Here is a 50,035-nt window from a genome sequence, read left to right as displayed (position 1 = left end):
TTCTACCAAAGATTTGGAGCCCTTTTTATGTTTTTAATGCGCAGTACTTTCGAAATTCAGGGTCATATGTGTTCCTGACGGAGAGATTGTGCAGATCGTATTGCTGGATGAGGATTGCGACAGCGAATTCCAGTTCACGCCGCCGGAAGAAGCGCTGGTGCGCGATTACGTTCGCGAGCATTGTGCGCCGCTGGTTCGCAGCGTATAAGGGAGCGGGGTGTTTATACGATTCCATGTTAGGGAAACCTGAACATGGATAAGCCAAGCGGAGGCATGACGGCGCCCGTTATGAATTTATACGTGAGGAATGCCCAAATTCCCCCGAAGTGAATACGATATCATACTCAGTTTTATTGGGGGAGGTTGGAACGAATGAAGGAAGCGATTCGGTACCTGGCTTTCGGTGATTCGCTCACGGTCGGCTACGGTGCGTCCCCGGGCTTCGGCTTCGTCCCGCAATATGCGAAAGCGCTGGCCGACGAGCTGGGCTGCGAGGTGCTCCCGAAGAACGCCGGAGTGAACGGATTGACGACGCAGTATTTGCTCGATTCCTTACGGACGGACCCCGAGCTGCGGGCCGGCATCCGTGAGGCGGACCTCATTACGATTACGGCCGGCGGCAACGACCTCATCCAAGCGGCATTGCCGTACGTGTATGAAGGCGACGCCAATATTTTGCTCGCCGCACTGCAAGGCTACCAGACGAATTATCGCGAAATGCTTCAGTTGATCCGGGACATGAAGGGCGATGCTTGGGACCGCTCTGCGGTCGTGCTGGTCGGCTTGTTTAATCCGCTGCCGCTCATGGCGGAAGCCGCGGTATGGGTGCGGAAATTCAATGAATTTTTGCGTGAGCTGGCATGCGGCAACGTATTTGTGGTCGATATCTACGATGCTTTCGTCGGTAAAGAGCGCGAGCTGCTGTATTCGGACCACATACATCCGAACGCGAAAGGGTATGCCGTCATGGCCGATCATATCGTTCGTTCCGTACCGGCTCAATTATATGCACCCCTAAGAAAATAGCGCTGTACCAAATGCTGATCTTCTTTGCCGTGGAGATCGGCGTTTTTGCTCGTGGCTTGATCGGACAAGCCGGAGGTTACCTATGCATGGAAGGAGTGCTGATTTACAATGAGAATGCTGCCGTCGTTTGGTTTGGAGGGAAAGAAGGTTATCGTTACTGGAGCCGGCCGGGGGATCGGACGGGCGCTCGCCGCCGGGTTCGCCGAAGCCGGAGCGGATATCGCTCTCGTAGTCCGCACGAAGGAGCAGCTGGACGAAACGGCCGGTTTCGTTCGAGCCGCAGGCCGGGAGGCGCTCGTATTGCCTGCGGATATTCGGAAGCCGGAGGAGGTGCGGGATGCCGTAGCTGCGGCGCTGGCGTGGGCGGGACGCATCGATGTGCTGGTCAACAATGCGGGAATGAATATCCGTTCCAAGGCGGTGGATGTGACCGAGGAGGAATGGGAAACGATCATGCAGACGAACTTGAAGTCCGCCTTCCTGTTCTCGCAATCCGTCGGGAAAGCGATGATCGAGCACGGTGCGGGCGGGCGGATCGTGAACGTTTCGTCCGTGGCCGGGCATGTCGCGCTGCGCACCGGCGTCGTGTATGCGGCAACGAAAGCGGCGATGATTCAAATGACAAAGACGCTTGCCTTGGAGTGGGGTCCGTTCGGAATTAACGTGAACGCGATCGGTCCCTGGTATTTCAAGACGCCGCTGACGGAGAAGCTGCTCGCGGATCCGGAATATGTCGGGGCGATCCTGGCGAGGACGCCGCTCGGACGGGTCGGGGAGCTGCCCGAGCTGGTCGGTCTTGCGGTGTTCCTCGCTTCGGACGCGGGCTCCTACGTGAACGGACAAACGCTGTTTGTGGACGGCGGAATGACGATTTACGGGTTTTGACCGGCGGGAGCCCTGCGTATCCCCTGTAAAGACGGTTGACGATGCGTTCGAGCGACGCCATTCAGCGACTCGGGAAGGTGGAACCCGGAATACTGCATACCGAATCATGGGTGAGGGATGCAGGTTTTTGCCATAGATATGTCAAATGTGTATGGAAATGCCGATAAGCAAGGGAGAGCAATGCACCATGGGGAACGGGGCTTTTGGAGCGCAAAGGAAGGGGCATGCGGACGATCCGCTGGCTCAGCGGCTTTACGATATCGAGCCGGATACGATGCTGTCCGAAGGCGATCCGCTGTGCGGCTGGCGGGTTCGTTTGCCGTATGAGCGAACATTTGCGATATGGATGCCGATGACTCAGGATCGGTCGGTCGCAGCGATGCAGGGGCTGCTCCGGCAGGAAACGGCTGCATCCCTGCAAGCCGGGTACGAGCTGTCGCTCGTGCCGCTGCGCAGCTGCATGATGGGCGCCTGGACGGGGCTGCTCTATGCGGACGCCGAGGAGCGGCCGCTGCCGACCGTGGCGCCGGAAGCAGCGCGCGGACTGCGCGCCTTTCTGCTGACGGCGCTGCTGCTGGCCGACGCGCTGCGGCGGCTGCACGCGCGCGGCGCTGCGCACGGCGCTCTCGCGCCCGAGCGCGTGTGGCTGCACGCACCGAGCGGCTCGGTGCGTTTCTGCGGCTTCGCCGCGGCAGGCGCCGCCGGCGAAGCGCCTGCGCCCGCCGCCGCCGACGTGGCGGCGCTAGGGCGCCTGCTCGCCTGGCTGACGCACGGCGGCCAGGCGCCCTTCGGCGCGGCGCAGCCGCTCGCGCCGGCGCACGCGTTCGCGGACGGCACGCCGGTGCCGTCCGCGCTGGCGGCGCAGCTGCAGCGCTTTGCCGCTGCTGCAGCTGCGCCGGAGGCGTCGCCGCTCACGGCCGGCGACGCGCAGCGCGAGCTCGAGCGGCTCGTGCGCCGCTGGTCGCTCACGGGGCGGCTCGGCGAGCCGGGGGCGGAGCCCGCCGAGCCGCCCGCAGCTGCTGCGGGCGCACTGTCACCGGCGGCGCCGACCGCCGCCGCCAAAACAGCCGGGCATAAGGCGTCTCACGCACATTCCGGCTCCGCCGCTCAGGAGCCGGGGAGCGAGGTCAGCCGCCTGCAGGCGGAGCTGAAGCGTGCGAATGCCCGCATCGAGAAGCTCGAGGAATCGCGCCGCCATCTGATCAGCAACTTATCGCACGAGCTCCGTACGCCGCTGACCTTGATCCGCGGATATGTGGAAGGCCTGCTGGAAGGCGTTATCGGTGACCCGCAGCGGCAGCGGCGGTCTCTGGAAACGGTTCATTTGAAGGTAGCGGACATGGAACGGCTCATCACCGATATGTTTGAGCTAACCGCACTGGAAACGCGTCAGGCGTCGTTTCACCTGGAGCCGGTGCTGGTCAGTTCCTTGAAAGAGTATTTGAAGGTGAAATTCGAGCTGGACATCGAACAGGCCGGTCACCGGCTGCGCATCGTAGTCGGCCGTCCGTTTTATTCGAAGGCTTATTATGTCCACGTCGATTTGTCGCGGCTAACGCAAGTATTAGGCGAGCCGGTTTTTGAGGGGTCTAAAGTGCCCTGAAGCCTTATGGGAGTAAGGTTTTCGCGGATTGCCAACCTCGCTTTTCTCGGGTTTTCCGCACCTATCTTGCTGTTTTTCAGCCTCTTATCGTTCACCTCGCTTTTGTCAGGATAGTGCGAGGTTGCGATAGGCGAGGCTGCTTGTGAACGAGTATAAATCGCGTCATATCAACAGTCAAGCGTAGGTTTTAGGATGGACATTGTACTTCGGCCACGCCTATCGCAAAAATAATATCTGGGTATCAATGGACTGGTTCGGGTTCTAGTGGTGTAACATCCGTGGAGGTTCGAGTCCTCTGGGTCGCACCATATATCAAACATATAAGAAAAATTGTCAATGATGAAGGAGTTTCCTCATCACTTGTCGAATTCTTCTCCAAAAAAAGACAATACGGAACTCATAATAATGGTATTGCAATTGATGTGGATTGCTGGATCCACCTTTTTCAAAAAAAAGAATTTTCGTAGTGAATGCGCAGATCTATGTTGAATTTACTTATCGAAAAAGGATTGATGTTAGATGTTTATGTGTTCGTGTGGGGGAGTAATGCTCGTCAAAGAAATTGAAAGTTATCCAAAGGGTTTAACTTCGACAGAGAAGTTGGAATATAAACGTAAGTGTACTGTTGAATGTCCGAATTGCAAAACGATTATGCATGATCAAAATTATGACTAGAGGGAGCATTCTATTCTTCTTATAAGAGGACCGAGCTTATATATTATATTTGTGCAAAACAAGCGGTTGTTGGCATTTATTTGTCACCCGCTTGTTGTTATTTTCGGTGGAAATACGAATTATTGAAGTACATCAATCTTCTGATAAGGAATATTGCTTAAGTTTATGAAATTGTTTATAGTAAAAGGAACGAGAACGTGCGTTCTATTGTTGTTGGGTTAATAAGTTTTATCTTATTCGACAAAATCATTGACATTTCAGTCACAATGATTTATTAAATGTCGCAGATGTGGTATATTATTCTGGAAGGTAGTCTCCAGAAATCGAGAGGTAGCGAAATGGGATACGGACAACATCAAAGTTTTTATCTTCGAATCAATTGGTTGAGAAAAGCAATTAGAGAGCTGAATCAGGATAATAGATTCTTGTATAGAGATGATGCTGCGGAACAAATCGGATTAGGTAAGAACATGGTACAGTCGTTGCGATATTGGGTTGTCGCAACCGGAATAGTTGATACCAATAACAGAGCGGAGCAGAACATTTCCCCTTTTGGAAGAATAATGAGTGAATATGATCCTTATATTGAAATGATCGATACAGCTAGTATTGTTCATTACCATTTAGTTGATGAAAGAGAACCAAGTACCGCGTGGTATTGGTATTTTAATACATATGAGAAGAAGTCAGCGACAAAAGAAGAAATAGTAGAGGACTTCTTGTTTTGGTTGGAAAAAAATGAGCCTAAGAAACCTTCGGCAAACTCTATTAAAAGAGATATTGATTGCTTGATTCGCCTCTATTGCGACAGGGGAAAAGCTGAGGATCCGGAAGAAGTTATTCAAAGCCCGCTAAGCGTGATTGGATTGTTACTTGAAGAGAAGTCGGTTATTACGAAAAAAAACTTAAAGTACACAGACGTTGGAATAGCCGCGCTCATGTATGCTTTGTTAGCTTATCAGAATCGATTTGGGGTAAATCAGTTATCTGTTGAAGAAATTCAAACAAAGGAATATTTATGGGGAAAGGTGTTTCATCTTCCTAGAAATGAAATTATCAAAGCCCTTGATACATTAACACACCATCCGTATAGCCCGATCATATTTGATCGAACAAATCGATTGGATACTATAAGAATGCCAAATATCGAGCCGCTTGTTTTTTTAGAAGAAGAATACCGGCGCTTTAGAAGGGAACGAACATGATTAAGGGGAAGACTTATTTTCAGCCAAGTATAAATATTCGGTTCGACTTTGGGAAGACGTCTTTATATGATCGATATTTACCGACACCTTCACATGCCGATGCTACAATGGGGATACTAAAAGGGGTTCTTGGTGAAGGAAACCGGTCTCATATCATTGTAGGATCTTATGGTTCAGGGAAATCGCTGCTAGGGACGATATTAGCAGGTGTACTTACGAATGTCTTAGATGATAGACTTTTCTATCTTTTATTGAGTAAATTTCAATCGGTCGATAATCATATATATAAACTCCTCCTTGATGTAAAAGAAAAAGAAAAAACGTATATTCCTGTAGTATTAAACGGTGAAGGGGCAAGCTTTAAGCGAAATCTCTTATCAGCTTTATACACGGCTCTGCGAGAGAATGATCTTGACTTCACACAACCGATTATTGTCACAGATATTTTAAATATTGTGGATGCATGGAAGAAAAAATACAAATCTACATACGATGAATTTCTGCTTTTGCTAGAAAAGAAAACATGGACACTAGAAACATGGCGGAAAGATATAGAAAACGTAAATGTAAAAGCTATCGATTGGTTTAAAAAAACATATCCAACACTTACTTCGGGTTCGAAGTTAAACCTTAATTTTGATAAAGATTTAATCACGCAGTTGGAGTATATTACGGAAGAGCTGCGGGTGCGGAATCTAGGATTGTTTATTATTTACGATGAATTTGGCCGTTTTTTGCAGACACTTCCCACTACTTCAATTCATGAAACAATGCAGGATTTGCAGGACTTGGCAGAGTTCTCGAATTCAGACAAAGGTAGTAACTTGAATGTTCTTCTGATCACGCATCGAAATTTGGGGCAATATGCTTTGCGTTATACCGATGAACTGCAAAAAGAATTTCAACGAATCGAAAAACGTTACAATATCTACTTTACGAAATCCGATCCGGCGACTTTTATTCGGCTAGCAAGTTTCGTTACAAAAGAGTACCGGGAAAATAAGAAGCTGCCTACGGAAGAGTTTGTAAAAGAACTTCGATATTTCAATTTATTCCCGGATTTAAATATGCTAGAAATTAACTCGCTAATAATTAAGGAATCTTATCCGTTGCATCCGGTTTCCTTATTTGTATTACCATCGTTAGCCAATATCATCGCTCAAAATGAAAGAACGTTATTTACTTTCTTGGAAAGCGATGAGCGCGGCGGACTTAAGGCTTACTATGATCAGTGTAGGGATTGGTATCGGGTCGATAGTGTTTTCGACTATTTTGAACCCTCTTTCAGCGAATTTGAGCCGGAATCGTTGATTGGACAAGCATATACATTATTTCAACGTTTGCAGAAGAGATTATCTGATTCGTCGACACGCGGGGACGAGTTAAAGGTCATAAAACTTTTAACCATTTGGAATATGGCGGGTTTGTACGCTCAACAAGATCCGAACGAAGATTTTATTTCGTTTGCATTGTCGTGGAAAATTGCTCACACAAAGCGTATATTAGAACACCTTCAAGCCAAGAAAGCCATTCGATATAACAACGCGCTCGATCATTGGGAGTTGTTTGAAGGCAGCAGTGTTAACATTGAAGCCGAAATTGAAAGAAGGCTACAAGCAAATCCACAAAATAAACGACAAAAGATGGAGTTGCTTCAATCGGTACTTTATCAAAAATATGTCTTGCCTAAGCAATATAATGATGTCAAGAGTATCACTCGATTTGCCCCGGTCATCCCGGTTTACCACTCAGAGTTGCTGAACCAGGACACGTGGCACTCCTTTGCACGGCATCAGAATGAAGCAGATGCTGTTATTTATTATGTGTTTAATGACACCAGCACCGACAACCTTTCTTTATTAAAGCATTTAACGGAGCGAAGCACCAATGAGGAAAAAGCGATCTACGCTTCAGCTAATGAAGATATTTTTCCTGATCGATATTTGGAACAATTGGCAATGTTGTATCTCATGCGAGACGATAAATATTTCACGAGTCAGGACAAATTTTTGAATGATGAACTAAGCGGTGCAATCACTCAAACAACATATACAATAAACGAGATGCTTAAACCGATCACCCAATTTCAAAATTGCACATGGGTTTATATGAGTGAGTGCTACAAGATTGGCAGCAGCATAGAGTTGAGCCGATATTTATCTGAGCAGGTAATGGAGAGGCTTTATCGTCAAACGCCGGAAATAAGGAACGAGGCGTTTAATCGTAGAACGATAACGAAAGTACAAAAAAATGCCGCTTTATATGTACTCAATCAAATCATTGATTATCATAAAACCAACGATATTTCTATCAAGGGTTACGGCCCGGAATACCTTATTTACGCTACAGTGATCAATAACAATAATATCGATTTTAATCATCCTAATATAACCGATAAGCAGAACCTGCTTGCATTAAGAGCAAGGCTTTTAGAAATCATTCATCAAGGGCATGGAACATTTTCTGAACTTGTCAATGTATTTGAAAGTCCTCCGTACGGAATTAGAAGACCCGTAGTTCCCTTATTGTTTGCTGCGTTATTGTACCATGAATGGAATTACATCATGTTTTACCATAATGACATGTTCAGTAAAAAAATAGACGCTGACTTGCTCTATTACATGGTGGAGAATCCAGAGCAATATACATTTAAGTATATACCTTTTGATCCAAGATGCACTGGAATCCTTAATGCCATTAAAACCATTTTTACAGATTTTATTCAAGATGAGGATAGGTATCTTCATCCGGCTGTTCTTATAAACCATGTGCTATTAAGATGGTTGCGTTCTCTGCCGCGTATAACCCAAAATACAAGACAAACTTCAGAGATTTCCAATCAACTAAAAGATTGCATTCGTGCGGGAGAGGTTCAACCTGAGATTGCATTAGAACGTTTATACGAATTGTGTGGGAACGGTGATAATCTCGAAGTTTTTAGAGTCATTAGAACAGAATGCGAAGCGTATGATGAACGCCATAAAGCCGGGACTATGGCCAAGATCTTTCAGCTATCTAGCACTGAGACTTTCAGGGAATTGCAGAAATGGTCAAATGGGAAAAGTGCTGTTGAAAAAGCGAGCAATCTTTTTATAAAATCGTTAATAACGTCAACAGAGTCAAATTGGGTAGATAACCTCTGCGAGAAGATCGTAGGTGTGAAAAGAGAGAACTGGTCCGATACAACGGATCAATTGTTCGTTTCTCAGATTAATGGTTATTTCGAAACTTTAAGGGACAAATCATTAAATGAATCCTATCATGAAGTAAAGATTGGCGAGAGTTCGTTTGCGATTCCGAAAGTGGACCTTTCAGAACAATCGAAAGCGATGTTGAATGCCACTAAAGCCAATATGATGCAATTAACGCGGAGAGTTCCGAAAGAGGAACTCCAAGTTGTTTTGTTAGAACTTCTGAAGGAATTCACAAAAGACTAACCGAAACGTGGTGAGAATATGGACAGAAAAACGAAACATGTTGCCATGTTCAGTGGTGGTGCTGCAAGTGCATATGTGGCCTACTTAATGGTACAGAGACATGGAGTAGAGAACTGTTTGCTATTTTTTACAGATACTTTATGGGAGCATCCTGATAATTATAGATTTATGTATGATGTTGCTGATTATATTGGCATTGAGTTTAAACACGTTATGGATACCCGAACACCTGAGACTGTCTTTATGGAGAGTCGATTTTTGGGAAACTCCCGTCTTGCAAAGTGCTCATCTGAATTGAAAGTCAGACAGACAGTTATTTTCATTGAAGAACTTCGAGACCAAGGGTACGAACCGATACTTTATTTTGGTATTGGCCCGCATGAGAGGCATCGCCAGGAAAACTTAACGGAGTTTTATGCACATCAAGCACTTGAGCCAGTGGAAACGAGATTTCCTTTGATCGATTCCAATCTTAAAGATACAGATCTAAAGGCAATAATCGAAAATGATTGGAAGATCAAATTACCGGAAATGTACTACTTGGGATTTTCCCATGCAAATTGTGGCGGTCGTTGTGTCCGCGGCGGATTAAACCATTACGAGCATCTTTATAAAACTTGGCCTGATGTGTATAAACAACAGGAAGAAATGGAGAATAGACTTCAGGAGCTGCTCGGTAATGTTACGATATTAAAGAGGGATAGCAAGCCTTTGACATTAAAGCAATATAGGGAAGAACTTGAAGTAGGCATCCGTGTAAATACTATGAATCCTGAAGAAAACGAAACGATACCATGCGTTTGTGTGTTCAATTAGACTCATTTCTGCTCTCTTCAGACTTAGACCCATTTGGGTCTTTTTTTGTAGAAATAATCGGAAGTAAAAAAGAGGAAGTAAATCAAGAAGCGTAGAAGTATAATACTTGGGAACTAGTTTGTCGACGTGTCGCCGATTCAAGTTAAATCTTATATATACAGTGGAGGTTGAAATGACAACTTCTCATACGGAATGGATCAATTTTCTGCGTCAATATGGACCTGTACCGCGTAATGATAATATGTACGATGAAACAATTCAGCGAGTCGTAAACAAGAAGAAAATCAAACCCATCCTCATTGAAGCCAAGTATCTTCCGGAATTGATAGAGAATTTCCGATCGGAACAACCGAAATCGGTTATCTTAACTGGAACGGCAGGCGACGGTAAAACGTATCACTGCCGCGAGGTCTGGCTAGAGCTTGGTGGTACATATGAGCAATGGGAAGTCCCCGGAAATATTAAAATGCTTCCGATTGGGAATAAGACACTCTATGTCATAAAAGACTTAAGTGAGTTGGAGGACCATGAACGAGATCACTTGGTTCTTTTTGCGCAAGCAATAAAACAACAAAGACCAGATGTCTTGTTTTTAATTGCAGCGAATGATGGACAGCTTATAGAAGCTTTAAAGCAAGTCAACGAACATTCTGACGCGCTTGGTATTCGGGAAGTTATTGAAGAGATGCTGGTTGACGAGCAAAAAGAACATGCTCAGTATGGAGTTCGTTTATATAATCTTAGTCGGATTAGCGCTGCTTGGGCCTTGCCGCAAGTTATTGATGCGGTGTTGAATCATGCAGGATGGCAAGATTGCAGTCAATGTCAGTATCGCGACCACGAAGACATCCGGCAGCGCTGTCCGATTTGGGAAAATAAAAAAAGGCTTGAAGATGTAGACGGAACGAAAACCATACGAAATCGTCTGGTTGATCTGCTTGAGTTATGTGAGATAAATAGTGTGCACTTGCCCATTCGACAGTTGTTGCTGCTGGTGAGCAATATGATCTTAGGTCATCCCGACGTTAAAGATAAGCTGATGAGGTGTCAGGATATTCCCGATATTATCGAAAAGCGGACTACGGTAAAAGCGAGCATTTACCGCAACGTCTTCGGTGAAAATCTGACGGAACGTAGACGAGAAGCCACCGACGTGTTCAATACATTAGGGCGCTTTGGCATTGGCAATGAAACGAGTAACAAAGTTGATAATATATTGATCTTTGGCAATGATGATCCGGAGTTAAAAGAGATATATCAGGAAATAATGCTTTCAGACGAATACTATGGGGCAGATGCCACCTTCAGAACCCAACAAAAGGCATATCTAGAAGGCGTTGCTGAGGATGGGGAAACAGAATTTCTGGCTTTGGTTCGTTCACAACGTCAGCGATTGTTTTTTAGTATTCCCCCCGAAAAAGCAGATGATTTAAAGCTTTGGGAGTTGACTACCTTTCAATATGCAGGCGAGTTCTTAACCAAAGTGTATCGGGCAATTCATCAAGGTGCAAAAGTTCCTACGCCAATCTTATCTCGTCTTGTTCGGGGATTAAACCGCATATCTACAGGATTGTTGACGCGAACTCAGGATAAGTTGATTTTGGCTACTTCGGGAAGTCATTCGCAAGCCAAAGTGAGCAAAATATTTGAAAGCTTTATATCGGTGATGCGTGATCGCGGGGAATTTGTGCAAATAAAAGCAGAACCATCCGGGAAACTCTATTTGGAAGTCAGCTTGTCTTACCCTGCCGTCCCTGCTGTTAAACTGCACCTTCAATTAATCCGGTATGAGTTTCTGTCACGTGTGGCAGAAGGTGCGCTTCCGGGAAGCTTTTCTCGTGAATGCTATGAAGATATTCTTGCATTCAAAAGTCGTTTGCTAAAGCAACTTGATACTAGAAAAAAGCTGGAGGAAGAGGACTTTGAAACAAACTCTGATAGCATGTCTTTCCACATGATTAAGATAAATGCGGAAGGGGTTCTTGATAAAAAGACGGTGGAGGTTTTATTTTGATGCGCGATAGATTGCCACGTCCCAAAAAAATTGAACCCGATATGTGGGTAGACGAAGCTATTTGGGGGCACCGTCTCTATGATGAACAAACCCCCTGGCTTTGCTTCATGGAGTTTTTAAACGTACTTAATTCTGAAATGGAAGCCGGTCGTGCTTTCGTCGAGATGGTTCCTAATTCATTATCCTATTCTCCGCAATCCAGACTGTATCTGCGGAATATTCTATTTAATAATCCACAAATGGCGGTTATTGAGCGGCAACATCGGAACGATAACCGTGCACAGTGGGAACGATGGAAGGACTCCATGGCAAATATTGCGGGGATATCAAGCCCTGATTATACATATTTGGAAGAGCGGTTCTCATCGTTCGACGATTTTAAAGAAGTGGTTGAATTTTTGCGTTCGTCCACCATTGAAGGTGAAAACAATAAACGTTGGAGTTCACAGTTCGTGTTTCCTTTTGGACCGGATTGCCTATATGAAGATTTAAATATTCGGGATAACGGTATTTCTGCAGATCGCAGATTTTTTGCACGAACTGGTGAATTGCTTTATCTTATGTTATCGCGAAGCGGCAAAGGCGAAGAATTACTTTCCCACTTTAAACTCCGTATCTTAAACAGAGATGCCAAGTTTAATCGACTTGTTGCCGCGCTGCAGCCCAATCACGAACTTGTGCATTCTACATCTACTGAGAGGAAGGGAACCTATCTTCCGTATTTAGAATTACCTGAATATAAGGCGCTTGCTGAGGACTGGATCCGACTATTTCGTTGTAATATTCCTACATATGATGTCGTTCCCTATTTAATCAATATACTGGGTCTACATATGATATTGTACAGTTTAAACAGATCCAAAGAACTATTAGGCCATGATGATAGAACGACATTTGTTGTAGAGGTCGTCTCTCCTAAGAAAACGGTAATTCGAGAACTTTCAGCCGACTCTTTTAGCGATAATCAGAATTTATCTCGTTTTGCGGTTGAACACTTCATCAGACTAGTAAAGGAAACTGATGAATGGAAGACTGCAGTTGAAACAAATGAAATCCAGGAATGTCGCGACATTTTGGAAAAAATCTTTTCTTGGCCCAAAGAAAGCAATAAAGACGAATTTGAACAAATCGAGTCAATTGAAGAACTCTTTGATACTTTTTTTGAACGTGCAATAAATCGGCATAAACAACATTTTAATAAATTCCATAATGTATGGGGCAGGGAAATTGGTCTTACATCTCGCCGTGGCAGCCGTAGATCTCGCTATGCTCCCCAGGATTTGCTGTTAAAGTCATTGGTCCTTTGTGTCGTTCCTTCTCGAATGGAATTTCAGGAGTTTTTGGCAGAATTATATTCCAAGTATGGTCTGATAATAGGGGATAAGCAGGCTCCGGAGTATATTAAAAAGGGTCAGGCGGATCAAGAGGCATTTGCTGAGAACGCAGCAAGATTGGAACAAAGGTTGTCCAGCATGGGATTGCTGAAAAGACTATCCGATGCCTGTGCCTATGTGGAAAATCCTTTTGCTGCTCGGGAGGAAGGAATAGAATGAACGAAATAGAATTGATAGGACGGGTAGCTACTGAGTTTTTCAGGAAACATCTTCAGGGTGACGCATCGGATAATCCTGATGGAGTGGCGCGATTTCTGCTCGATCGTTTGACAGGTGAAATTGTTGCTACAATATGCAAAAGCATTTTGCAGGATTCACATTTGAACGCCAAAGTACAAATCAAGGTTCCTAATCAATTGGTAGAAGGCTTTGATTTACCTGATGACGTTAAGACGGAGTACAGAACAACCTATTGGAGAAATGCTTCATGCGATAAAGCTGCGCTGATACTTGCGAATACGAACGATGACCAAGGCCCGTCTCTAAAAGATATAACAACGATTGGAGCTGGAGATCTAAAGGGGGTTCCTGGACTTTGGGTTGAAACTGCATGTCGAGATTTGCTGTTAACCGATGAACAAATGGTGTATTGGGAGAAAGCCCTTAGGGGACTACAAGAAGCCAATGAATGTAGTCTCGAGCAGTTTAGTACGTATATTGTTTGGACGCGCAGCATTATGCTCACTGAAGGTTTGCCGCTTATTAATGCGCTTGGATGGGCATTGCCTGCATTGCGAATACCGAGAGATTCGGGATATTTTGAAGCGATATCGCCCAAGACGCTCAATCATCAGGCGAAATGGAAGAAAATGTTTCAGGATGCGTTTAGTAAACGCGCTTGTTATTTAATCAAACAAAATCCGAATCGGCAAACATTGGAAATTGAACAGTTAGAATCCATGTACCTTAGCAAGCAGGACCAGATTCCTGAAGAATATCACCCAATTGTTGAAGAGTATATTGAATCGAAACCAGGCTGGTCAGAAGCTTCGAGACAACTTGCGGAATTGGAATGGGAAAGGGATAATATCTATCTCTTATTTGCTGATATCAAGATATTGAAAGCGTCTTTGGCAACACGTACTCTTCGCCACTATGAAGATGAATTTCCTGATGTACTAACGGAAGCTGAAATTAGCTATCTGCATACATTAGACAAACGTAAAATCAAGGAAGCTAATGAAGAAGATCGGGAATTTTATGAACAGCACCGGCAAGAATTAGAATTGGAACGTTCTTTAAAATCGGACTGGGATAAATTTGTTTATGGAAAACCGATTGAATGTGATGATTTTTTTGTGGGTTTACTAGAGGCTATCGAACGATTATTTGAGCAGTCCGGGAATGCAAGTGGGAGCAAGTCCTTAGTGATTAGAACTACAAGAGGAAGCAGCAAAAAAAAGTGGCTCGAATTAAATGAAGATGTCGCCATGTACTTTTGCACCGCTTACCGAGGAATTGAAAAATTAACAAATCGATATGTCCAATGGGAAACTCATCGATTGTTTAAATATGATGAGTTAGTTGCCGACAAAACTGACCCTAGGAAAAATACTTCGACCTCCAGGAGTGCATTGCAAATTGGCTTTGATGTTGAACTCCAGTACGTTGATTTGTCCGGTAACCGACAAAAAAACGCGGTTCGCGTCGTTTGGCAGGGGAAATCTGCTGCGATCGGAATGGAGCTATATGACGATTTGAAACGTTTAGCTGCACATAGTTTTTCTTACACGAATGTCGGCAAAAACCCCATTAGCAAAAAAGGCAAGATTCAAAACATTTCACTCCATGACGTGGGGACTTTGCAAGCAGTTTATGGCCAAGATCGTGGATCATTGGTTGGTTCGTATGGCAAGTCTGAAGATATAAGTAAACTTTTTAAGAAAAATCTTAAGAAAGCTTTGTCTGAGGGAAGGGTTACTCCCAAAGGGTTTGAAGATATTGAAACAAAATGGGACGCTTTCTCCGCTCTTTATTCCAAAGCGATTATTGATTGGAAAAATGAAGGCATTTCAGCAGATTTGTTGTTAGATCAGTGCCATGCCTATGATCAGTTGCTCCGTAGTTTGCAACTTCATGCTCAAGGAGATGTTAACCGGATTGAATTGTGGCATCCTTTGATGAAAGTTGGGAATATTCAAGTAGCTGGCAAGAAGCCAACTTCTATTATTGCCCCCTGGCATCCGATGCGATTGGCAGCAAAGGCTATTAAGGCACGGCAAGTAAGCGGACTCATAAATCATATCCTTACCTCCCATGAAGTGGATTTCGGCGATTCGAAATTGTTTTTCTCTGATTTGCGAACCGAACTTAACCATCCATACTATCCAGAGGTTGCGGTTGGGTTTGAGGGGCAACAAGCGCATTTATTAACCGTTTCTGATACTGTCAACGAATACAGCTTGATGGAGTATCCGGTAAGGGAAGATGAAGGTCAGGAGACAAATGAAGATCCGCGTGACGCAAGCGCCAAAGTGTTATCCATTGTAAAAAGGTACTTGGATCTGCAGCCTCATGAACGAACCAACTTAAGTATCGTATTGTTCAATAGTGATTCGACCCGGCTGCCTGAAACGATTGTAGGGGCATTAACTTCTTTACATGATCGTGAAGATGAAGTTCGTTGTCAAGTTATTTTACGGCATCGTGATGCAGAGAAGCTGAACAATTTATACATGAAAATGATTGAAGGTGACGAGATTGGCCCAGATACGTTTGTAGCCAGCGAAGTTTCACGTGATTTCATGGCAAGGCTTCGGATTGAAGTCATGGCTGATGCGGCACCTCTTTCGGATACGACGGACGGAAAGCCGGCGGATATAGTGTTTTTACAAGATGTCATCTCTCGACAGGCAAAGTTGGTGTGGGAGCAGGAGCAAAATGTGAACTCCCCTAATTTACTGGAGCATTACCCGCCTCGATGGGCAAGAAGGCGTCCTTCAGCAAAAGACGATTTGAAGTCTACCGTTTATTTGACTTGTCCAAGTCAACCTGCAGTAGGCGTGACTTATTTGGCTACCGTGTACTCGATGATCAATAGTGCGGAGCCCAAAGAAGATGTGCTATATTTACCTGCGAGACAAATGACGTTTCAAAATGAGTATGTTCGCGGCATTTTTGACGAAGCTCATTCATTAGCCGAATGGGTTGTCAATTATGACGATTTACTTGAACGGAGGCAACTGAAAAACCAAGGAGTAAAGGTTATAAAGTATCAGCATAGCCGGACCCAAGGGCCGAATCTTATTGTCTCCTCTCGATCTAAACTGAACTTGCTTCAGGTTCTCGTGAAGAGAAGATTAGAGTCATTGAACTTGGGATTAGATGACGAATCATTATTTCAGCTGACAGAAAAGTTTATTGACGAAGCCAATGGCATTTCCGGGGATATTGTATTACGTGCTGCTAAACGAGGTGTATTTGCTGGAGAATTGATCGGTGTTGTTTTAAGTAAGCTATTGCTTCTTTCCGAGATGAATTCATCTTCAATCGGATGGTTTTTCTTAGATGACTATGCTTCTTGGTTAGGGCAAAAAGAAGAACAAATCGCTGACATTATGGCGTTATGTCCGAAAGTAAGAGATGGCCAACCCTACCTGCAAGTGCTACTTACCGAGGCAAAATATGTGGAAACAATTGGCGCTGCGGAAGCCAAGAAGAACTCGCAAAAACAACTTCGTGATACAATGGTCCGGATGGAGAAAGCAATATTTGGGAACCCCGGAAGGTTGGACAGAGATCTGTGGCTATCCCGCTTAGGCGATATGTTGAACGATGGTCTGGAATTTACACAGAACGCCGAATTAGTAATTGAGGAATGGCGTGACGGTATTCGTAATGGTTCAATTCCGATCGAGTTAAGAGGATACTCCCATATTTTCTTATATACTTCCTCGGATTCTGCTGCGGAAGGTGAACAATGGCCGATTCAAAATACAAACCATGCCTATCAGGAAGTATATTCTCGTGAGTTGGTGAGGGAACTTGTATTAGCCTATCATCGCGGGGAATCAGTCATCAACATTCGGGAACAAATTGGCGATCAGCGACCGTGGGAAGCTCATCATCCACAACTTCCTGCAAATAGAGTGAGTCTGACTGCATCTGAGGAGAACGTCGTTCCAACCGATCAGGTGCAAGTAGTGGTACAGGATGCATCACAGGAACACATTACAGCAGAAGTGGAGCGATCAGTTGACAATCGGGAGTCAATAGAAAGCTTCATTGACGATTTCGATGTTTCCTGGACTAGTCCAAGTTTATCTGAGTGGATTATGAACCACTTGTCAACACAGACCGAAAATGAAGAAACAGCGAAATGGGTAAATCAAACTGTAACGGTATTAAAAGCAGCATTAATCAGCTACAATCTTCAAGCAAAGGTATTGGATTATCGACTGACGCCGAATGCCGTTGTCATTAAACTTAAGGGCTCCGATCAGTTGCGTGTTGAAGATATTGAAAAGAAAAAATCCCAATTACTGACGACGCATGCACTGGACATCATTAATATCATGGCGCAGCCTGGTGAAATTGTTGTTTCGGTTGCGCGGCCAAATCGGGAAACGATTACGCTTGGTGACGTTTGGAAATACCGAAACATTCAGTCCAATTCAGGAATGAATATGAGTTTCATTGTTGGAATCAAAGAAGTTGATGGTAACATATTATACCTGAATCTTGGAGGTCCTTTTGAGGATTTAGAGCAACACGCTCCACATACATTAATAGCTGGTGCTACAGGGAGCGGTAAGTCAGTTTTGCTGCAAAATTTGATATTAGACATCTGTATAACGAATTCCCCGGATCTTGCGAAAATTTACTTGATCGATCCCAAATTCGGTGTTGACTATCAGCAACTGGAAGAGTTACCGCACTTGGTAGAAGGTATCATTATTGATCAACAGCGTGCGGTTAGTGTACTTGAGTTCCTTGTTGAGGAAATGGATCGAAGATATTTGGCTTTCCGCGAACAAAAAGTGAATAGCCTAAAAGATTATAATTCTAAAGTATCTTCTGAAGAGAAGCTCCCGCTGCTATTCCTAATTCATGATGAATTTGCGGAATGGATGCTTGTTGAGACTTATAAAGGTGCAGTTTCATCTATCGTTCAACGGTTGGGAGTTAAAGCAAGAGCAGCCGGTATCCATTTGATCTTCGCCGCACAACGACCTGATGCAAATGTTCTGCCTGTGCAATTACGTGACAACCTTGGTAATCGTCTTATACTTCGAGTTGAAAGTGTGGGAACATCTGAGATTGCACTTGGAGAAAAAGGGGCGGAAAAGTTACTCGGTAAAGGCCATCTTGTGGCAAGATTACAGGGCGAATCCAACCTGATTTATGGACAGGTTCCGTTTATATCGTGCGAAGAAATTGCAGAGGTAACTGAACTGCTCAAAAGAATCTGACTTTGGTTTTACCCAAATTGCTTATCAGCCCTTATATAGTAATTGGAAGGAATTTGTATGCGTCCGTCGAATTTTCTTGATGGACGTTTTTTTATTTGTGATTAAAAATAATATTATGGAAGTCGGGAGCATATGCGGGTCGAAGACGGCATTTACTTTTCTCCAAACTTAAAATACTACGATATCGATTTTAACCATCCGGATTCTCTGGTTGAAGCGTTTAGAGATAGAATCAAGCAGTATTACATTGAGCCGATAAAAAAGCTAAATGATGATCATGATGCTTTTGCCGCTGGTTTGATCTGTGTGACAACAATAGACGTTCTATCTAGACTGAAATATGATATCGACGAAGTGCGAAAAAGATATGTTGGATGGTTGATTTCGGAGATTCCGGATTTTGGCCTCCCCGGCCTGAAAAACAAAGAACAAAAGGTAGCTGACTTGTTTTATAGGCAATTCAGAAATGGACTGGTTCATGAGGGCCGCATAAAAGACGGTGGGCAGTTTTCTTATTTATTTGGTGATCTGATAACGTTAGAAGATAGTTTTATGGTTATTAATCCTCGGCAACTTGTAGAGAAAATAGAAATTGCTTTTGACAAATATATATTTGATGTTCTAAGCAAACCGGAGGAACTTCAAAAATTATTAAAGATAATTGAGCAGGATTTCGGCGCCGACATAGCGCAAGCGAAGAGATTTTGAGTTTAAATTGGTGGATCAACAATAACGAAACACGCAGTAAACATTAAAGGACTGATTTAGCGTGACCCATTCCAAATCATCGGATTTAAGCATGAACAGGGCGATTGACCGGCTAACAAACAAGGAAATATCAGCAAGAGAGGTTCATAATAATCCACATTTAAAGCAGGCCAATCGTTACATCTGTTTGGGGTGTGAGAAACTTCCTAATCATTTGTTATTGGAAACTGAAAGAAACAAAAAGCAAACCATACTTGAACATGTCGCTCATGATGAACACCCATTTTTCAGAAAAGGCAAGCTGCAGATGCATTACGAACGCTGCCGATTCCGAAATCCGGACTCCAATGTCATTTCGCTGGCGAAAGCGAATGGAATCAGCATTGACGATCGAACGAAAGTTCTCAAAATATTGACGAGCGCCAAATTGGTCAGAAAATCCGGGAACCCATTAGGATATTCCAGACGAGCATATACCAAATTCTTTACCCATCCGGCTCATCAGAAATTTTATTTTTTCTTATCAAGCCTTCTCAAAGATTATGAGATTACTACCTTTAAGAACAACGTTTCAGCGTTTTATGTAAAAACAGAAACCGAAAAAACGGTTAACCTTACCGATATTTTCGGATTTCAAGACGACATCGTTAAGCTGGTTGAGAAAAACTCATCCAGTTGTTTGGCGGTAGTGATTGGAACCGTAAAAAACATTACACATAAAGGTCATATTTTAATCGATTTTACGACCAGTAAAGTTGAAAGCAACCAGAATACAAAACCGTTTCGACTGTTCGTTCATCAAGACTACGCCAGCAAGGTCGGAGACGTCAGTCTTTTAGAAAACCAAAAGATCGCTTGTTACGGTTTCGCTGAAAAGAAGATTTTGCCCCATGGAACGTTTTATCAAATGGAGTTGTATTCCATCGCGCATCAAATCTTTTTCTTCGATAACCCTCCGACACGGGAACGAATTGGTTCTGTGGATGAACCGGATGACCCTCTTGATTATGCCTTACAGGAATGCGCGGGATTCACGTCAAGATTCTGGGGAACTGCGCGGGTGTCCGATCATGAAATAACAGAATTGCTTGTTCTTAACAATCAATCAGGTTTGGATCAACTTAAAGCTGCATTGGTACGGGAAGAGAGTAAACAAAGCAGGTACGAGGAATTCATTAGCAACTGGGACGCACTTAAGCTGAAAGTCGAAAACGTGAAACGGCAACTCGAACAGTTGCGAACTCACCTGCAAAGTGTAACGACGGCTCACGGAAATGAATCGGCCAAATTATCCTCCAAGTTCGGTTTTAACCGAAAAACGCTTAAGACCCTTGAGGATGATATGAATCGTACCCGACAGCGGATTGAAGAAACAGAACGAGCTCTAGAAGCAAAAGAAAATAAACTTCAGCAGAGTGCCGGATTGAAAAAGGAATGGGACGAGTGGAAGCAGTCTTTGCAAAAACGTAAACAGGACATCAAAAATGCGGAACGAAGTGCAGCGATAGAGATGCAACTCAAGCAGTTGTTAGGTTCGTTCGCACCCCTCATCTTCCGTGTTCCGCTTCAGCATCCGCGATGGAACTTGTTTCTGGGGCTTAATGCCAGAATAAAAAGCGAAACCAGCATTAACGTGAAAGCCATTTTTCAATTGTATGTTTCTCAAAATCAAGCGTGGTTTCCGGCAGATCATCCTTTTCAAGAACGGGTTATCGAACACCAAGTCAGCATAAATCAGCTTAACGAATCGCCAAGAGAAGCTATGAAAGGATTTTATGCTAAGATAGGCAACGCCATCATTGAGGGCATTAAACTTATGGGATGGCCTGTTTCCAAATGCGTATGTCCGAAGTGTCGCGGTTCCATGAAACTGAATTATCGATATACGAAGCATTATCTCGTTTGCTGGGATACGAAATGCAGAGGTGAATATGAATTAGAATGGTAATTCGAAAACCAGGGAGAGCGGGGATTTTCACCCCGCCTTTAATTCGCCTCAGCAGATCCGACGTGAAGCGGTAGCGAAGTAAGAGGTTCTTCCTAAAAAGTGAACTGGGTACCAAAGGGAACGCGGTGCCGGCCCCCTAAGCAATAAATTAACCTTGATACGATCGATAGAGCGCTCGACGTTCACGTACATTCCGGATGTTCGAAAATGTGGGGAAACCCAATTGTTTCCGCGTTTGCGGCCATTCACGAAATGAAGACCACAACAATGCTGGCGGACATGCACTTCCTCGAGTTCCTCAGGATCATTAAGCAATTCGAAGAAATGAAACGGGATCTGGTTTTTCTATTAAGCGAAAAGAGGGATTGGAGGAATAAAACAGTTTCATGCTATCATCGCACCCCAGACGGTAAATGAGCCATCGGAACAAAGCGCCGCGGCAGCAACTGTTAATGGAGAAGACAGACAACAGAGCGTGCCAGAAGAAGAAGAGGCCATGTCGGAACAGAAGGTCCGAATTTCCTACGTCACAGAAAGCTTATTTGGAGATGGCAAGGAGGAGGCTGCTGTGCCCCAAAATCCGGTGATTGCAATGACACGCAGGCAGCTATACGATGAAATCTGGGAAATGTCCGTGGCCGGAGAAGCCAAAAAATATGACCTTCCATATGCAACATCTGATGAAGCAGATAAAAGAAGCAGGCATTCCCATTCCTCCGTCCGGATATTGGACAAAGCTCAGTTTCAACAAACCGGTAACCAAACTGGAACTGCCGGAACCGGTGGATGAGATGATTTCCATTTACAGAACCGTACCGGTCGCTCATAAAAAGAACGATCAAATTATGTATGATAAGATGCCTTGTAAAGCAGACACTGGATCGGCCGTTGTAGACTTTTCACACACGCTCGAATCCCCTGGTTTGTCAGTAGAGGAACAGACGCCTTCCGTTCCGAGGCGAGAGAACGATGAAGCCGTCGAAGCTGTGCAAACGCTTGAAGAACCGGAAACATTCGAGCGATACGGACAAACCTATAATATTTATGACAGAGAAATTCTATACAAAGAAGTATGGGAGATCCCAGTGACCGAAGTGGCGAAGAGGTATAAAGTCTCGGATGTTACGATACACAAGGTCTGCAAATCCCTTGATATTCCTTCACCGCCAGCCGGATATTGGGCCAAGCTTCGCGTGGGCAAGCCTGTTGTAAAAACTCCTCTCCCTATGAGCAGTAAGCCCGCCAAAAAAACGGGCGTAAGAACCGGAACGGAGTATACACCACAGTTTGAAAAAGAAACGCTTGCATTTCTGAGTGAGGAAGAGAGGGATGTCGTTCTCTCTGTTGCAACGCAAATCAGGATACCTGACGAGAATGCGAAAATGCACCCGACAATCGTTGCTCATCGCAAGGCGGTCATGGAATGGAAGAAAAAACGTCGAGAACAAGAAGCAAAAGGCTGGAACCGGCGTGCTATGGATGAACCTCCCTTCCTTTGCGACACGGTATCCGAAGAAGCGTTGCCCCGGGTATTACATATGTGAAAGTCTTCTTTTTTTTGGATCTAAATAGGGCTTGCTGAACGATAAAAAATCCAGTAACGACAAGGGTTTGAGGCACTTTTCGTCGAATTCATATGCAAGGAAATCGTTGAAATACGATGAAAAACCGTGCACATGGAGGATGACGAACATGTACCAGCCGTACGCCCATGAGGAAAACCAGTTGTTGCTGCCGAGCGAGTTTTTCTTGCCTTTCGGCGGCCGTCTGAATCCGGACAATCGTTGGATCAAGCTCGCGCAGATGATCCCGTGGGCGCGGGTGGATCACAAATATGCAAAGTCCTTCAAGAAATCGTTCCGCGGTCAAAAGGCGGTCTCGATTCGGATGGCGCTCGGAGCTCTGATCATTCAGGAAAGACTGCAACAGTCCGATCGAGAGACGGTCGAGACGATCGTCGAGAATCCATATCTTCAATACTTCCTCGGCTTGGCGGGTTATCAGGATCGGCCGCCATTTCATCATTCACTCATGACTCATTTCCGTAAGCGCCTTGGCGAGAAGGTGATCACGGAAGTGAACGAATGGATCGCTGTAGAAGCAGCGAAAGCGGAAGAACGACGGGATGATGACGACGATGCGAAGCCCTCTTCTCCTGTCGCTCGGGGTGGTAAGCGCAAGCGATCGGAGCCGGACCCGAACCAAGGGACGCTGCTCCTTGATGCGACCTGTGCCCCCGCAGACATCGCGTATCCAACGGACATCGCGCTTTTGAACGAAGCTCGCGAGAAGCTCGAGACGATCATCGACACGTTACATGAGCCGCTTGTGGGACAACGTCCGAAACCGCGCACGTATCGAGAAAAGGCGCGCCGTGCGTACCTGTCTCTCGCTAAGCAACGCCGAATCGGCTACCGGGCGCTCCGTCGGGGAATCGGCAAACAGCTTGCCTTTATCAAGCGAGACCTTCGCATCATTGAAGAACTGGTGACGATCACGCCGCTTGCGGCGCTCAGCAGACGGCAATACAAGCAACTGCTTGTCATTCAGGAGTTGTATCGACAGCAACGACTGATGTATACGAAGCAAGTCCATCATGTGGAGGATCGCATCGTCAGCATTCATCAACCGCATATTCGTCCGATCGTTCGCGGGAAAGCAAAAGCGAAAGTCGAATTCGGGGCGAAAGTGTCCGTCAGCATGGTACAGGGTTTCGCCTTCTTAGAGCGCCGGCAATGGGACAACTTCAACGAAGGCGTCACCTTGATCGAATCGGTAGAGACGTACAAAGCTCGGTTCGGCGTGTACCCGAAAGAAGTGATGGCCGATCAAATCTACCGAAACCGGGAGAACCGGGCGTACTGCAAGGAACGTGGAATTCGACTCAGCGGACCTCCGCTCGGCCGACCTTCAAAACAAGTGGACACGGCCGAGATCAAACGAATCGCTAAACAGGATGCAGGCGAGCGCAATGCGATCGAGGGCAAGTTTGGCGAAGGAAAACGAAAATATGGATTGAATCGAATCCGGGCACGACTCGAGCAAACGAGCGGGACCGTCATCGCCCTGCAGTTCCTCGTGATGAACCTGGAGCGCCGCTTGCGGCTTCTTTTTGTCTTTATCTTCAACATGCTGCTGAATCGCAACGCCTACAGACGATTTGCTCTGTAATGTTTCGTTCAGCAAGCCCTAAATATACCCCTGTGGGTATATTGGCCGCAAAAGTGTACAAAACTGAAAGGAGATTGTCATGGATGTTGGATGGTTCGTTATGCTGCTGGCTATCGGATTTGCCGGTTCCCTGATTTCGGGCATGGTCGGTATCGGAGGTTCGATTATCAAGTATCCCATGCTGCTTTACATTCCTCCCGCGCTTGGGTTCACCGCTTTTACGGCGCAGGAGGTAAGCGCCGTCAGCGCGATTCAGGTGTTTTTCGCCACGCTGTCGGGCATGTTTGCCTTCCGCAAAGGCGGCTACATCAACAATACGCTTGTGGCTATTATGGGTTTTGCCATCGTAGCCGGCAGTTTCGTCGGCGGTTACGGTTCCAAATTTTTGCCGGATTCGGCCATTAACCTGACTTATGCGGTTTTGGCGCTCCTTGCCTCTATCATGATATTTCTTCCCAAAAAAGGGAATGAAGACATGGACTTTACCATGCTCGAATTCAACAAACCGCTGGCAGCCGTCTTTGCCGCGATAATCGGGATCGCGTCCGGAATCGTCGGAGCGGCGGGGGCTTTTATTACCGTGCCGGTCATGCTGGTTATCTTAAAGATTCCGACACGTGTGGCCATCGCATCGCGCTTGCCATTACCTTTATTTCCTCCATCGGTTCGACGGCGGGCAAATTGATGGGGGGGCATATGCTGCTGGTTCCTTCCATTGTCATGGTGATCGCAAGTACGATCGCCGCGCCGATCGGCGCGAAAATCAGCAAGAAATTAAACGCCAAGGCGCTGCAATGGGTATTGGCCGGTTTGATTGGCGCTACCGTTGTGAAAATCTGGATGGAATTGTTGACTTGAGGAGGTGATGACAAGATGCTGCGATACCGGAAGCAATTGCCGCATGAAATTGCAGAACGCCTGAAGCGAGGGGAACCCATCGATATTGTCGATGTCAGCGAACCGGACGAATGGCCGGCCGCATTCCGGAAGCCAAGCATATTTCCTTGGGGCAGCTTCCGGCACGGCTCCATGAGCTAGAGACCCCGGCAAAGACACGGTTCTGGTTTGCCGAAGGGTGTGAATATGGCCGGAGGCATGTCGGCGTGGACGGGGAAAGAGGCAATACGGAAAGTAACCAAATTAGCAATGAAAATACGGGAGGATGTTGTATTTATGTCTACAGTTAAGGTTGATCGCATTTTGGAATGCGTTGGTTTGGCATGTCCCATGCCGGTCGTTCGCACAAAAAAAACGATGGACGAAATGGAAACAGGAGGAGTATTGGAAGTTCGTGCGACGGATCAAGGCTCTGTGGCTGATCTGAAAGGATGGGCGAAACGAATCGGGCATCAGTACATCGGACTGAAAGAAGAAGCCGGTTTGTTCCGCCATTTCATCCGCAAAGTGGATGCGACTGAAACGAATATGGACACGAAATTTCCGCATACCGCCTTCAATGAAGAGCTGCAGATACGGCAGGAAGCCGGTAAAAAACCGAACATACTGGATGTCCGCGAACCGGCAGAGTTTGCTTTCGGTCGGATTCCAGGAGCGGTCTCCATCCCGCTTGGCGAGTTGGAGCGGCGGATGACAGAACTCGACTTGAACGGAGAATATTGGGTCGTTTGTCGTACCGGCAACAGGAGCGATATGGCTTGTCAAATGCTTGCGAAGAAAGGATTCAAGGTCATCAACGTCATTCCCGGGATGTCGGAGTGGAACGGGCCTCTGGAAGAAGACGATCTATGACACGCAAGTTACATGGAATTTTAACCAGCAAGGAGGAAGAATACGATGTCCAAAGTACAACGGATAACGGTTGAACAATTGAACGAAAAAATGAATGATGGCAAAGGCGTGTTCATTCTGGATGTCCGGAATGAAGAAGATTACCGGGAATGGAAGATCGAAGGGAAACAGGCGACGTCGATCAACGTTCCGTATTTTCATTTTCTTGAAGAAGACGAAAACCACTTCAAAGATTTGCCCCGGGATCGGGACATTGTTGTGGTTTGCGCCAAGGGCGGATCGTCGGAATTCATTGTCGACCTATTGAAGGAACGGGGATATCGCGGCTATTCCCTGCAGGAAGCCATGCTGGCCTGGAGCCAGTTTTACCATCCGACTGCCGTTGCGGAAGAAAACAGGATGCAACTGATCCAGATTAACCGGCTGTCGAAAGGATGTCTGTCTTACGTCATCGTATCCGACGGTAAAGCGATGATTGTCGATCCGAACCTCAACATCGACGTTTACCAGGAGATGTCCAGACAGCAGAGCTTTTCCATCGAGCATGTGGTGGATTCGCATTTGCATGCGGACCATATTTCCGGAGGACCGAGACTGGCGCAGGCGACAGGCGCGACGTATTACATTTCGTCCAGCGAGGCTAAAGGAACGGATTTGGCATACGAACCGCTCGAACATCACCGGGAAATCCGTTTTGGCAATGTGCAGGTCGATGTGCTCGCCATTCCGACTCCGGGGCATACGCCGGGTTCCACCTCGTTTCTGGTCAACGGAAACTATCTGCTTTCGGGGGACACGATCTTTGTCGGTGGACTCGGACGGCCGGATTTGGGCGGAAAAGCGAAGGAATGGGCACAGGACCTGTACGACACGGTGTTTGGCAAGCTGAACGATCTCGCCGATGATGTGCTAGTTCTTCCCGCGCATTACGCCGACATTCGGGAAATGAACGAGCGGGGCATTGTCGGCGCAACGCTCGGGGACATCCGAAATGATAACGAAATCATGCGGACACAGAATCGCGAAGTCTTTACCGAATATGTCGCAGGTGCCGTTACCAGCGAGAAGCCGCCGAATTTTGAAGAGATCATTGCGATCAACCGCGGCGAGCTTCAGGTCGATCCCGAAAAGGCGATCGATCTCGAAATCGGTCCGAATCGCTGCGCCGTGCACCATCATTCCAATTAACAGAGATGAGCATCCATCCATTCCGACTGGAGCGGTTCCGATCAGTAAGGATTCTAAATTTGAAAACATACGGTGCGGGGTATATAATTGGGGCAGGACAGATTGTGAGCCGATTTCAGTCAAGGGGGATTGAATGCGATGACCTACGATGACGATGTAAAAAAAAGATTGAGACGCATCGAGGGGCAAATCCGAGGCGTTTTGAAAATGATGGAAGAAGAGCAGCACTGTAAAGACGTTGTCGGTCAGATATCCGCCATTCGCAGCGCCGCAGATCGGGCGATTGCTTATATTGTGGCCGTCAATTTGGAAAAGTGCATTTTGGAAGAGAAAGAAGCCGGCAGGGATACGACGAGATTGGTGAAGGAAGCGATGGAACTGCTGGTAAAAAGTCGATAACTCACGTAAACGGTGATCCGTTTCTGGAACGGATCACCGAAAACGTTCCGAACGGAATCAGATTTAACCCGTAGAACCCGAATTTACTACGAACATCGCATTCCATATAATGGGATGCGATGTTTCTTTCAGCGTCGGACATGATAGTCAACTGTCTGCCGAATCCTTCGTTTTTTGAGACGCGTTAAAGCATCTTGGCAATGACTATCCCGAATAAACAACCGAAAGAGCATGGCTCAAATCGGATGTTGGTTATGAAAACGATCAGGAGGGTATGCAAGGAACACCGCGAAGTTGGTACGTTATATGGAGCAATCGGCGGAGAACGATCGATTCGCAAGCTGGTGGAGTCTTTCTATAAGGTAACGCGATCCGGATTTATCGCCATTGTTTCCGGACGGAGTCGAGAGTATCACGAATGGTATGTGCGTCCATACTTGGCGGTGGAACAACCGCAGGACGGGGAGCATCTTCACTTCTGGCGTTTCTGGATTTGTCGTATCCGTTGGGCTTCATCTTTGTTTCCTTGGCACAGATGGGGATGCCCTCGGGTGAGAATTTGGATTCCGCCGACTGCTTCCATTCCCTCATTTTTCAGCTGATCCGCCCCCTCATCGATTTTTTTCTGAAGTATTACTTTGGATATTATTGAGTCGCTCGTTTAAAGCAAAGTCACGATTCCCCAGAGACGAGGAAGAGCGCGAGATCGACTACTGTCGGCGTCGATGACGGAATTGTTTTGTATTTGAACGCTTGGTACTATTTTCTGCGCTGTGAATTTCGCGCTCATTTCTGAGATGGTGGACATCCTAAAGATGTTGTGTGCTGATTGAGAAGAAAGCGAAGGCTCCACTTAAGATGTCACTTCGTTCAAAGAAAATGCTCTGCTATAATGATGGTGATCTTATATTCGAGAGGAAAATACGCGATGTCTGACGACCAATTGAATTTAAAAATCATCAAGTTCATCAAAGAAACCAATCGCAAAGAAATTCAAGCCATTTTGGATGAGCTTCACCCTTATGATATCGCCAAGCTTTACAAGGATTTGCCCCGGAAACATCGTTACAAATTCCTGCTCTTTTTAACCATAGAACAACTGGCTTATTTGACCTCTGAGCTCGGGACGAAGGATCAGATCGATATCCTGCATCAGTTGGGCGTGGAAAACTCTTCCAAGGTCATGGATCTGATGGATAATGATGATTTGGCCAATTTGCTGCATGAGTTGGGTGCTGACAATATCGAGAATTTTTTGTCCCGCATGAAGCAAGAGGAATCGCAGGCCGTTCAAAATTTAATGAAGTACCCGCCGGAAACCGCGGGAAGAATCATGACCAATCGTTATGTCTGGATCCCCTTCCATTATACGGTTCAAGATGTTGTCGACAAGCTGAGATCTTTTGCAGAGATTGCGGAAACGATCAACTATCTTTATGTCATCGATGATCAAAAACGTCTGGTCGGTGTCATCTCCTACCGGGATCTGATTCTTGCGCGCTCTGATGAAAAAGTGGCGGATCTCATGTATTCGCGGGTTATTTCCGTACCCGCGACTATGGACCAGGAAGAAGTCGCCCGGGTGATAGAGCGGTACGATTTTCTGGCGGTGCCCGTTGTCGAGCATGACAACGTATTGGTCGGCATCATCACTGTCGATGATATCGTCGATGTCGTCATATCCGAGGCCAATGAAGACATCGAGAAATTGTCCGCGGCGGGCAAAGCGATCGATTTCGATACGAAAGCCTGGACGGCTGCTTTTCGACGTCTGCCATGGTTGATTTTGCTGTTAATCATCGGGCTGCTTTCCGGAAGCATCATCAGCGGATTTGAAGAAACACTGACCAAAGTCGTTGCACTGGCGTTTTTTATGCCCATGATCGCGGGGATGACCGGAAATACCGGAACCCAGTCCCTGGCTGTCGTAGTACGGGGATTAATCACACGCGAACTGGACAAGAAAACGGTTTTGCGCCTGATTCTCAGGGAGTTTGGGGTGGGGATCATTATCGGGTTCACTTGCGGCATATTAATCGCAGGCATTGCCTATGTTTGGCAAGGCAACCCCGTTCTCGGTCTGGTTGTGGGCTGCTCCTTGTTGGCCACACTGATTATCGGGACATTGGCCGGTACAGTCATTCCACTCCTGTTATATAAATTCAATGTAGATCCGGCAGTAGCTTCAGGTCCGTTAATTACAACGATTAATGACATCCTCTCCTTGCTGATTTATTTCGGAATCGCATCGGTCTTTATATCCTACTTGGTTTGAATACAGTTCAGCAGGCCGCCATATCATTTGTTAGAAATTGACTTCTTGCTATCTATCCTCATCTTCGCGTTTTTGCGGCACGAACTTGTACTCGCCCGTATCTTTGAAATGAATGTCAACTTTCAAATGACGAATTGCGTCATTATGAAGCACGAACGCATGGTTATCGGCGATACGTCGCCATGCACGTGAATTGGATCGATACAGCGAATCCCCCAAGTTCAACACGTCGGTATGGATGCGGATTCCTTCTTGAAAAGCATGGAGGATTTGACCTTCCAAAAGTTTAGTATATCGTTCCATCAACTCATTTTCCGTCATTTCTTCGCGCAGTTCGACAAGACTCGCGTCCAATGTAATGGTTATGTCAAAATAGGCTTTGTCCCATTTCTCCTGAGGTCGAATATGGATGCGCGGTTTCTCAAACACCATGACGGCGGAAATATCATCGTCGGACAGTAAAGCGACGGGATAGCTTTGCGTCTTTGGATTCACCCATTGCCAGCCCGTCAGATCGGTTCGACTGATCCAGCCGTTCCATCGTTTCGTTTGGAACAGATTCGCGCCATCAACTTCCAATAGCTTCATGCCATTACCGTCCTCTCTCCAGTTATCGGTCTTTAATGTCAATGACGGCAAATAACTTGACCTGGCCGTATCTTTTAATGAACGTATAAATTGATACAGGCGGACGGGGGAAATCGAGGAGCTTTGGCGATACTGATCTTTCGGTTCATGCAACAGGGTGTAAAGCGAAGAAAATTTGAAAAACGTTTGGGCTTTGAAGATATCTTCAATATTTTCTTTTGTGCTGAATATCCATGAATTGTACCGTATTTCTTTATCGCGATTCGTAAATTCCAGAAATTCCAGAAGTTTGTCCGCCTTCAATACATTTTCGGTAACAACGATCGTCGACACCTGTTCCCAAAATAACAGTTGTTGAGCCGTGGTTTGCAGTTTGTTGGCCGCATCCCATAAGCTTTTCCCTGCCGCATTCCCCACATATACGGTAGGTTTTTTTGTTTTTGGCTGCCCTTCCAATTTGGCTGCATCCGCAAATTCCAACATTTGAGCATAGAGAACAAACTCTCCATTCTTGTAGTCGGCTCCAACAGCCGTAACATAATGGACCGTTTGAATTTCCAATATCCCCCAGCATCCTGTCGTCAGAAGCAAGCTCGCTCCAGCAATAAAGCATAAAATCGTCTTCATGGCAAGCCCTCCCCGCCCTTCCTGGTTGAATCTTGCGTATTCACGGTGTTCGGACGCTTCCGCTGCCAAGCCCATGGAAGCTTGAACAGGGCGTGAGGCAAGTCCGCTCTGTCCAGCGGCGACAACGGAGATAAATAAGGCAATCCGAAAGACTGCACGGTGGAAAGGTAAGATAACAGCAATACCACTCCGCACAAGAAACCGTATATTCCGAAGGCGGCAGAAACAAAGAAAAGGCCAAATCGCAATATACTGACCGTAGCATTCAACGAATGATTCGGCACCATAGAGCCGAACACATGGGTAATCGCGCCGATAACCAGAACACTGGGCGACATAAACCCTGCCCGGATCGCGGCGTCGCCAATAATCAATCCTCCTACGACAGTCATCGTTTGTCCTAACGAAGCAGGCAACCGCGCTCCCGCCTCGCGAAAAGCTTCCAGGAAAATCAGCGTTAAAAACATTTCTTGAGCAACAGAGAATGGAAGGCCCACCCGCTGAATCGAAATGGTAGCCAACAGCAACACGGGTATTTGTTCAATGTGAAAGGACAGCAGGGCAGTCCACAGCGCAGGCAATAACAGAGCTATCAATAACCCGGCGAGTCTCAGCCCTCTGGCTACGGCAACGGTCAGTGCGGGGAAATGAATATCTTCGGCGGTTTTCAACAGAAGAAAGATGTCGGCCGGCGCAATCAGGGCGGCAGGCGATCCCTCCGTCAGAATTGCGCAGCGACCGCTAAGCAGCGAGGCCACGGCGAAATCGGGCCGTCCTGTATAGGCCATCACCGGAAATATGGATTTCGGAGACGAAATCATTTCTTGCAGTTGCCCGGCGCTGCATATCCCATCATATTCGATATCCTGCAATTTCGTCCTGAGATTGTCGACCAGCGCCGCGTTCGCGACATCTTGCAAATAAAGCAATGCGATACGGGTTTGCGTGCGCTCTCCCACCGTAAATTGTTCATAACATAAGGAGCCTGTCCTCATGCGCTTCCGAATTAAAGCGACATTGGTCGCAACCTCTTCCACAAAACCGTCTTTAGGACCTTTGACCGACGTTTCGATATTGGATTCATCCGGTTTTCGCTGAGGCGTCTTGGCCATATCCCATGTATAGACGCGCTGTTGGACAGGCATAAAAAGAATGAGTTTTCCATCCAGCACATGCTGCACGATTTGCCGCCTCAACATCAATCCGTTACCCGCTACCTTCTCCAACGGCAACTCTTCGTTCCAGGTCATGGCTTCGTCATTGAAACCTGTTATTCTAAAGAGCCGCCTTAAGCGCGGCAGAACAATGTCTTTCCATTCCTTTTGATCCGTCAACCCCTCGCAATAAAGTAGCAATACAGAGGACTTCGGATTCTGGCTTTGACTCTGGCAATAAAAATGCTTCACATCGGCGGAATGCCGAAATAAACCGATGATCTCCTGTTCTGTCAAGCCTGAGTCATTATTTGTGCAGGCATCATTGGAATATCCGATCCGCTGTTCCGCAGGCAACGAAGCAGATGGAGAAGAGCGCTTTTGGAACCATTGCGTCAAACAATTCTTCATGTTTGTCCTTTCATCCCCCATCTTGAAATCCATGTTTTTCCAGCGAACAGGAAGGTGAGTCCGATCACGAGGAGGAAAGTAAACGGGAAATACACCGTTTTTAGAAACTGCAAAAACCGCACGTCGCTTATGGGCGCTATTGATGCTAAGAGCATAGTTCCGGCCGCAAGCAGCAGAAACGGCCTTCTGTTTTTTGCATTCCACACATCCGCCATAATAAAGAGGGATAGTGAAAGACGAACGAACACTCCGGATATCCACTGATAGATTGCAAAAACATCCAAATGCTCTATGTACTTCCCTAGTTCGAGAACACGCCATTGTTCGAATGCCGGGTATCTCTGCAAAACAGCTTCCTCTATCCCAAAAATCGAAATTGCTCCCATTAAAGGGCCTATTGTCAGTCCGGCAAGCAAGAAAATCATGAGCAACACGTCGGCGAATGAAGGCCGGTGAGTCAGGCGATGCTGCAAAAAAAGAAGCAGCACAAGCTCAAAAAGTGCGCTCGCCGCAAACAGGCTGCCCCGCCAAACGGGAGCGAATCCGTCGGCAAGGAGGGGGAGAACAAGACTGTAGTCTTTATGCTTGAAGTTGAAGGCCGCAACAAAAAATCCGAGTAACACCACAAATGGCAGCAAAATACCCGAAACAATCGCTATGGAACGAAGACCCCCGGTTGCTAGAAAGAGACAGCATGCCAATGCGAGAAGAGCAAGCGCAAATCTGGGTGTATGCGGCATATAGGTCGAATGGGCCCATACAATGATATCAAAGAAGGAAACGAAACCTTGCAGCCATATATAGACGCTGACTGCTGCAAGGATAATAACAGACAAGCCTTTGCCGAAATGGCGCTGCAGCCAATCGCGAAACGGCTGTTGATCCTTGTGTTTCATGATATAGGTTAGGCACGCTGCCCAAACAGGAAGCAATGCCAATACCATCCCCACGGCGACTACAGCGTCTCTTCCCGCTGCGTCCAACAATACGGGAATTAAGATCACATGATTGAGAATGCCGACCGAAAGCAAAAGTATGGAGCAAACTTGAAATACAGAAATGTTATTTGGCATTTATTTTCTCACCTTCATGTGGTTAACAATTTCGTTTTCCGATTCGGGCGGGCATTATCGAAGCGAATGCCCGTTCGCTTCAATCGCCCATCTCAACCATCGCTTTTAAATTTTTTCCAAATGTTCGGCGAAATATACGTTAAGAGGGATACTAACTCCCGCTGAGTCGGGATCAAATCCACTATCGGCATCGTATTGTCAGGCATACTGAATAAGATTGGTGTTATTGGCAAACATTAATGCGAGCAGAGGAGGAAAGTTATTAAATCAAAAGAAGGCGGCGAAAAAATGGATCTCTTTACTGCAGAATTTTGGACGGCATTATTAGCGATTGTTATTATTGATTTGGTACTAGCTGGCGATAATGCGATTGTCATCGGCCTGTCTGCAAGGAATCTGCCCAAAGACCAACAGAAGAAAGTTATTTTTTGGGGAACTTTCGGGGCCATAGCGATTCGTTCGGCGCTAACTTTGATTGCCGTCTGGTTGCTGAAAATTCCTGGCCTCCTCCTGATTGGCGGAGTGCTTCTGATTTGGATCGCCTATAAACTTCTTGTGGAAGAGAAGAAACACGATGTAAAATCAGCTGGAAATTTGTGGTCTGCAATAAAAACAATTGTCATTGCAGATACGGTTATGGGAATGGATAATGTACTTGCCGTTGCGGGGGCAGCGCACGGTAACTTTGTCTTGGTAGTATTAGGATTACTGATCAGTGTCCCGATCATTATTTGGGGAAGTACCCTCATAATAAAGTGGGTTGATCGTTTCCCGATTATTGTTTACATCGGTTCGGGTGTATTGGCTTGGACTGCATCGAAGATGATTGTCGATGAGCCGCTTATAGAGGAATTTTTTGCAGCAAATCCATGGTTGCAGTGGGGGCTGAGTTTCGTTATTGTAGTTGGGGTTATATTGTTAGGGAGAACAAATTTGAAAAAACGAGAAAAAGCTCAGTGATGATGTTCTTTGATAAATGAGCGGAAAAACTGGCGATGCATTGGATTGTTGAATATGGCCGAATGCGGAAGCGACGATCCCGCTTTCGCGGAACCGTCGCATCACTGCGTTGGCATTCGTGTGCCTTCAACGTTACGCTTGCACAGCGGAAAACTTATATATGGTTGTCTGTCTGAAAGTTTGACCCGGCAGCAGTTCCGTACTTGGAAAAGGGCATGCCGTTTTTATTGGTTAACGTGTTGAATGGGCGGGGGAGGTTCTTCCCTGATTATGTTCTCCAGAGGAGCCGTATTTCCGAACACCGGTGCCGCGCCGTGAGGGCTTGCAGCCCAGCGAACCCCGTTTGCTATTACCCGCAATACATTTTGGTTATAGTATGTAGGATACTCCTGGTCTCCAGGCCGGAAGTAAAAAATTTTCCCGAGTCCTCGTTGGTACGCACACCCGCTGCGGAATACTTCCCCGCCTTGAAACCAACTGATAAATATGAGTTCTTCAGGAGCGGGTATATCAAAAAAATGTGTCGGAAACAGGCGGAGCATCCACGATGCCCTCCGTTTCGCCCGAAACGGCGGAAAAGTTGTGCTTCTCGGTCTTGCAGGCATATTGGACCGAATCGATTGGACGATGGTCTGGCTGAAAGAGTTGGATGTGAAAGGAAGCTTCGCCTACGGCGCAGAGGATTACAAGGGAAAAAGGATGAGGACATTAGAAATTGCCATCGAATTGATGAGATTGGGAAAGGTTGATCTCACCCCCTTGATTACTCATCGTTTTCCCCTCGAGAAGTATAAAGACGCATTCGCGATTGTTGCCAATAAAGGCAGGGCATCCTGCATCAAAGCGATTTTCGAACTTTAGCTTGCCCCAAAAGACGTGGATATTAAATAGGAGGAATGGATAATGGAGATTTTTACACTTTCGGGAACAGGCGCAAGCCGTCTTCAATCTCGGTTTGCAGAGGGAATAACAGAAACATTTAAATCGGAAGGTTATCGGTATGTGGAGGATACAACGGATAATATTCGGGTCGTTTTCAATTTCATCCAACCGGAAAATCCAAGACCGTTTCGCAGGAAAGCTCAGTCCACTTTTGTCGTTTCCATTTTGGAAGCTGTACATTCGAATGAGGAACCGGTTCTGAAGTCGGCATATCCTTATCTGATCCGCTCGTTGTCCAACCATCTTATATACATATGCCGCTGCGAAGATGACACCGACGTATATTGTATAACTCCCGAGCAGGGTTGTTACAAAATCGCTTTTCAACCGAATGACGAAAGTTCGTTCTTCCAAACGCTATATGAAAGACTTGCACCGCTCGCTTCTTCCCAACTCGTGATAGATAACGAGTTTCACAATGATTTGCCCGAGGAATTATGGGATGGCGACGGAATTACTAGAAAGCTGAGAGTAGCCGGGCAACAGCTGGATCAACTGAATTTGCTGCCGGCTCCTTTTCCGATTCAAGACTATTTAAGCGATCGGGATATGAAACATGTAAAGAGGCTTTACGGCATCGGAGGGTTAAGCTATGGAAATCTCAGCAGCCGGAAAGATCGACACGCGTTTTGGATGAGCGCCGCCGGTTGCAATAAGGCGGATATGAAAACAATCGGCAAAGACATACTTTTTGTCAAAGGGTACGACCCGTCATCCAAATCGATGCAAATAAGCGTACCTCCAAACGTTTCGCCCAACCGGGCATCCGTCGATGCGATCGAACATTGGTTGATTTATTCCGCACATCCGGAGATCGGCGCCATCGTTCATATTCACGCCTGGGTTGATGGAGTGAAGGCAACGGAAATAAATTATCCTTGCGGTACGATTCAACTTGCTCAAGCGGTAGCCAAATTGATCGATGAACAGGAGGAGCCTTCAAGAACGATTATCGGATTAAAAAATCACGGTATAACAATCACTGGGCCAGATTTGGAAGACATTTTCGAAAGAATCGACGGCCGGATTCTTCCCCAAATCCCGATGAAATGAGATCGGTACGGGACGATCTCTTCAGCGGACCAGCCGGGATTCATCGAACAAAATCGATTCGCTAATTCTTCAATACGATCGTCACCGATATACCATGTGGCGGTCGTACCGTTCTTGATTTCCGGCGTCGTTAAGGGATAAGCCGTGCAAGGACAACTGAATGGTAAATTATGCTAATGTTGTGAAAGGGATCAGGTCGCAGCCGCGCAATGGCAATAATGGCGCGTTTGTGACCTCGACGCTTTTGAGTTGCAAGTAGCGGTTTCGGATTTCGGGATGCTTTTCACTTTTGACTATTAGTCAAGATCAGGTTGATTTCATCTGAGTAGGACTCGGTAGCGCATCAGGCCGCGGAGCTGCCGGATCGGCAAGGGAGGCATAAAGCTTCCCGCGGCAAGGTCATGCTTGAACAAGTCGGCAATCCACTGTGCCTCTTTCTTATCTGTCTTTTTCCGCTGCTGGCCTTACGCATTTCGGATGGGCCAGCGTGATGTTGCAGGAAGTTTCCAGCACATTGAACACTTCCAGTATCTCAAGGTCGATTCCATGCAGACATCCTTGCAGTCATGCTCACAAAGCCACTGTGACAGCTCATTCAGTCCTTTGGTGAAGGTCGAAAAGCGATGGCGTTTGTAAGTGGTGCGTCGTATACATAATTAATCGTGTTTCTGATGAATCCATTTTCGTGTGAGATCTTGTGTGAGGCATTACCGTTTGGATCGGCGAGGGTATTCACAGTTACGATGATGCATATAATGCTTTGACGGCCGGTTACTTTTGAGGAGAGGAGGGAGCGCATGAAAAGAGCATTCACATTACGGTTTTCCCATAAGACGAACGATATAGAACCAGAGAAGAAGAAGGCGTTAATTGTCCAAGGAGGATGGGAAGGCCATTTTCCCAAAGAGATCTCCGGCATTCTTGCAGGCATCTTGAGGGAAGAAAACTTCGATGTGGAGATTTCCGATACCTTGGATGTTTTTCTGGATCGTGAAAAAATGAAACAAGTCGATCTGATTGTTCCGGTATGGACCCTCGGAACCCTCACAGAGAAGCAGTTGAATTCATTACTGTCCGCGGTGGAAAGCGGGACTGGAGTTGCAGGGCTTCATGGGGGCCTGGTCGATGCTTTTCACGGCGAAATCAGATATCAGCTGATGATCGGCGGGCAGTTTGTTTGGCATCCCAAGGAGAACGTTACTTACCGGGTGCACATCACGGATCCGAATCACCCTCTCGTGAAGGGCATTCCGGACTTTACCGTCACATCAGAGCAGTATTATATGCTTGTCGATCCGGCCAACGAAGTTCTGGCCACCACATATTTTGAAAAATCTCCGCCTGAAGTATGGAGACCGGTCGTAATGCCAACGGTGTGGATCAAACAATACGGCAAAGGCCGGGTGTACGCCAATGCATTGGGACACTCACCGAAAGAGGTAATGATACCCCAAATTTTCGAGATGATAAGACGAGGGATGATTTGGGCCGCGAAGTAGACGGATTACTTGCTCTAACAGGTAACTCATTTTATTTTTGGGGTAAACACATGTCGAAAGCATTCCTGGGACCGGTTGCGCTCGTCGGGTAAATAACTTGCTCCCGGTTCTCTTTTCCCTGGCATTATTATCTTTCAAGTTGTGATACTGGCAATACTGATATGGAACGCCGGGCAGGAGGCCTTCAAACGCCAAGCGGATCGAATGCTGACCATCGCTTACGATACCGGCAATGGGAGAACCGAGCTAGAGATTGGTTTGATTAACGTTTGTAATTCCGCCGCTGTCCCGCTCTTTACTTTAAGCCACATTTACAGTCATTGACGGACCATTCTAAAATAAAGTCGTTCAATCTCTTAGCTGTCTTGAACTGTATTATCCTCATGTAATATTAATTTAAGCAAGAACGGTGTCACCAATGTTGTCAGAATGACCACAATGACCAGTACAGTAAAGTATTTCTGCAGCAACAGTCCGCTTTCAAGACCGATAGTCGCAATAATTAATGCTACTTCTCCTCGTGACACCATCCCTGATCCAATCCCAAGTGCGGAGCGATTCGAAAACCCCGTGAGCTTTGCCCCAATACCTGACCCTGTTAATTTCGTTAAAATAGCTACGATGGTTATTATGACGATTAACCCCAATTGATCCCATAATCCTTGGAAAGACACGGAGAAACCAACACTTACAAAAAAGATGGGTACGAATATGGCATATGCGATTGGCTCTAACTTATGTTCCACCTCCTCTTTATAGGTTGTTTGTGATACAGCTAATCCAGCTACAAAAGCACCGATAATGCCTGCAACACCGAACTCTTCCGCTACAAATGCTAGGAAAAAACAGACGATTAACCCAGCACTGATAACGGACTCGAAAACACGAAGTGGGGCTAGCCATTTCATTATCCATTTTGCACCTCTCCAGATCATGAAGCCCGCAATGACAAAGAAAATGAATTTTTTCCCGATTACAAAAGCTAAATTGACTCCCTCTCCGCCAAAGATACTCATTACAAAGGCAAGTAGGATCACTACAATTACGTCATCTATTATGGCTGCACCTAAAATTGTGGTGGACTCCCGACTCTTGAGCATGTTGAGTTCCTTTAAGGATTGAACCGATATACTCACCGATGTTGCAGACAGTAGCAAGCCAAGAAAGATGGCATGCGAGGTCTCCATCCCGATGGCCGTACCAAGCAAGTAACCTCCAAAAAAGGGAAGGATAATCCCACCTAAGGCAACAGCCGTTGAAGATTTGAATGAACGCTTTAACTCATCAAAATCTGTTTCTAGGCCAGCGATAAACATCAGCAGCAGAACACCAATTTCACTCAGTTCGTCAATGATTTTTGAGTCTTCTACCCAGCCTAACATGGCAGGTCCGATTATGACACCAATGATCAATTTTCCAACCACAGCAGGCTGTCCTAAGCGGACGCAGAGATCGCCCGCTAGTTTTGTTGCGAGTAAAATAATAAGAATCGTTAAAAAGAACATTGTAACCTCCGAATTGTTATTAGATGATGATATTATTACCAACCGGACGGAAAGAACTCAACACAAGACCCGTCCGTCATCAAAAGAGCCGGTATGGGATGTTGCGTATTGCCAATAATTCAACACCAAGGCGTTCCACTCACACAGTAAAAAGCGACATAAAAGCACAGCCTGAATGATTATGATTAATTAAAGACTACGTTGTAGTGCTGATAACGAGCGTCTCCGCGCAATCAATCAAGGAAACAGCGGGAGGACAAATTAGGCCCACTCGCTTGAACAACAGGAGCAGGATACGCCCGTTCAGACCGTCCCGGCTTCAATCTCCAATCGTCGAGGTGGGAAACCGGGGCATAAAGGGTAAGGGCGTAAAATCATAATCTTCCCGAAACCGAAGTCATCCACGAGGTCCCCGGTGATCAGAACCATTGTCCCTGCTGCGGAAAGTCTTATGCCAACATTTTAGATTCGACAAACCGGTGCAAATTCCCTTGTCGTCCTTTTTCAAAAATCTTTGATTCAACTTAATATAGATAACTGCATAGAATAAAGGGGAAACAATGAGATCATGAGGAGAGGAATGAATATGTACTTTAAAACATACTGTTGCAATCCGTGGTATAATCCTATGCTTAACTGTATTTTGAGTTACAAATGGAATCCTCAATATTACTATAGGTACGACAACAATCCATATCCTTATTATGGAATCATTAAATTAATTGATTATGGAGCAAGACCATTTGTAGTGAATATTGACCAAACAACGAAGCAAAATAATAATTACCGCACCGCTTTATGGACAGGGAAATACTTCCAAGTTACTTTAATGAGTATTCCTGTTGGGGATGACATCGGGTTAGAAGTTCATCCGACGACCGATCAATTCATACGTATTGAAGAAGGCCAGGAGCTCGTTCAAATGGGCGATAGCAAAGACAAATTGGATTTTCAAGAAATGGCCTATGGTGACTATGCAATTATAATACCTGCAGGAAAATGGCATAATGTAACCAATATGGGCAATAAGCCGCTTAAAATTTACGTCATCTATGCGCCTCCAGAGCATCCATTCGGTACAGTTCATGAAACAAAAGCAATTGCCATGTCTGCTGAAGGACATCCAACAATTACTAAGTGAATCGAGTGAAATGATGTTATTTCCTCACAAAGGCATTGAGCGGGCACGATAGCTGAATTATTAACTTGAGTCTTGCAAATTAAACATAAAAAACTAAAAAATTACAGACCTGTAGCCTAATCTGTTCGTCGTTCCCGGAACAAACGCCGACGCAGTATGGGCACGGATTTGCGGCTTGGACGGCCTGCTTAAATGTGTAGCTGCTTACCCTATAATTCCGGTGATTAAGGATTACACACATCGCAATATGCAGGCGACGATTTTGTAACGCCATCCCCGCGAGGTGCTGCGTACTTGTAATCACAATCGGCACAACCATACACTTCTTGTACAATTTGTTTTGTTTTGAAGCCGCACTCTTCGCAAGGCAACCCAAGAACATAGTCTACGATTCCCCATCCGGGACATGAGCAGGCCGGACAAAGAGAAGCTAACCGGCAAGCCATTTTTTCTGCAAGTTCGCTTATGACCTTCATTCGTGCGGGATTCATATGCGCTCTCATATCCGTTTGCACAAGAGCCAGGCCGTCAGTTGATGCAGAAGCGCAACGCATTATTGCCTGCTGTAACTCATTCGTATTCTTTATCCCCTTAAACGTTAGACCGGCTATTAAACCGGAATTCGGCCTGACAATTAACGCATGTGAGGGAAAGAGGGCTTTTTCCAAGAAGTCCTCCAGATCATTCCATGTTGAAACAGTTTTGGAACCATAATTGGTTTCCGTACTTATCTTTTGTTCTACGATCTCAATTCCACGTTCGTCGTCAACCCACAAGAGCATTTCATGATCTTGAGCAACAAAAGGAAGATAGACATACGGCCCAAAACTGCCTTCACTGGCAAGACCATACTTGAAGCCAAGGTGTTCCATCCCAATTCTTGCCTTTTTTCTCAATGTCTCTAACGGTGTTCCTTTACGTTCAATTTCACCGGTGAATGTTCCCAGATCATCGGTATTTATTTCTTCTGGAATTTGGATAGAAACTTGTAAGATTTTATGGAACGAAGGACTAATCGCCAGGTTTTTCCCATGCATAGTCGCCAAAGCCGCTTTACAACCGAAATACGGATGAATAACGCCATGTCGTTTTTTGCACATATTTTTACCGCCCCCAATCACCTGTCGAGCATTAGCTTACCGGACGGAAATAACCTTTTATAATGTTCAACAGGCTCCGTCCGAACTTGACTATTCGGTTATAGATACAAAATCGTTCGCTTGCCGATTGTAGATGAGGCCGTATACGGAAATCCTCTTCGGGATTAGCGGGTGCTCTTTAAGCATCTGAACGCCATTTACAATGTTCTTCTCTGCGGTCTTGCCGCCGCCTTCCAACCAGTTAATCAGGCCCGTATTTTTTTCCAGCGGTTAAAGTATTTTCGATCAAATAATCAATAGTCCTGACAATATCATCTGAAATTCCCTCTTTCTTGACTGATTCAAGAAAGAGGCGGTAATCCATTGCGTTTTCCGTGCAATCTTTTTCACCAATAATATAAATTTTATCTACATTATTCTTATAAACTGCAATGATGATATTACGAAGCAAGCAGCCGTACGGTTGAGAAATGACCGTTCCGAAGCTTTTCAATACGATCAGATGTTCAGGGCTAACATTAATGAATTCCGACAATTGGCCTTCAACATGGAAGCTTACATTCGTTATTGCCAATACTTTCTTTTCCTGCGAAGCGGGATGTATAAATGAAACCTTATTCATGTTCAACGCGTTGTTATGCATGATCAACCTCTTCCTTTCGTCGATTTATAGTTTATTTATGCTTATCCGGTTTCGGGAACACTAAAGCGTCCATTGAGCGATTTGATAATACAACGGGATTCCCAGGATCAGATTGAACGGGAATGTAATGCCCAAAGAAAGTCCCAGATAGATGGAAGGATTCGCTTCCGGTACGGAACTTCTTAATGCTGCCGGAGCGGCGATATAGGAAGAACTTCCCGCCATCACCCCAAGCAATGTCGCGCTTCCAAGGGACAGTCCCGCGAGTCCTCCGACGATAACTCCTGCGCTGCCGCACAGCAGGGGCATCAATATGGCAAACAGCAAGAGCTTAAATCCATGTCTTCTGATCTCAGGCAAACGCTGTCCGGCGACCAAACCCATATTTAACAAGAAAAGCATTAAAACACCGCTGTATAATTCTATAAATAACGGTTTTACCACCGGCAGTCCATCCTCGCCGATGATAACCCCTATCGCCAGACTTCCCATTAACAGCAGCACACTTTTTCCGACCAGGCTTTCCTTTAATACTTTCCTGTCCAACATGGCGCCTAACGAGGATACGAATCCATCCATTATACCCAACCTGTACGGTGTTTTGATCGATTGAGTATTGTTTTCGATCGCTTTCAAAAGTAACAAGGAAACCAGGATGGCCGGACTCTCCAGCAAAACCACCATTGCATTCATGAATCCGTCATACTGAATTTCATGACCATCGAGAAAAGAAACGGCCGCTCCATACGTAACAATACTTACCGAACCATAGGTGGCTGCCAATGCAATGGAATTTTTCAAGTCCAATTTCATCATGCGAAGGATAGCCAAAGTCAAAACTGGAATAAAGACGCCCAAAAACAATGTGCCTAATAACGGCCGAATAATCGCCGTTACGGAATAATGGGAAAGCTCTATTCCTCCTTTCATGCCAATGGCAATTAAAAGATAGATGCTGAGGGCCTCGCTCAAGCCGGATGGAAATTTCAAATCGGATTTGAAAATCGCGGCAACAAGACCCAGAATAAAAAACAGCACAACAGGCGACAGCAAATTTTGCATTATAATATCAGTCATTACACACGTCTCCCTACAATAAAAAAGCCGGCAATGTTTAGAAATGAATGATGAATGAGAAGTCATCACGCATTTCAATCCATTACCGGCTTATCTTCAACTAATCCAAAGATTTTTTGAAAATCTGCCCTTGCCCCTTATCCGCAACATTTTTTTTCTAAGTTATCATCAAGTATAAACACCATCACTCTTTCACCTGTACGGGTGCTTATGTCGGTATGAAAACTGGAGACGTTCGCTCCGGTCAGTTCCTTAATAAGTTTACCCAAGTTGTCTCTTCCGGATTCCACCAGATCGGCACGAATGCGTTTTATATTCAGCGCGCCTTCCGGGGATTCGGAAACGGTTTGTTCTGCGGGAGATAATATTCCTTTCATCAAGACAATAATCATGTTGCGAAGAATATCGGTTTTTACAGTCACAGAACCGCGGCCCAGGTATTCTTTTTCCCACTGCGTTAAACTCCTGCTGATTTTGTCCTCCAGTTCTCCTTTGGATATTGAAACAGGCATTTAAAATCCCTCCTTCGAAAAAAAATCGGTACTTTCAAATGGGGGGCCCCCAGATGAAATATACCGATTTATCCTAACCCTTATTTTGACGAAAACTTTGCTCCTTCATACTGCCATTTTCCCATAACAGTATGCTAAAACAATACCCATCAAAATTAAATTAAAGATCATTCGAGTTTATGTTAAAGAAATTATACTTAAGTCTGATTCACTTTGTCAATGAGCCGCAGCCTCCTTGGAAATAATTATACGGCAAAGGCGCTTTAATTTATGCGCGGTTAGTTTCGGGACGCTTTTCGGCTGACTCCTCTTTGGAGAGAAACCACCCGCCAAGGGCGATGAGAACCAGCACGGCATAAAAGATGATTTTCCACTCAGGCGATTTGGCGAAGCCTGCAGGCAGAACGGACAGCGCGGGATGAGACAGCGTATACACCGTAAGCTTTACGCCTACCCAGCCGACAATAAGGAAGGCCGCGATTTCCAGGCCTGGCTTGCGCTGCAGAAGCTTTACAAAGAACGTGGCCGCAAAACGCATAATGACGAGTCCGATAAACCCTCCTGTAAAAATAACGAGGAAATGTCCTCCGTCCATTCCGCCGAGCTTCGGCAGGTTTGTCGCGGGCAGCGTTACAGCCAACGCTACGGCTGCCAGAATCGAATCCACCGCAAAGGCGATATCGGCAAGCTCCACTTTAAAAACGGTAGCCCAAAAGCCGGCCGGTTTTTTCTCCGGCTTACCCGAAGCCGCCTCTTTTTCCTTAGACTTTTTTACAACAAGTTTTCTGAAGATATGATTTAGAGCAATAAACAGCAGATACAGCGCTCCCAGCGCCTGCACCTGCCAAACGGAGACGAGGAACGAGATGGCGAACAAGGAAGCGAAGCGAAACACAAACGCCCCGGCCAATCCGTAAAACAAAGCTTTTTTTCTTGCTTTCTCCGGCAAATGCTTGACCATAATCGCCAACACCAAAGCGTTATCCGCAGCCAACAGCCCCTCGATCGCAATCAGAATCAGCAGCACCCATCCGTATTCCAGCAGCAACGCAGCATCCATTGACATGGTCCTCCTCCGTAAGGTAAACATGCTTATATGAAAAAACCTCTACCGTCAGGTAAAGGTTATTTAGAGGATTCCACTAAAAAGACCTTTACCAAATATGGCAAAGGTCTTGCTAACAACTTGCGTTGTCAACAAAGCCGGAGGCGTACGGCCTCGAATTGACGACTTTGCTGTTACAGCTACTCCCCTTTGAGGAATTATTCATTTGAGATTTATCATACAGGAAAACGCACAGATTGGCAATACCAAGTAAAATCTCATTTGAACCTCAGTGGGAACCTCATTTGTAGACGGGTAAAATAAGAGTGAGGACGGTTCTTTCGTTCATTAGACCACCTTGCCAAATTCAAAAAACAACCTGTTATAATGTTCACTCTATCCTTTGTGGTTCTTAACATGGTGAGTCTGGTGCATTGGGCGGAGAAGGCCGGCTGGTGAACGAGCAAAGCATAAATTGGTTCCGCGTCATGTGCGGCATCCAATAGTATGGAACTGACCGTGCCCAAGGTGAAGCGTCGCGAAAATTCAAGTGTACTGATTACGAAGCTGACGGCATCGTGGCGTGAGGCGGGCTGAAGTCGTGGATACAACGGCAGATCATACGGACTGTTTGCTTCAAAGGCGGGTTCCGCTTCGGTGTATACGATCGTTTCATTGCAAGCCGTTATTAGGAAGGAATACTTTGTTTTTCAGCATGACATGCAATTTCGCATTGAGGCTGCCGCCGGTTTGTTCGGGCAAATGTTCCTGGTGTCGCCGACTGCAACGCTCCGCAAGGTGCTTATGAATTTGATTGAGTTCCCCCGGTTCTTGCCCGGTCCGGGAACGGGTAGAGGAATATACTTTGGCCACAAAATACATAAATCAGGGAACTGATCAGCGGGAAAGCGAGCAGGATCACGAGCCGATTGACGGCTATATAAGGACGCGGTATGCCAAACAGTTCTAATCATCGATTGAGCTTCAGCAGTTCGGATCAAATGTAAGTCATTCCCCTTGGCTGCGTTTTTGTGTGCGCCAGTTGAGCCTAATTGAAGGCGAAACCGGCTCGGCTTGGCTCTGAATGTTTATAAGTCAATAAGCCCATGGCTGCGAACCAGAAAAGTACTTCAACAGCCAGGAGTCGGCTGGCAATGCCGGCGATGCCATGTCCTTCTCCTGCGGCAATGGGATCGAAGTTTAAGAAAAACAGGATGACGAGTATAAGCGTTAACGGACTTCCTACGATCAATCCGCTTCCAAGCTTGCGCAACCGAGGAATGCCGCGAAAATACAAGCCGGTGATAAGGAAACTAAGAATCGTCGAACCTGTGCTCAGAAGAAAGCCGATGGAGTGTAGAAAAGTTGATTCAAGATCAAAAATTCCACAAACGACTAGTCCGATCGGTGAAAGTATCAACAAGGCCATACTTGCACGACGAGCGGATAATCTGCCATCCTCGCCTATATTCGAGAAGATCCCGATGATCCCGACGAAGAGCAGTATTCCACATATGATGAATGCGGAATTCATAATGATTGCGGTAGAACCCATCCCCAAACCGCTTATCGGCTGTGTGACGGAAGAATACGGCTCGATTCTGATGTCATAAATCGTATATCCCTTGCTAATAAAGCCAAGAATGAACCAGGTCAGCGTGAATAGGATTGGGCTGACAACGGCGAATAACGGTAATATTCTGACTGCTTTCATAGTAAGCCTCCTTAAATTTTTACTTTAGCGGAAAAATTTGCGCAATTCTTGTTCAACTCTGTGCGGCTGCCCTCTATGAACTGCATTTCCCGTACCTTCGTGTCCCATTCTGTTGAATTCAACACGGCTGCTGTTAGGTAAAGTTTTCTCTAAAGCATGAAGAGCATATTTCATATATGACGGACTGCGATCGCCTCCCAGCAAGAGGATTTCGGTTTGCAAAGTACGGAATTCCTCCAGTTTGTCACTTGTCTCTACTACTAATTCTCCATCATAATGCAATGTCGGCGCGAGCATCTTAATCGTAATGTCATCGACGGCAGCTTTCTTTTCTTCATTGGCGATCATCATTTTTGTAAGGAATTCAAGTATCCGTCGGGGCAATCGGCGGAAGAACGAAGGTCCCATCTGTGCCCCTAACATGCTGGTGACAAGTGCGGCGGCTATCTTTTCTTGCTTTATTTCTTCTCTGTAACGCTTCAACCAATCATGCGATACGGAGCCGTTAAGGCATAACGGCGGGTCGAAAACTGCCGCTTTGCGTATGGCAGATAACCGGAGTGCTGCATGCAGCGCGATCAGCCCGCCCAAGCTGATTCCAAAAATATAATGTGCGCCTGTATGGGTCAGAAGCGCATCAAGATCTTCAATCTCGGTTTGCAAGCTGTAATGTTCGCCGTACGGTCCGCTGAGTCCCCGCCCGCGGCGGTTGGGCAGGCAGACCGTATAAGTGTCAGCCAGAGCCAGCGCAATATCCAAATGGCTGCCGGCAGATTCCATGATACCATGCAGCAGTACAAGACCTGGTCCGCGTCCTAATTGGTAATAGCTAATGGAAGTGCCATCATTGGAAGTGATATAACCGATGGTTCCATGATCTAGAATCGTTGTCATTCTTCTGATGCTCATGGATAATGCCCTCTTTCCCTTAATCTAACGCCGTTAGTTTTATCTAACATTGTTAGTTTATAACGCGCATGTTACAATTGTCAAGAGAAGGGGGAGCTGATTTTGAGGAAGAAGAAACCATCCGAACGTAAAACGAACAAACTCGACCAATCCCTCATTGTGCATGCCGCAATCGATATCATTCAGGAAGAAGGCATCGACAAGTTAACGATGAGGAGATTGGCGCAAAAATTAAATATTAAAGGGGCATCCCTATATTGGCATGTACAAGATAAGAATGAATTATTGTCCTTAGCGGCGGAGGAGATATGCCAAAGAATTCAATTCCCTGATGAACGGCTTCCCTGGGAGGAACAACTGCTTGAGTTTGGCAGGAGATGCCGCAATACTTATTTGCAAATACGCAATTCCGTTCATGTTCTTGTTGCAACACCGCCAATCACTCCATATCGGATGCACCTCATCCATAAAATTAACCGTTTGTTTGAATTGGCCGGATTTAAGAAGGAAGATGTATTTTCCGCGGGATGGATGCTGAATAATTATATTTGTTCGTTTATTTTAGACGAATACAGGCTCGCTGATATGGAAAGCGATGTTGGTGTTCCGGATTTGGAGCGAGAGTTTTACTTCGGTATTGATGTGCTCATCAAAGGGTTTCGATATAAGTTGCAAGAAGGAAGGACAAAACTTTAGTTCGATTCATGAAGCTGCTCTAGTTTGCTTAGTACACTTTCTGAACCTATAAAAACCGATCCGCCTTTTTTGACTGTTTCTCGTATAAGAAGAATAAGGCTGTCCTTCTCCATTCGCGCATGGGTCAACCAAGCCTGGGCATGCACGGTTTCGGGCTCATGCTTGGCTCCCCAAGCCGATAATTCGAGCAAGATCGGTATTACATCCAATCCGGCTTCCGTCAATTGGTATATGTCTTTTCTCTTGTCGGAAGGATGAGGTTTCTTGGTGATGATACCCATTGTTTCAAGACGGGATAGGCGATTAGCCAGTATGTTCCGGGCGATTGCTTCGTCAGAGACAAGGAATTCTCCGAACGTTTTTTTGCCGGCAAATACGATGTCTCGAATGATTAGAAGCGACCATGAATCACCTAACACATCTAGAGAGAAAGATATAGGACAGTCCGACCGCCTGGTTGGTTTGTCAAAAATCATCCGCAAAACCCCTTGACTTTAGCAGTTACTTGTAACTATACTTAATTCAGTTTCAAATTGCAACTGAATTTTAAGGAGGTTGAATTGTATGAAATTTTTGTTTGTTTATCGTGGCGGCGACGTTCCTGAGGATCAGACTGATCAAAATGTTCATGACTTATGGCGTTGGCTTGACGATCTTAAAGCACAGGGTTATGAAGCAGTGCGTTTTGCGGGAACCGGACGCAAATCCGTTTCCATGTCTGCGGTCGATGATTATTCTGATGACATATTTGGAGTTTCGATAATTGAAGCAGATTCGCTGGAAGAAGCGATCTCGTTAACGACTAATTGGCCGGAATTGCCATATGGAGGCAAGATCGATATTTTAGAAGCGTTAAATGAAGGGTGAATGAAATGTCCGACCGGTTTATTTTGAACTTGTTTGCCGACCTTAGAAAGCAAATTCTCAATATCATGACAGGCTTGCCGGAAAATAAATTAAGCTTGGTGCCTGAAGGATTCAATAATAACCTGCATTGGCAGATCGGGCATGTGCTTACGATTACGAACGACCTGATATTTGTGTTATCCGGGGCCGGATCCAGAATTCCATCAAGCTATGGTACATTTTTCGCAACAGGAACAAGTCCCTCAAATTGGTCGGAGCAGCCGCCTGAAGTACATATTCTTGAAAAGAAACTGGAAGAGCAGATGTTGGTAATATGCGAAATGTATGACGGCAATTTGGCAGAACCTGTAACCGCAAAGGATAATTTTCTTCAAGCCCGTGTGATTGGCGAGCTATTTTATGTATTGATTGCTCATGAAAGTACGCATCTGGGAATGATAACCGCGATGGCAAAGGTGCTTCATGCAAACCCAGAATAATTGACGGTGGTAATTGTTTTATATAATAGTGAAAAACGGGAAGGAGATTGCGGCAGCATCGAAGATTTGATATTACTCTAGGAGTCTGTCCGACGAAACAGGAATTTGACCCTGCCGTCGCGAATTCATAGGTAAA

The 50,035-nt window shown here is 45.8% G+C and carries 38 protein-coding genes and 3 pseudogenes; 27 read left to right on the top strand and 14 right to left on the bottom strand.

Features of this window, described 5'->3' with window-relative positions; translation table 11 throughout:
• Positions 1-372 precede the first annotated feature (372 nt).
• From ACFFK0_RS18520 to mgtE, 19 genes and pseudogenes are all read left to right on the top strand, one after another.
• Complete coding sequence (locus tag ACFFK0_RS18520; protein ID WP_377471795.1) at positions 373-1,026, top strand: GDSL-type esterase/lipase family protein; 654 nt, start codon at positions 373-375, stop codon at positions 1,024-1,026.
• Between the two features lie 108 nt (positions 1,027-1,134).
• Complete coding sequence (locus ACFFK0_RS18515; protein ID WP_377471794.1) at positions 1,135-1,911, top strand: SDR family NAD(P)-dependent oxidoreductase; 777 nt, start codon at positions 1,135-1,137, stop codon at positions 1,909-1,911.
• A gap of 187 nt (positions 1,912-2,098) precedes the next feature.
• A complete protein-coding gene (locus ACFFK0_RS18510) occupies positions 2,099-3,514 on the top strand; it encodes a sensor histidine kinase (RefSeq protein WP_377471793.1) in 1,416 nt (471 codons plus the stop codon).
• Between the two features lie 1,013 nt (positions 3,515-4,527).
• Positions 4,528-5,394, top strand: a complete 867-nt coding sequence (locus ACFFK0_RS18505; RefSeq protein ID WP_377471791.1) for a DUF4007 family protein — start codon at positions 4,528-4,530, stop codon at positions 5,392-5,394.
• Complete coding sequence (locus ACFFK0_RS18500) at positions 5,391-8,831, top strand: hypothetical protein (RefSeq protein ID WP_377471790.1); 3,441 nt, start codon at positions 5,391-5,393, stop codon at positions 8,829-8,831. The genes ACFFK0_RS18505 and ACFFK0_RS18500 overlap by 4 nt, the downstream gene beginning before the upstream one ends.
• 18 nt (positions 8,832-8,849) lie before the next feature.
• Positions 8,850-9,647, top strand: coding sequence for a phosphoadenosine phosphosulfate reductase domain-containing protein (locus ACFFK0_RS18495; protein WP_377471789.1), 798 nt, complete (start codon positions 8,850-8,852; stop codon positions 9,645-9,647).
• Positions 9,648-9,819: 172 nt separating this feature from the next.
• Positions 9,820-11,661 carry a hypothetical protein gene (locus ACFFK0_RS18490; protein WP_377471788.1) on the top strand — a complete coding sequence of 614 codons (1,842 nt, stop codon included), beginning with the start codon at positions 9,820-9,822 and terminating at the stop codon, positions 11,659-11,661.
• Entirely contained in the window at positions 11,661-13,214 is a 1,554-nt protein-coding gene (locus tag ACFFK0_RS18485; protein WP_377471787.1) for a methylation-associated defense system protein MAD7 family protein, read from the top strand. The genes ACFFK0_RS18490 and ACFFK0_RS18485 overlap by 1 nt, the downstream gene beginning before the upstream one ends.
• A complete protein-coding gene (locus ACFFK0_RS18480) occupies positions 13,211-18,466 on the top strand; it encodes an FtsK/SpoIIIE domain-containing protein (RefSeq protein ID WP_377471786.1) in 5,256 nt (1,751 codons plus the stop codon). The genes ACFFK0_RS18485 and ACFFK0_RS18480 overlap by 4 nt, the downstream gene beginning before the upstream one ends.
• 132 nt (positions 18,467-18,598) lie before the next feature.
• On the top strand, positions 18,599-19,174 hold the full coding sequence (locus ACFFK0_RS18475; RefSeq protein ID WP_377471785.1) for a hypothetical protein: 576 nt from the start codon (positions 18,599-18,601) through the stop codon (positions 19,172-19,174).
• Between the two features lie 61 nt (positions 19,175-19,235).
• The gene (locus ACFFK0_RS18470; RefSeq protein WP_377471783.1) at positions 19,236-21,122 is read left to right on the top strand and encodes a hypothetical protein; all 1,887 of its coding nucleotides are present in this window, start codon (positions 19,236-19,238) and stop codon (positions 21,120-21,122) included.
• Positions 21,123-21,736: 614 nt separating this feature from the next.
• Positions 21,737-22,666: a hypothetical protein gene (locus ACFFK0_RS18465; RefSeq protein WP_377471782.1), complete on the top strand. Its 930-nt coding sequence runs from the start codon at positions 21,737-21,739 to the stop codon at positions 22,664-22,666.
• A 148-nt stretch (positions 22,667-22,814) separates the two neighbouring features.
• Positions 22,815-24,293 (top strand): IS5 family transposase, encoded by a 1,479-nt coding sequence (locus tag ACFFK0_RS18460; RefSeq protein WP_377471781.1) that lies wholly within the window; start codon positions 22,815-22,817, stop codon positions 24,291-24,293.
• Between the two features lie 79 nt (positions 24,294-24,372).
• Positions 24,373-25,151, top strand: a pseudogene (locus ACFFK0_RS18455) (sulfite exporter TauE/SafE family protein).
• Between the two features lie 15 nt (positions 25,152-25,166).
• Positions 25,167-25,331, top strand: coding sequence for a hypothetical protein (locus tag ACFFK0_RS18450; protein ID WP_377471780.1), 165 nt, complete (start codon positions 25,167-25,169; stop codon positions 25,329-25,331).
• A 135-nt stretch (positions 25,332-25,466) separates the two neighbouring features.
• Positions 25,467-26,042, top strand: a complete 576-nt coding sequence (locus ACFFK0_RS18445) for a sulfurtransferase TusA family protein (RefSeq protein WP_377471779.1) — start codon at positions 25,467-25,469, stop codon at positions 26,040-26,042.
• A gap of 45 nt (positions 26,043-26,087) precedes the next feature.
• Positions 26,088-27,230, top strand: a complete 1,143-nt coding sequence (locus ACFFK0_RS18440; protein ID WP_377471778.1) for an MBL fold metallo-hydrolase — start codon at positions 26,088-26,090, stop codon at positions 27,228-27,230.
• 138 nt (positions 27,231-27,368) lie between these two features.
• Complete coding sequence (locus tag ACFFK0_RS18435; protein WP_377471777.1) at positions 27,369-27,629, top strand: metal-sensitive transcriptional regulator; 261 nt, start codon at positions 27,369-27,371, stop codon at positions 27,627-27,629.
• Between the two features lie 928 nt (positions 27,630-28,557).
• Complete coding sequence (gene mgtE, locus ACFFK0_RS18430) at positions 28,558-29,904, top strand: magnesium transporter (protein ID WP_377471776.1); 1,347 nt, start codon at positions 28,558-28,560, stop codon at positions 29,902-29,904.
• A 48-nt stretch (positions 29,905-29,952) separates the two neighbouring features.
• Here the strand turns inward: mgtE and ACFFK0_RS18425 are convergent, their stop codons facing one another.
• Genes ACFFK0_RS18425 through ACFFK0_RS18415 form a run of 3 tightly spaced genes read right to left on the bottom strand, consistent with a single transcriptional unit; the run spans position 29,953 to position 33,757 of the window.
• Positions 29,953-31,119, bottom strand: a complete 1,167-nt coding sequence (locus ACFFK0_RS18425; protein WP_377471775.1) for a Ger(x)C family spore germination protein — start codon at positions 31,117-31,119, stop codon at positions 29,953-29,955.
• The gene (locus ACFFK0_RS18420) at positions 31,116-32,717 is read right to left on the bottom strand and encodes a spore germination protein (protein ID WP_377471774.1); all 1,602 of its coding nucleotides are present in this window, start codon (positions 32,715-32,717) and stop codon (positions 31,116-31,118) included. The genes ACFFK0_RS18425 and ACFFK0_RS18420 overlap by 4 nt, the downstream gene beginning before the upstream one ends.
• Positions 32,681-33,757, bottom strand: a complete 1,077-nt coding sequence (locus tag ACFFK0_RS18415) for an endospore germination permease (RefSeq protein WP_377471773.1) — start codon at positions 33,755-33,757, stop codon at positions 32,681-32,683. Before ACFFK0_RS18415 ends, ACFFK0_RS18420 begins: the two co-directional genes overlap by 37 nt.
• Positions 33,758-34,045: 288 nt before the next feature.
• Here ACFFK0_RS18415 and ACFFK0_RS18410 point away from each other — a divergent pair, with 288 nt between their 5' ends.
• On the top strand, positions 34,046-34,717 hold the full coding sequence (locus ACFFK0_RS18410) for a TerC family protein (RefSeq protein ID WP_377471772.1): 672 nt from the start codon (positions 34,046-34,048) through the stop codon (positions 34,715-34,717).
• Between the two features lie 224 nt (positions 34,718-34,941).
• Here ACFFK0_RS18410 and ACFFK0_RS18405 read toward each other — a convergent pair.
• Positions 34,942-35,232: pseudogene (locus tag ACFFK0_RS18405) on the bottom strand (hypothetical protein); the annotation flags it as partial.
• On the opposite strand from ACFFK0_RS18405, the gene ACFFK0_RS18400 reads away from it, so the two are divergent.
• From ACFFK0_RS18400 to ACFFK0_RS18390, 3 genes are all read left to right on the top strand, one after another.
• Positions 35,204-35,578, top strand: coding sequence for a zinc-binding dehydrogenase (locus tag ACFFK0_RS18400; RefSeq protein WP_377471771.1), 375 nt, complete (start codon positions 35,204-35,206; stop codon positions 35,576-35,578). The pseudogene ACFFK0_RS18405 and the gene ACFFK0_RS18400 sit on opposite strands and share 29 nt — an antisense overlap.
• 42 nt (positions 35,579-35,620) lie before the next feature.
• Positions 35,621-36,712: a class II aldolase/adducin family protein gene (locus ACFFK0_RS18395; RefSeq protein WP_377471770.1), complete on the top strand. Its 1,092-nt coding sequence runs from the start codon at positions 35,621-35,623 to the stop codon at positions 36,710-36,712.
• A gap of 797 nt (positions 36,713-37,509) precedes the next feature.
• The gene (locus ACFFK0_RS18390) at positions 37,510-38,211 is read left to right on the top strand and encodes a ThuA domain-containing protein (protein WP_377471769.1); all 702 of its coding nucleotides are present in this window, start codon (positions 37,510-37,512) and stop codon (positions 38,209-38,211) included.
• Positions 38,212-38,340: 129 nt separating this feature from the next.
• On the opposite strand, the pseudogene ACFFK0_RS18385 reads toward ACFFK0_RS18390, so the two are convergent.
• Together ACFFK0_RS18385 and ACFFK0_RS18380 are read right to left on the bottom strand one after the other, a co-directional pair.
• Positions 38,341-38,448 (bottom strand): annotated as a pseudogene (locus ACFFK0_RS18385) (transposase); the annotation flags it as partial.
• 119 nt (positions 38,449-38,567) lie between these two features.
• Positions 38,568-39,716: a cation:proton antiporter gene (locus tag ACFFK0_RS18380; RefSeq protein WP_377471768.1), complete on the bottom strand. Its 1,149-nt coding sequence runs from the start codon at positions 39,714-39,716 to the stop codon at positions 38,568-38,570.
• Positions 39,717-40,344: 628 nt separating this feature from the next.
• Between ACFFK0_RS18380 and ACFFK0_RS18375 the strand changes: the two genes are divergently transcribed.
• Complete coding sequence (locus ACFFK0_RS18375; RefSeq protein ID WP_377471796.1) at positions 40,345-40,857, top strand: cupin domain-containing protein; 513 nt, start codon at positions 40,345-40,347, stop codon at positions 40,855-40,857.
• Between the two features lie 224 nt (positions 40,858-41,081).
• Here ACFFK0_RS18375 and ACFFK0_RS18370 read toward each other — a convergent pair whose 3' ends face one another.
• The 7 genes from ACFFK0_RS18370 to ACFFK0_RS18340 all read right to left on the bottom strand — a co-directional run bounded on the left by ACFFK0_RS18370 (position 41,082) and on the right by ACFFK0_RS18340 (position 47,857).
• Entirely contained in the window at positions 41,082-41,957 is an 876-nt protein-coding gene (locus ACFFK0_RS18370; protein WP_377471767.1) for a DUF6671 family protein, read from the bottom strand.
• Between the two features lie 241 nt (positions 41,958-42,198).
• Positions 42,199-42,600, bottom strand: a complete 402-nt coding sequence (locus ACFFK0_RS18365; RefSeq protein ID WP_377471766.1) for a hypothetical protein — start codon at positions 42,598-42,600, stop codon at positions 42,199-42,201.
• Between the two features lie 60 nt (positions 42,601-42,660).
• The gene (locus ACFFK0_RS18360) at positions 42,661-43,677 is read right to left on the bottom strand and encodes a sodium-dependent bicarbonate transport family permease (RefSeq protein WP_377471765.1); all 1,017 of its coding nucleotides are present in this window, start codon (positions 43,675-43,677) and stop codon (positions 42,661-42,663) included.
• 137 nt (positions 43,678-43,814) lie between these two features.
• Complete coding sequence (locus ACFFK0_RS18355; RefSeq protein WP_377471764.1) at positions 43,815-44,189, bottom strand: Na-translocating system protein MpsC family protein; 375 nt, start codon at positions 44,187-44,189, stop codon at positions 43,815-43,817.
• Between the two features lie 268 nt (positions 44,190-44,457).
• On the bottom strand, positions 44,458-45,249 hold the full coding sequence (locus ACFFK0_RS18350; RefSeq protein WP_377471763.1) for a MeeY/MeeF family manganese export membrane protein: 792 nt from the start codon (positions 45,247-45,249) through the stop codon (positions 44,458-44,460).
• Positions 45,250-46,282: 1,033 nt separating this feature from the next.
• Complete coding sequence (locus ACFFK0_RS18345; RefSeq protein WP_377471762.1) at positions 46,283-46,948, bottom strand: DUF998 domain-containing protein; 666 nt, start codon at positions 46,946-46,948, stop codon at positions 46,283-46,285.
• 24 nt (positions 46,949-46,972) lie between these two features.
• Positions 46,973-47,857, bottom strand: coding sequence for an alpha/beta fold hydrolase (locus tag ACFFK0_RS18340; RefSeq protein ID WP_377471761.1), 885 nt, complete (start codon positions 47,855-47,857; stop codon positions 46,973-46,975).
• Between the two features lie 102 nt (positions 47,858-47,959).
• On the opposite strand from ACFFK0_RS18340, the gene ACFFK0_RS18335 reads away from it, so the two are divergent.
• Positions 47,960-48,553: a TetR/AcrR family transcriptional regulator C-terminal domain-containing protein gene (locus ACFFK0_RS18335; RefSeq protein WP_377471760.1), complete on the top strand. Its 594-nt coding sequence runs from the start codon at positions 47,960-47,962 to the stop codon at positions 48,551-48,553.
• On the opposite strand, the gene ACFFK0_RS18330 is transcribed toward ACFFK0_RS18335, so the two are convergent.
• Entirely contained in the window at positions 48,550-49,029 is a 480-nt protein-coding gene (locus tag ACFFK0_RS18330) for a winged helix-turn-helix transcriptional regulator (RefSeq protein ID WP_377471759.1), read from the bottom strand. The two genes, ACFFK0_RS18335 and ACFFK0_RS18330, sit on opposite strands and share 4 nt — an antisense overlap.
• Positions 49,030-49,117: 88 nt before the next feature.
• On the opposite strand from ACFFK0_RS18330, the gene ACFFK0_RS18325 reads away from it, so the two are divergent.
• Both ACFFK0_RS18325 and ACFFK0_RS18320 read left to right on the top strand, forming a co-directional pair.
• Positions 49,118-49,420: a YciI family protein gene (locus tag ACFFK0_RS18325; RefSeq protein WP_377471758.1), complete on the top strand. Its 303-nt coding sequence runs from the start codon at positions 49,118-49,120 to the stop codon at positions 49,418-49,420.
• A 5-nt stretch (positions 49,421-49,425) separates the two neighbouring features.
• A complete protein-coding gene (locus ACFFK0_RS18320) occupies positions 49,426-49,899 on the top strand; it encodes a DinB family protein (RefSeq protein ID WP_377471757.1) in 474 nt (157 codons plus the stop codon).
• The last annotated feature ends 136 nt before the right edge of the window (positions 49,900-50,035 follow it).

Origin of the sequence: Paenibacillus chartarius (assembly GCF_042432825.1) — a bacterium.
Classification (GTDB): Bacteria; Bacillota; Bacilli; order Paenibacillales; family NBRC-103111; genus Gordoniibacillus; species Gordoniibacillus chartarius.
The sequence above is the reverse complement of the archived record's forward strand: the minus strand, read 5'-3'. Positions and strand labels throughout refer to the sequence as shown.

What these genes read in the sequence shown, in the direction of transcription:
- ACFFK0_RS18510 (WP_377471793.1), top strand. Translation starts at nt 2,099, where the DNA reads ATGGGGAACGGGGCTTTTGGAGCGCAAAGGAAGGGGCATGCGGACGAT.
- ACFFK0_RS18390 (WP_377471769.1), top strand. Translation starts at nt 37,510, where the DNA reads ATGAAAAGAGCATTCACATTACGGTTTTCCCATAAGACGAACGATATA.
- ACFFK0_RS18415 (WP_377471773.1), bottom strand. Translation starts at nt 33,757, where the DNA reads ATGCCAAATAACATTTCTGTATTTCAAGTTTGCTCCATACTTTTGCTT.
- ACFFK0_RS18365 (WP_377471766.1), bottom strand. Translation starts at nt 42,600, where the DNA reads ATGCATAACAACGCGTTGAACATGAATAAGGTTTCATTTATACATCCC.
- ACFFK0_RS18460 (WP_377471781.1), top strand. Translation starts at nt 22,815, where the DNA reads ATGTACCAGCCGTACGCCCATGAGGAAAACCAGTTGTTGCTGCCGAGC.
- ACFFK0_RS18495 (WP_377471789.1), top strand. Translation starts at nt 8,850, where the DNA reads ATGGACAGAAAAACGAAACATGTTGCCATGTTCAGTGGTGGTGCTGCA.
- ACFFK0_RS18435 (WP_377471777.1), top strand. Translation starts at nt 27,369, where the DNA reads ATGACCTACGATGACGATGTAAAAAAAAGATTGAGACGCATCGAGGGG.
- ACFFK0_RS18350 (WP_377471763.1), bottom strand. Translation starts at nt 45,249, where the DNA reads ATGGATGCTGCGTTGCTGCTGGAATACGGATGGGTGCTGCTGATTCTG.
- ACFFK0_RS18520 (WP_377471795.1), top strand. Translation starts at nt 373, where the DNA reads ATGAAGGAAGCGATTCGGTACCTGGCTTTCGGTGATTCGCTCACGGTC.
- ACFFK0_RS18355 (WP_377471764.1), bottom strand. Translation starts at nt 44,189, where the DNA reads ATGCCTGTTTCAATATCCAAAGGAGAACTGGAGGACAAAATCAGCAGG.
- ACFFK0_RS18505 (WP_377471791.1), top strand. Translation starts at nt 4,528, where the DNA reads ATGGGATACGGACAACATCAAAGTTTTTATCTTCGAATCAATTGGTTG.
- ACFFK0_RS18485 (WP_377471787.1), top strand. Translation starts at nt 11,661, where the DNA reads ATGCGCGATAGATTGCCACGTCCCAAAAAAATTGAACCCGATATGTGG.
- ACFFK0_RS18425 (WP_377471775.1), bottom strand. Translation starts at nt 31,119, where the DNA reads ATGAAGACGATTTTATGCTTTATTGCTGGAGCGAGCTTGCTTCTGACG.
- ACFFK0_RS18330 (WP_377471759.1), bottom strand. Translation starts at nt 49,029, where the DNA reads ATGATTTTTGACAAACCAACCAGGCGGTCGGACTGTCCTATATCTTTC.
- ACFFK0_RS18515 (WP_377471794.1), top strand. Translation starts at nt 1,135, where the DNA reads ATGAGAATGCTGCCGTCGTTTGGTTTGGAGGGAAAGAAGGTTATCGTT.
- ACFFK0_RS18445 (WP_377471779.1), top strand. Translation starts at nt 25,467, where the DNA reads ATGTCTACAGTTAAGGTTGATCGCATTTTGGAATGCGTTGGTTTGGCA.
- ACFFK0_RS18360 (WP_377471765.1), bottom strand. Translation starts at nt 43,677, where the DNA reads ATGACTGATATTATAATGCAAAATTTGCTGTCGCCTGTTGTGCTGTTT.
- ACFFK0_RS18340 (WP_377471761.1), bottom strand. Translation starts at nt 47,857, where the DNA reads ATGAGCATCAGAAGAATGACAACGATTCTAGATCATGGAACCATCGGT.
- ACFFK0_RS18450 (WP_377471780.1), top strand. Translation starts at nt 25,167, where the DNA reads ATGCTGCGATACCGGAAGCAATTGCCGCATGAAATTGCAGAACGCCTG.
- ACFFK0_RS18325 (WP_377471758.1), top strand. Translation starts at nt 49,118, where the DNA reads ATGAAATTTTTGTTTGTTTATCGTGGCGGCGACGTTCCTGAGGATCAG.
- ACFFK0_RS18490 (WP_377471788.1), top strand. Translation starts at nt 9,820, where the DNA reads ATGACAACTTCTCATACGGAATGGATCAATTTTCTGCGTCAATATGGA.
- ACFFK0_RS18400 (WP_377471771.1), top strand. Translation starts at nt 35,204, where the DNA reads ATGAGTTCTTCAGGAGCGGGTATATCAAAAAAATGTGTCGGAAACAGG.
- ACFFK0_RS18475 (WP_377471785.1), top strand. Translation starts at nt 18,599, where the DNA reads ATGCGGGTCGAAGACGGCATTTACTTTTCTCCAAACTTAAAATACTAC.
- ACFFK0_RS18375 (WP_377471796.1), top strand. Translation starts at nt 40,345, where the DNA reads ATGCTTAACTGTATTTTGAGTTACAAATGGAATCCTCAATATTACTAT.
- mgtE (WP_377471776.1), top strand. Translation starts at nt 28,558, where the DNA reads ATGTCTGACGACCAATTGAATTTAAAAATCATCAAGTTCATCAAAGAA.
- ACFFK0_RS18370 (WP_377471767.1), bottom strand. Translation starts at nt 41,957, where the DNA reads ATGTGCAAAAAACGACATGGCGTTATTCATCCGTATTTCGGTTGTAAA.
- ACFFK0_RS18465 (WP_377471782.1), top strand. Translation starts at nt 21,737, where the DNA reads ATGAAATCTGGGAAATGTCCGTGGCCGGAGAAGCCAAAAAATATGACC.
- ACFFK0_RS18345 (WP_377471762.1), bottom strand. Translation starts at nt 46,948, where the DNA reads ATGAAAGCAGTCAGAATATTACCGTTATTCGCCGTTGTCAGCCCAATC.
- ACFFK0_RS18395 (WP_377471770.1), top strand. Translation starts at nt 35,621, where the DNA reads ATGGAGATTTTTACACTTTCGGGAACAGGCGCAAGCCGTCTTCAATCT.
- ACFFK0_RS18500 (WP_377471790.1), top strand. Translation starts at nt 5,391, where the DNA reads ATGATTAAGGGGAAGACTTATTTTCAGCCAAGTATAAATATTCGGTTC.
- ACFFK0_RS18420 (WP_377471774.1), bottom strand. Translation starts at nt 32,717, where the DNA reads ATGGATTTCAAGATGGGGGATGAAAGGACAAACATGAAGAATTGTTTG.
- ACFFK0_RS18480 (WP_377471786.1), top strand. Translation starts at nt 13,211, where the DNA reads ATGAACGAAATAGAATTGATAGGACGGGTAGCTACTGAGTTTTTCAGG.
- ACFFK0_RS18410 (WP_377471772.1), top strand. Translation starts at nt 34,046, where the DNA reads ATGGATCTCTTTACTGCAGAATTTTGGACGGCATTATTAGCGATTGTT.
- ACFFK0_RS18320 (WP_377471757.1), top strand. Translation starts at nt 49,426, where the DNA reads ATGTCCGACCGGTTTATTTTGAACTTGTTTGCCGACCTTAGAAAGCAA.
- ACFFK0_RS18440 (WP_377471778.1), top strand. Translation starts at nt 26,088, where the DNA reads ATGTCCAAAGTACAACGGATAACGGTTGAACAATTGAACGAAAAAATG.
- ACFFK0_RS18380 (WP_377471768.1), bottom strand. Translation starts at nt 39,716, where the DNA reads ATGTTCTTTTTAACGATTCTTATTATTTTACTCGCAACAAAACTAGCG.